The organism is Microbulbifer sp., assembly GCF_036563125.1.
In the GTDB taxonomy this organism is placed as follows: domain Bacteria; phylum Pseudomonadota; class Gammaproteobacteria; order Pseudomonadales; family Cellvibrionaceae; genus Microbulbifer.
This window is the reverse complement of the sequence record NZ_DATCMV010000056.1, coordinates 1-57,449: the sequence shown is the minus strand read 5'-3', so window position 1 is coordinate 57,449 and position 57,449 is coordinate 1. Positions and strand designations below refer to the sequence as shown.

General features: G+C 60.2%; 55 protein-coding genes and 1 riboswitch (1 of these 56 running past the window's edge). Of the genes, 29 read left to right on the top strand and 26 right to left on the bottom strand.

The genetic code is table 11. The features are described 5' to 3' along the window. On the top strand, positions 1–73 hold part of the coding region annotated (locus VIL80_RS04365; protein ID WP_332034929.1) for a dehydroquinate synthase/iron-containing alcohol dehydrogenase family protein (this coding region is incomplete at its 5' end). 492 nt of the annotated region lie to the left of the window's left edge; 73 of 565 annotated nt are visible. An 83-nt stretch (positions 74–156) separates the two neighbouring features. Here VIL80_RS04365 and VIL80_RS04360 read toward each other — a convergent pair. The 7 genes from VIL80_RS04360 to VIL80_RS04330 form a co-directional block, all read right to left on the bottom strand. Continuing rightward, positions 157–1,653, bottom strand: a complete 1,497-nt coding sequence (locus VIL80_RS04360) for a M20 family peptidase (protein WP_332034928.1) — start codon at positions 1,651–1,653, stop codon at positions 157–159. Positions 1,654–1,757: 104 nt separating this feature from the next. Beyond that, the gene (locus VIL80_RS04355) at positions 1,758–4,001 is read right to left on the bottom strand and encodes a TonB-dependent receptor (RefSeq protein WP_332034927.1); all 2,244 of its coding nucleotides are present in this window, start codon (positions 3,999–4,001) and stop codon (positions 1,758–1,760) included. Positions 4,002–4,178: 177 nt separating this feature from the next. Next, on the bottom strand, positions 4,179–5,387 hold the full coding sequence (locus VIL80_RS04350; RefSeq protein ID WP_332034926.1) for an AraC family transcriptional regulator: 1,209 nt from the start codon (positions 5,385–5,387) through the stop codon (positions 4,179–4,181). Between the two features lie 42 nt (positions 5,388–5,429). After that, a complete protein-coding gene (locus tag VIL80_RS04345; protein ID WP_332034925.1) occupies positions 5,430–6,293 on the bottom strand; it encodes a phosphotransferase in 864 nt (287 codons plus the stop codon). Beyond that, a complete protein-coding gene (gene pnuC / locus VIL80_RS04340) occupies positions 6,290–6,928 on the bottom strand; it encodes a nicotinamide riboside transporter PnuC (protein ID WP_332034924.1) in 639 nt (212 codons plus the stop codon). The genes VIL80_RS04345 and pnuC overlap by 4 nt, the downstream gene beginning before the upstream one ends. Further along, positions 6,921–7,181: a YkoF family thiamine/hydroxymethylpyrimidine-binding protein gene (locus tag VIL80_RS04335; RefSeq protein ID WP_332034923.1), complete on the bottom strand. Its 261-nt coding sequence runs from the start codon at positions 7,179–7,181 to the stop codon at positions 6,921–6,923. Before VIL80_RS04335 ends, pnuC begins: the two co-directional genes overlap by 8 nt. 13 nt (positions 7,182–7,194) lie before the next feature. Beyond that, positions 7,195–9,327, bottom strand: a complete 2,133-nt coding sequence (locus VIL80_RS04330; protein ID WP_332034922.1) for a TonB-dependent receptor — start codon at positions 9,325–9,327, stop codon at positions 7,195–7,197. A 67-nt stretch (positions 9,328–9,394) separates the two neighbouring features. Beyond that, a riboswitch (TPP riboswitch) is annotated at positions 9,395–9,511 on the bottom strand. 162 nt (positions 9,512–9,673) lie between these two features. Here VIL80_RS04330 and VIL80_RS04325 point away from each other — a divergent pair. The 4 genes from VIL80_RS04325 (at position 9,674) to VIL80_RS04310 (ending at position 13,070) form a co-directional block, all read left to right on the top strand. Then, the gene (locus VIL80_RS04325; RefSeq protein ID WP_332034921.1) at positions 9,674–10,312 is read left to right on the top strand and encodes an RpiB/LacA/LacB family sugar-phosphate isomerase; all 639 of its coding nucleotides are present in this window, start codon (positions 9,674–9,676) and stop codon (positions 10,310–10,312) included. 172 nt (positions 10,313–10,484) lie between these two features. After that, a complete protein-coding gene (locus VIL80_RS04320) occupies positions 10,485–11,492 on the top strand; it encodes an LLM class flavin-dependent oxidoreductase (protein WP_332034920.1) in 1,008 nt (335 codons plus the stop codon). Continuing rightward, a complete protein-coding gene (locus VIL80_RS04315) occupies positions 11,489–12,016 on the top strand; it encodes a GNAT family N-acetyltransferase (RefSeq protein WP_332034919.1) in 528 nt (175 codons plus the stop codon). Before VIL80_RS04320 ends, VIL80_RS04315 begins: the two co-directional genes overlap by 4 nt. 76 nt (positions 12,017–12,092) lie before the next feature. Next, positions 12,093–13,070, top strand: coding sequence for a hypothetical protein (locus tag VIL80_RS04310; RefSeq protein WP_332034918.1), 978 nt, complete (start codon positions 12,093–12,095; stop codon positions 13,068–13,070). Between the two features lie 19 nt (positions 13,071–13,089). Here VIL80_RS04310 and VIL80_RS04305 read toward each other — a convergent pair whose 3' ends face one another. Both VIL80_RS04305 and VIL80_RS04300 read right to left on the bottom strand, forming a co-directional pair. Then, entirely contained in the window at positions 13,090–14,088 is a 999-nt protein-coding gene (locus VIL80_RS04305; RefSeq protein ID WP_332034917.1) for a 2-hydroxyacid dehydrogenase, read from the bottom strand. A gap of 26 nt (positions 14,089–14,114) precedes the next feature. Next, positions 14,115–15,125, bottom strand: coding sequence for a hypothetical protein (locus VIL80_RS04300; RefSeq protein WP_332034916.1), 1,011 nt, complete (start codon positions 15,123–15,125; stop codon positions 14,115–14,117). 79 nt (positions 15,126–15,204) lie between these two features. On the opposite strand from VIL80_RS04300, the gene VIL80_RS04295 reads away from it, so the two are divergent. The 5 genes from VIL80_RS04295 to VIL80_RS04275 all read left to right on the top strand — a co-directional run bounded on the left by VIL80_RS04295 (position 15,205) and on the right by VIL80_RS04275 (position 20,828). Next, a complete protein-coding gene (locus tag VIL80_RS04295; protein ID WP_332034915.1) occupies positions 15,205–15,861 on the top strand; it encodes a phosphoribosyltransferase in 657 nt (218 codons plus the stop codon). Between the two features lie 13 nt (positions 15,862–15,874). Continuing rightward, complete coding sequence (locus VIL80_RS04290; RefSeq protein ID WP_332034914.1) at positions 15,875–16,537, top strand: dienelactone hydrolase family protein; 663 nt, start codon at positions 15,875–15,877, stop codon at positions 16,535–16,537. A gap of 3 nt (positions 16,538–16,540) precedes the next feature. Next, positions 16,541–17,506, top strand: coding sequence for a ribose-phosphate diphosphokinase (locus VIL80_RS04285; protein ID WP_332034913.1), 966 nt, complete (start codon positions 16,541–16,543; stop codon positions 17,504–17,506). A gap of 1 nt (position 17,507) precedes the next feature. After that, complete coding sequence (locus VIL80_RS04280; protein WP_332034912.1) at positions 17,508–19,322, top strand: adenosylcobalamin-dependent ribonucleoside-diphosphate reductase; 1,815 nt, start codon at positions 17,508–17,510, stop codon at positions 19,320–19,322. A gap of 117 nt (positions 19,323–19,439) precedes the next feature. After that, complete coding sequence (locus VIL80_RS04275; protein WP_332034911.1) at positions 19,440–20,828, top strand: glutamine synthetase family protein; 1,389 nt, start codon at positions 19,440–19,442, stop codon at positions 20,826–20,828. Between the two features lie 73 nt (positions 20,829–20,901). Here VIL80_RS04275 and VIL80_RS04270 read toward each other — a convergent pair whose 3' ends face one another. Then, the gene (locus VIL80_RS04270) at positions 20,902–22,977 is read right to left on the bottom strand and encodes an acyltransferase family protein (protein WP_332034910.1); all 2,076 of its coding nucleotides are present in this window, start codon (positions 22,975–22,977) and stop codon (positions 20,902–20,904) included. Positions 22,978–23,168: 191 nt separating this feature from the next. Beyond that, complete coding sequence (locus VIL80_RS04265) at positions 23,169–24,437, bottom strand: 6-phosphofructokinase (protein ID WP_332034909.1); 1,269 nt, start codon at positions 24,435–24,437, stop codon at positions 23,169–23,171. Between the two features lie 362 nt (positions 24,438–24,799). Between VIL80_RS04265 and mpl the strand changes: the two genes are divergently transcribed. From mpl to VIL80_RS04240, 5 genes are all read left to right on the top strand, one after another. Further along, positions 24,800–26,194, top strand: coding sequence for a UDP-N-acetylmuramate:L-alanyl-gamma-D-glutamyl-meso-diaminopimelate ligase (mpl, locus tag VIL80_RS04260; protein ID WP_332034908.1), 1,395 nt, complete (start codon positions 24,800–24,802; stop codon positions 26,192–26,194). A gap of 34 nt (positions 26,195–26,228) precedes the next feature. Further along, positions 26,229–26,849 carry a flavin prenyltransferase UbiX gene (locus VIL80_RS04255; RefSeq protein WP_332034907.1) on the top strand — a complete coding sequence of 207 codons (621 nt, stop codon included), beginning with the start codon at positions 26,229–26,231 and terminating at the stop codon, positions 26,847–26,849. 11 nt (positions 26,850–26,860) lie between these two features. Then, positions 26,861–27,133 (top strand): Rdx family protein, encoded by a 273-nt coding sequence (locus tag VIL80_RS04250; RefSeq protein ID WP_332034906.1) that lies wholly within the window; start codon positions 26,861–26,863, stop codon positions 27,131–27,133. Positions 27,134–27,212: 79 nt separating this feature from the next. Then, complete coding sequence (locus tag VIL80_RS04245) at positions 27,213–29,867, top strand: efflux RND transporter permease subunit (RefSeq protein ID WP_332034905.1); 2,655 nt, start codon at positions 27,213–27,215, stop codon at positions 29,865–29,867. A gap of 159 nt (positions 29,868–30,026) precedes the next feature. Beyond that, positions 30,027–30,674, top strand: a complete 648-nt coding sequence (locus VIL80_RS04240) for a lipase family alpha/beta hydrolase (RefSeq protein ID WP_332034904.1) — start codon at positions 30,027–30,029, stop codon at positions 30,672–30,674. Here the strand turns inward: VIL80_RS04240 and yjgA are convergent. The 12 genes from yjgA to VIL80_RS04180 form a co-directional block, all read right to left on the bottom strand. Next, a complete protein-coding gene (gene yjgA, locus VIL80_RS04235; protein ID WP_332034903.1) occupies positions 30,641–31,162 on the bottom strand; it encodes a ribosome biogenesis factor YjgA in 522 nt (173 codons plus the stop codon). The two genes, VIL80_RS04240 and yjgA, sit on opposite strands and share 34 nt — an antisense overlap. Before the next feature lie 36 nt (positions 31,163–31,198). Further along, on the bottom strand, positions 31,199–32,566 hold the full coding sequence (gene mgtE, locus VIL80_RS04230; protein WP_332034902.1) for a magnesium transporter: 1,368 nt from the start codon (positions 32,564–32,566) through the stop codon (positions 31,199–31,201). Between the two features lie 73 nt (positions 32,567–32,639). Continuing rightward, positions 32,640–32,909, bottom strand: coding sequence for an HPr family phosphocarrier protein (locus VIL80_RS04225; RefSeq protein WP_332034901.1), 270 nt, complete (start codon positions 32,907–32,909; stop codon positions 32,640–32,642). Positions 32,910–32,977: 68 nt separating this feature from the next. Beyond that, positions 32,978–33,838, bottom strand: a complete 861-nt coding sequence (rapZ, locus tag VIL80_RS04220) for an RNase adapter RapZ (RefSeq protein WP_332034900.1) — start codon at positions 33,836–33,838, stop codon at positions 32,978–32,980. 123 nt (positions 33,839–33,961) lie between these two features. Next, positions 33,962–34,423 carry a PTS IIA-like nitrogen regulatory protein PtsN gene (gene ptsN, locus VIL80_RS04215; protein WP_318954932.1) on the bottom strand — a complete coding sequence of 154 codons (462 nt, stop codon included), beginning with the start codon at positions 34,421–34,423 and terminating at the stop codon, positions 33,962–33,964. A 51-nt stretch (positions 34,424–34,474) separates the two neighbouring features. After that, entirely contained in the window at positions 34,475–34,765 is a 291-nt protein-coding gene (gene hpf / locus VIL80_RS04210) for a ribosome hibernation-promoting factor, HPF/YfiA family (RefSeq protein ID WP_332034899.1), read from the bottom strand. A gap of 180 nt (positions 34,766–34,945) precedes the next feature. After that, positions 34,946–36,421, bottom strand: a complete 1,476-nt coding sequence (locus VIL80_RS04205; RefSeq protein ID WP_332034898.1) for an RNA polymerase factor sigma-54 — start codon at positions 36,419–36,421, stop codon at positions 34,946–34,948. Between the two features lie 243 nt (positions 36,422–36,664). Further along, positions 36,665–37,390 (bottom strand): LPS export ABC transporter ATP-binding protein, encoded by a 726-nt coding sequence (gene lptB, locus VIL80_RS04200; RefSeq protein ID WP_332034897.1) that lies wholly within the window; start codon positions 37,388–37,390, stop codon positions 36,665–36,667. Positions 37,391–37,461: 71 nt separating this feature from the next. Beyond that, positions 37,462–38,025 (bottom strand): lipopolysaccharide transport periplasmic protein LptA, encoded by a 564-nt coding sequence (lptA, locus tag VIL80_RS04195; RefSeq protein WP_332034896.1) that lies wholly within the window; start codon positions 38,023–38,025, stop codon positions 37,462–37,464. Beyond that, positions 38,012–38,575: an LPS export ABC transporter periplasmic protein LptC gene (gene lptC / locus VIL80_RS04190; protein WP_332034895.1), complete on the bottom strand. Its 564-nt coding sequence runs from the start codon at positions 38,573–38,575 to the stop codon at positions 38,012–38,014. The genes lptA and lptC overlap by 14 nt, the downstream gene beginning before the upstream one ends. Before the next feature lie 60 nt (positions 38,576–38,635). Beyond that, on the bottom strand, positions 38,636–39,208 hold the full coding sequence (locus VIL80_RS04185; protein ID WP_527250103.1) for a KdsC family phosphatase: 573 nt from the start codon (positions 39,206–39,208) through the stop codon (positions 38,636–38,638). 43 nt (positions 39,209–39,251) lie between these two features. Continuing rightward, entirely contained in the window at positions 39,252–40,223 is a 972-nt protein-coding gene (locus VIL80_RS04180; RefSeq protein ID WP_332034894.1) for a KpsF/GutQ family sugar-phosphate isomerase, read from the bottom strand. 465 nt (positions 40,224–40,688) lie between these two features. Between VIL80_RS04180 and VIL80_RS04175 the strand changes: the two genes are divergently transcribed. The 5 genes from VIL80_RS04175 (at position 40,689) to hisD (ending at position 45,206) form a co-directional block, all read left to right on the top strand. Further along, entirely contained in the window at positions 40,689–41,360 is a 672-nt protein-coding gene (locus VIL80_RS04175; protein WP_332034893.1) for an MlaC/ttg2D family ABC transporter substrate-binding protein, read from the top strand. A 117-nt stretch (positions 41,361–41,477) separates the two neighbouring features. Next, a complete protein-coding gene (locus tag VIL80_RS04170; RefSeq protein ID WP_332034892.1) occupies positions 41,478–41,714 on the top strand; it encodes a BolA family protein in 237 nt (78 codons plus the stop codon). 64 nt (positions 41,715–41,778) lie between these two features. Beyond that, positions 41,779–43,041, top strand: coding sequence for a UDP-N-acetylglucosamine 1-carboxyvinyltransferase (murA, locus tag VIL80_RS04165; protein WP_332034891.1), 1,263 nt, complete (start codon positions 41,779–41,781; stop codon positions 43,039–43,041). A gap of 134 nt (positions 43,042–43,175) precedes the next feature. Next, complete coding sequence (hisG, locus tag VIL80_RS04160) at positions 43,176–43,814, top strand: ATP phosphoribosyltransferase (RefSeq protein WP_318954923.1); 639 nt, start codon at positions 43,176–43,178, stop codon at positions 43,812–43,814. A gap of 72 nt (positions 43,815–43,886) precedes the next feature. Next, complete coding sequence (gene hisD / locus VIL80_RS04155) at positions 43,887–45,206, top strand: histidinol dehydrogenase (RefSeq protein ID WP_332034890.1); 1,320 nt, start codon at positions 43,887–43,889, stop codon at positions 45,204–45,206. Positions 45,207–45,300: 94 nt separating this feature from the next. Here the strand turns inward: hisD and VIL80_RS04150 are convergent, their stop codons facing one another. Beyond that, the gene (locus tag VIL80_RS04150; RefSeq protein ID WP_332034889.1) at positions 45,301–46,446 is read right to left on the bottom strand and encodes a S1C family serine protease; all 1,146 of its coding nucleotides are present in this window, start codon (positions 46,444–46,446) and stop codon (positions 45,301–45,303) included. Positions 46,447–46,617: 171 nt separating this feature from the next. On the opposite strand from VIL80_RS04150, the gene sat reads away from it, so the two are divergent. Further along, the gene (sat, locus tag VIL80_RS04145) at positions 46,618–47,808 is read left to right on the top strand and encodes a sulfate adenylyltransferase (RefSeq protein WP_332034888.1); all 1,191 of its coding nucleotides are present in this window, start codon (positions 46,618–46,620) and stop codon (positions 47,806–47,808) included. A 107-nt stretch (positions 47,809–47,915) separates the two neighbouring features. Here sat and VIL80_RS04140 read toward each other — a convergent pair whose 3' ends face one another. Then, positions 47,916–48,368, bottom strand: a complete 453-nt coding sequence (locus VIL80_RS04140) for a Z-ring associated ZapG family protein (protein WP_332034887.1) — start codon at positions 48,366–48,368, stop codon at positions 47,916–47,918. A 251-nt stretch (positions 48,369–48,619) separates the two neighbouring features. Between VIL80_RS04140 and zapE the strand changes: the two genes are divergently transcribed. The 8 genes from zapE (at position 48,620) to VIL80_RS04100 (ending at position 56,005) form a co-directional block, all read left to right on the top strand. After that, a complete protein-coding gene (gene zapE, locus VIL80_RS04135; protein ID WP_527250102.1) occupies positions 48,620–49,759 on the top strand; it encodes a cell division protein ZapE in 1,140 nt (379 codons plus the stop codon). A gap of 135 nt (positions 49,760–49,894) precedes the next feature. Further along, on the top strand, positions 49,895–50,323 hold the full coding sequence (gene rplM / locus VIL80_RS04130; RefSeq protein WP_105101685.1) for a 50S ribosomal protein L13: 429 nt from the start codon (positions 49,895–49,897) through the stop codon (positions 50,321–50,323). Between the two features lie 15 nt (positions 50,324–50,338). Further along, a complete protein-coding gene (gene rpsI / locus VIL80_RS04125; RefSeq protein WP_332034886.1) occupies positions 50,339–50,731 on the top strand; it encodes a 30S ribosomal protein S9 in 393 nt (130 codons plus the stop codon). 501 nt (positions 50,732–51,232) lie between these two features. Then, positions 51,233–51,832 (top strand): ubiquinol-cytochrome c reductase iron-sulfur subunit, encoded by a 600-nt coding sequence (petA, locus tag VIL80_RS04120; protein WP_318954916.1) that lies wholly within the window; start codon positions 51,233–51,235, stop codon positions 51,830–51,832. Further along, positions 51,829–54,030 (top strand): ubiquinol-cytochrome c reductase, encoded by a 2,202-nt coding sequence (locus VIL80_RS04115; protein ID WP_332034885.1) that lies wholly within the window; start codon positions 51,829–51,831, stop codon positions 54,028–54,030. The genes petA and VIL80_RS04115 overlap by 4 nt, the downstream gene beginning before the upstream one ends. Positions 54,031–54,152: 122 nt before the next feature. Next, positions 54,153–54,782, top strand: a complete 630-nt coding sequence (locus tag VIL80_RS04110) for a glutathione S-transferase N-terminal domain-containing protein (RefSeq protein WP_318954914.1) — start codon at positions 54,153–54,155, stop codon at positions 54,780–54,782. Between the two features lie 23 nt (positions 54,783–54,805). Beyond that, a complete protein-coding gene (locus tag VIL80_RS04105) occupies positions 54,806–55,198 on the top strand; it encodes a ClpXP protease specificity-enhancing factor (RefSeq protein ID WP_318954913.1) in 393 nt (130 codons plus the stop codon). 195 nt (positions 55,199–55,393) lie between these two features. Further along, positions 55,394–56,005 (top strand): Yip1 family protein, encoded by a 612-nt coding sequence (locus VIL80_RS04100; protein WP_332034884.1) that lies wholly within the window; start codon positions 55,394–55,396, stop codon positions 56,003–56,005. Positions 56,006–56,130: 125 nt separating this feature from the next. On the opposite strand, the gene VIL80_RS04095 is transcribed toward VIL80_RS04100, so the two are convergent. After that, positions 56,131–57,449 (bottom strand): M48 family metalloprotease (locus VIL80_RS04095; RefSeq protein WP_332034883.1); only part of this gene is annotated, 1,319 nt, incomplete at its 5' end.

Here is a 57,449-nt window from a genome sequence, read left to right as displayed (position 1 = left end):
AAGCAATCCGCTGCCGTTCAGTGTGGACGATTACCGCGGAATTTTTCTCCGCGCCTGTCGCGGGGAACTCTGAAGCGGCGCGTGAAATACGCGCCGCTCTTCATAAACCGCAACACCGCGTCGCGGATGCCGAGATCAATTTTTATCGATCAATATTTATCGGGGCTGTGCATTCGCGTTGCGGATCAGCGCCTGATAAAACCCAGTCGCCTTCACCATATTGTCGATACTGATACGCTCGTTGGTGCCGTGGAATCCGTGCACGTCTTCGCGGGTGACCAGCATGGGGTTGAATCGGTAACTGTTATCGGCAACCTCCTCGTAGCGGCGGCTGTCGGTACCGGCAATGGTCAGCCCGGGGGCGGCAATCACCGGGCCGAACAGTGCACGGCTGGTATCTGCGAGCAAGTGGAAACCGGGAGCCTCATCACTGGATACCCGGGAGGCGGAAGTCCCACTGCGCATCACCACGTCGATACGCTCGTCGTCGATGACCGTTTCCACATGCTGCAGCACATCATCGATGCTGTCCCGCGGGTGCAGGCGGAAGTTCACCGTGGCGGTGGCATTGATGGGCAGCACGTTGTCCTTCACGCTGGCGGAGAGCATGGTCGGCGCGGTGGTGGTGCGCAGCATGGCGGCGGTGCTGCCCTGCTTTTCCAGTACCGCTTCGATACCGCTGCCGAACAGCCACTGGTTGGCGAACATCAGGCGCTTTTCAAACGGCATATGGCGCGCGGCGGCGTCAAACAGCTTTTGGCTCAATCCCTCGAGACCACCGGACATGGGATTCCGGTTCAGCCGCACCAGGGCCTGCGCGAGAATGTCCACGGCGGTTTCCGCCGGCGGCATAGAGGAGTGGCCGCCCTGGCCGCGCGCCACCAGATCTACCGTGAGATACCCTTTTTCCGCCACATTGATACTGGCGATCGGGGCATCGACGCCGGGAATAAATCCGTGCAACAGGAAGGAGCCTTCGTCCAGGCTCCAGTCCAGCTGTACCCCTTCGCTTTGCAGTTTTTCCACCACCGCGGCGGTGCCTTGCTCACCGCCGATTTCCTCATCGCTGGTGAGGCTGATATAGACGGTGCGCTCGGGCTGGTAGCCCTGCCGCAGCAGGCCGGTGGCCGCTTCCAGCAGGGCAATCGCTGCACTCTTGTCATCCAGTGCGCCGCGCCCCCAGATATGGCTCTCATCCACGGTGCCCGCGTAGGGCGCGTGTTGCCATTCGGCTTCCGTTCCCGGGATTACTGGCACCACATCGTAGTGGGCGGAGAGCAGAATCGCGGGCAATTGCGCATTTTTCCCCGACCAGGCGAACAGCAGTGAAAATGCCTGCCCGTCCTGCTTGCCCAGTCTCTGCGGGGGCATCGCGCTGTGGACTTCCGGGTAGGTGGACGCCAGCCAGTCGATGAAGCTGTGGAATTCCCGTTGGGTTTCACCCTGCTCCAGTTGCGAGGAAACGGTGCGGAACTGGATCGCCTCGGACAGGTGTGTGGCAATGGTACTGGCGTCGAGGTCGAGAGGTTTTGGTTCGCCCTCTGCTACCGGCGGCGCGGTAAAACTGAGTGTGCGGATTACGATCACGGAAGCGAGTAGCAGCACCGCCAGACCGGCGCCGGCAAGGCATCGGTTAAGTATTTTGGTTTGCATGGTCAAAGTCTTGCATCGGTGTGTGACGGGCCCGGCGATAGAACCGCGCGGGCCTGAGTAGTGATTGCTTATGGAATAGTGTCAAACGTGCGCGACGGGATACCTCAGAAACGGTATTCCAGTTCGATCCCGGCGGTGCGCTCAAGACCGTAATAATGGCGCAGGGTGCCGAGGAAATCGCGGTTGGTGTCCACCAGATATTCCTCATCGGTCAGGTTGTGTACAAACAGCGCCGCATTCCAGGTATCCGCCTGGCTTTCCAGTCCAACCCGCGCGTTTACCAGCTGGTACGCATCCACCTGGCCAAACTGCACGATATCGCCACTCGCCAGGGTGCGCTCCGTTTCGTTATCCGCGGTGTTATACATGCTGCCGCGGTAAATGTAATCCAGGCGCAGCAGCAGGTCGGCACCGATACTGTTGATTGGCAAGTAGTACTGGCCGCCCAGGTTGAATGAGGTTTCCGGTGCGTTGGGCAGTTTGTTGCCGGAGAGGTCACTGCCGTTGGCATCCGCGTTGGGGTAGCTGGCAAATTCCGCACTCAGTAGGCCGAGGGAGGCATTGATGGTGAGGTTGTCGCTGGCGAGCCAGGTGACTTCCGCTTCCAGGCCGGAGGTTTCCACCTCCGCCGCGTTGCGAATGGAAATGGACGTGGCGCCCTCACCCAGGTCCACAAACTGGTTGACCTGGTAGTTTTCGAACACGGAGTGGAACAGCGCCAGGTTGTAGCTGAGCTGGCGGGATAGCGCGGTGCCCTTGAGGCCTATTTCAAACGCGTCGACCGTTTCCTTATCGAAATCGGTGCCTGCGGCCAGGTCACCGGCGGCGACAAAGTCCAGATTGAAACCGCCACTTTTGAAGCCGCCGCTGTATTTCGCGTAGGTGTTTACGTCATCACCCAGGGCGTAATTGATACTGAGGGTCGGGGCCACGTGGGTGTCGGTGCGGTCGTCTTTGACGTTTCCGGTGGCGATCTGGAACAGCGGTGCGCCGTGGCCGTCGATAGCCCAGTCTACGTCCTTCTGCTCCTCGGAATAGCGCAGGCCAAAGCCCAGCTTCCAGGCGTCGTTCAGCTGGTAGGAGCCATTCACATAGGCGGCGACGCTGCTGGTATCCACCACCCCTGTGCTGTACACCGGGCTGTCCGCATCGATCAGGCCGGGAAAGCCGTACTGCGCCTCCAGCAGGTTTTCAAACAGATCCGAGGAGGTCACCAGGCGATAACTGTCGGCCTCCTGCTGGTAAAGGTAGAGGCCGGCCACATAGTTGAAATCGTCCGCGCCCGGCGACACCAGCTGGAATTCCTGGGTCAGCTGGTTGTAGCTGTCCGCGTAGTTGATTTCCACCAGCTGATAGGGGGAGTAGTCGGTGTCGTTGTTGTAGGTCATCTCCGTGTCGCGGGACGCCGTGATGGAACGCAGGGTGAAGTCATTCGCCAGGTTCCACTCCATGGTGAGCGCGGCACCGCGGATGTCCCGCTCCTCAAACGGGTCCACGTTCATGGCCACCTCGTGTTTTTCCGGCGCGGCGGTGTCCGGGGCTGTGCCGAAGGTGTTGGTGACGGCCTCACCGGTGGCGGACAGGCGATCACTTTGCATGCCGTCCACGGCCAGGATCGCATTGAAGGCGCCGCCGGCGTCGTACATCAGCTGGGCGCGGTAGGCGCTGCCGTCCTGTTCGTTAAGCAGGCTGTTGGTGGTGAGGTTTTTGATATAGCCGTCGCGCTGCTGGCGGTTGACGGAAATCTTGCCGAACAGGCTGTCGGACAGGGGGGCGTTGACGGTGGCGGACAGCTGGCGGGAGTTCATGCTGCCGTACTCGGCGCTGACACTGCCGGCGAATTCATCCGTCGGCTTCTGCGAAATCAGGTTGATGGCGCCGGCCACGGTGTTCTTGCCGAACAGGGTGCCCTGGGGGCCGCGCAGCACTTCGATACGTTCCAGATCCACCAGGTCCTGGTTGATCGCCGGGGACTGCCCCAGATAGACACCATCCAGATAAACCCCCACGCGGGTATCGAAGCCGATATTGCGACTGTTGGAGCCTACACCGCGCATGCTTACCGAAGTGGTGAAATCGGTGCCAGAGCTGATATGCAGGTTGGGTACGAACTGGGCAACTTCAGTCACCTGGCGAACACCGGTCTGCTTGATCGCTTCCGCCCCCACATTGGTGATGGCAATGGGGACCTCGGTGATACGTTCGGCGCGCTTCTGCGCGGTGACCGTGACTTCTTCCAGTTCCGCGGCGAACGCGACGGGGGCCGCCTGGGCGGTAATCGCGGCCGTTACGGCGGCGGCCAGGACGTGGGGCAGAGAAAAGTGTGCTGCAGGGCGGCGGGCGTTCATGGGGGTTCTCCTGACGAACTTATTATTTTTTGCATGCCCGGCTACTCGTATGTGCCGGGGGCTCGTCAGGTTTATACCGGTTCTGTGCAGGTGCGGCGTCCGACCTCGCAATCTCGGAGTGATTCGTTTCCCCGAGAAATCCGAACTTGCGAATTCGGATTTAATTTCATTTAAAAATCAACAGGTTACCGATTTGTTCTCGTGGCTGCGGTAGCGGCTGGGAGACTCCCCGAGGCGCTTTTTGAACTGGGAGAAAAACGTGGAATTGGAATTAAAACCGGCCTGCAGACCGATTTCGGTGACCGACCAATGCCCGTTGGCCTGGTCCGCCAACAGCTGCGCCGCCTCCTCCACCCGGTACTGGTTGATGAAATCGTAAAACGACTGTCCGGCAATCCCGTTGATGGTTTCGGAAAGGTGATGCGCCGGTACATCCAGCCTCTGCGCCAGCTGGGCAATTTTAAGCCCCGGTTCCAGGTAGGGTTTCTGCTGCTGCATAACGTGTTGCAGCTGTTGCCACAGGGCCTCCGCGGCGCTTTCGCTCAGATTGCGCACAGTGGGTTTTCTGTTGGCGGATGTCGAGTCAGCAGGCGTATTTACCTCATCGCCCTTCGGCTCGGCCTCGTCCTCGTGTTCGCCAGGGCCTTCCGCCGACAGTTGGATAATGCGCTGCCGCAGCCCGAACCAGCCCAGCACCACGCTCATGATCAGCGGTGCCAGCGACTGCAGCATTCCAGGCGTCAGTTCGCGAGCGGGTACCAGCCAGCCATATACCTCCAACGGTATACACGCCGCGGCGATGGCGAGAAAGGTAAAGCTCAGGCCCCGCAACCAGCTCAGGTCAACCGGCTCGATATTGGAGTAACTCTCCCTCACCCGGCGCTGATAGGGGCGCAGCAGGCGCAGTACCCAGCTGGAATAGATGATTGCCGAGCTGATTGCCGCCGCGCGGTGTACAAAGCGCGCGTGGGTGACCTCGCTGGCGATGCACTCCCCCGCGCCGAGACACGGGCTCTCAATGTATAACTGCCACAACCACACCAGCGCGGAGGCCAGTGCCGGTGCCAGGTGCCACAGGTGTTGCCGCTGCCAGCGGAACCCGGGTTCCGTCAACAGCCGGCAATAGAAGTAGAGCAGAGGGCCAAACAGCAGTTGCAGGGCAAATATCGCGTGAAAGCTCGCCGACAGCGTCTCCACTTCGATTATTGGTACGTAGACCAGAGCCCACAGGGTGCAGATCGCCAGCAGCGCGCCCAGGCAACGGTTCGCGCGGCGGTTGCCCCAGGGAGCCATAAACAGCAGCAGAGCCAGGGTGAAACCGGTGGCGATGCCAAACAGAATCACGAGGCTGGTGAGGTGGAGGGTAATCTCTTGGGTCAGGAGCATGGGCACGGATACGTCTGATGGCCTGGCTGAAGATGGACAAGCTTACTCAAAAGCCGCTAGCAGGTCAGTGATTTCCGTCGAGAGCGTTTCGGTCACGCCGGACAGACTGGCGGATCGGGAGGCCTGTACGGCATACCAGAGTGCCGACAGGTAGCGGTATACCCGCTGCCAGTAGGCCAGCCTATTCATGTCTGTATCACTGGCGGGGCGCTGCAGATAGGCCATGAGCAGAGCCTGCTGCTGGCGGCGGTCCAGCTGGTATCCCTGGGCTACAGTAGCCAGGTCAAAAAATGGGTCGCCGACCGCGGCGTACTCCCAGTCGAGCGCACGAAGCTGGCCGGAGGCATCCAGAATCAAGTTGTCCGGGAGCAGGTCATTGTGACACAGGCAATAAGCACGAGGGTTGTCATTGTGCTGCTGGAGCAGTGATTGCATCAAATCGTGCAGCTTCGATAGCGGCTGGAAGAACGGGGCCGCCTGGTCGATGGACTGCCAGTAGTGGTCCGCTTTGTGGGCTATGTTCAGCTGTGCAGAAATGGGTGGCAGCTGGTGAATCAGCCGCAGCAGTTGCGCGATCTGTGCCAGCGCCCGGGGTTGGTGAAGTTCCAGCTTTGCGCCGTGGATAAAGCGGGTCAGCAGGTAGCGGCGATCCGGGTCGATATAGACGAGCGGTGCGCACAGGTGGCGGGCATCTGCCCGGCGCAGGGCCGCTGCCTCTGCACTGCGGTCGAGATCCAGTGCGCGGAAGTTGCTTGTATTTACGCGCAGCACCAACTTGTCACCACCGGCCTGCAGCAGAAAGCTGCGGTTGGTCAGCCCGCCGCTGAGCGGACGAATCAGTTGCGGTGGGCTGTCACTCCATCGCCGCCATTCACTGGCGAGAAGTTTTTCCACCTCCGCGCTCATACGGCGACCGCTTGCCCGGGTTCAACTTGCTGTTGCCGGTACAGCGCGTACCACTGGAAAAAACCGATCACCACGAGGATCACGTAGAGCACAAACAACAGTGCGGTGAGATACAGCCCGCGATCGAGGTAGAGATAAATCGCAGCGCCGTCAATCACGATCCAGTAGAGCCAGTTTTCCAGTACCTTGCGGGTGACCATGTAGGTGGTCACCACCGCGCCCCAGGTGGTGAAGGAGTCCAGGTAGGGCAGGGCGGCACTGGTGTAATTGTCCAGCACATAACCGAATACCAGGGTAAGTACACCGACAGCGGCAAAGGCATAGAGGTGAGTGGCACTGGACCAGCGGTGGATGTGCAGTGTTTCGCCATCACCTTTTCGACGTCGCCACTGCCACCAGCCGTACACCGCGATCGCCAGATAAAAAATCTGCAGCGCGGACTCCATTACCAGGCTCACGTCCCAGAACAGGAACAGGTAAATCGCGGTGCTGGCAAATGCCGCGTACCAGCACAGGATGCTTTCCCGCATGGCGAGCAGCAGGTAGGCCAGTGCCAGCACCACCGCGGCCACTTCCCACAGGGTCATGGCCGCAAAAGCGCTGGCGAGGGCTTCACGGATTTCCGGGCTAAGCATCGGCTGTCGGGCTCAGGTCGCCATCGATAAATTTGCACACGAATATCGCGCGCCCGAACTGCTCGTGGCTTTTGCGCATCTCCGCTTTCAGCGTGTCCATCACCAGGTCGTAGTCACCGAAGACCTGAGTGCTCATGGTGTTGGTGATGACCCGCAACTGCGGGTGCGTATTCAGGCGCTGGATAAATTCCTTGATCGCCGGAATGTACTCGTTTTTTAGCGGGTACATGCTGATTTCGACGGAGAGCTTCATAGGGAACTCCTGGTTAAAAGGTATAGCTGGCGGAGACACCGGCAATTCTAGGCTCGCCCAGCTGGTAGTAGGCCTCCGGCGCATAGCCATTGGCGGGATTGTTGCCGAACTGGTTGCTGAAGTAGAAACCGCGGGTGTAGACGACCTCGTTGGTCAGGTTTCTGCCCCACAGGGACACATCCCAGCTGTCGCCGCGGTAGGTCAGGCGCGCGTTGACCAGTTCGTACGCGGTGGACTTCTCGTCGTGACTGTTGGAGAAGTAAAAATCGTCTTTGCCTTCCAGCTCCAGCCGCGCCGACAGGTTCTGTGTCAGCGCGAACTCGGCGCCGGTGAAGAACTGGTAGTTGGGCGCGTGGGCCAGATCGCGGCCGTTTAGGCTGATGGGGGTGACCTCGCCGGTATAGTCGTCGCGCGCATCGACATGAGCGCTGCTGATGAAATCTTCAAACTCCGCATTCAGCCAGCCCGCGCTGGCGAACAGGCGCAGAGCGTCGCTGGCCTGGTAGTTCACTTCCGCTTCCACACCGGTGGTGCGGCCACCGGCGGCGTTGGTAAGGTAGTCGTCGAAGGAAAAATCTTCCGGATCGAAAATGGACTGCTTGGCCTGCACGTCGCTGCGGTCCTGGTAGAAGGCGGCAAGCTGCGCCTGCAGGCGGTTCTCGAGCCAGTCACCTTTTATCCCCAGCTCGTAGTTGAGCATGTGTTCGGTGTCGAACAGGAAGGTGTCGCTGCCGATGGCTGGGTTGCTGGCGGAGGCGGAAATGATGCGACCGTTCACGCCGCCGGCCTTGTAGCCGCGGGACAGGGTGCCGTACACCAGAGTGTTGTTGGCGGCGCTAAATTGCAGGGTGATATTGCCTCCCCACAGGTTTTCATCGGTGCTGTCGGCAACGGCGAGTGAGTCCTCGTAAACCGCACGGCGCTGTTCCAGGCGCAGGCCGGTGATCAGTTCCAGGCGATCGCTCAGGGCGGTGTTCAGCTGGCCGTAAATCGCGGCGTTGTCGGTGTCGAACTGGCTGGCGAAGCTCGCGTTGCGTACGAGTGCTTCTTCTTCGCTGCGCAGGTATACGCCGACGACCCAGCCGGTGCTGTCGCCAAACAGGCGGCTCGCTTCGGTGGAGATAGCCCGGATGTCCACACTCAGGTTGTCGCGGTCGCGCAGGTAGTTGTCGGTAGAGCTGTATTCCCAGGGGTGAAAGCCCACATAGGTCCAGTCCTCGTCGTAACCGTACTCGGTGTCGGAACTGGCGGCGCTCAGTACGGACTTGAGGGTGAACAGGTTGTTGCCGGTCCACAGGCCGCTTACCGCGCCCGCAAGTGTTTCCTGGCGGTCCCAGCCGGGCTGGTCGGACAGGGTGTTGCGGGAGTTATCCAGGGTGAAGGCGTCGTAGCCGTTATCCGCATCCAGATAAAACAGGGTGAAATCCAGCTGCAGGTCATCGTTTGCCTGATAGCGGAGTTTGCCGCGGGCCACGGTTTCGTCGAGGTTGTTGGTGTCGTCGCGGCCCAGGTAACGGTTGTGCACGTAGCCGTCGGACTGCTGGTTCTGCACCGCGAAACGGTATCCCAGCTGCTCCGACAGCGGGCCGCTAGTGACCGCCGACAGGGTGTGGGAGCCGTACTGGGCGGCCTCCGCAGAGACCCTGGCGAAGGTTTCGTTTGCCGGGGCGTTGCTGGTCATGCTGACCAGACCCGCCAGCGCATTGGCGCCGTACACCGTGCCCTGGGGGCCGCGCAGGATTTCCACCTGTTGCATATCCAGGGTGCTGGCGGCAAGACCGAGACCGGTGAAGTCGATACCGTCGACGATCAGGCCCACGGAGGGATTCACCGGATCGATAAACTGGCTGCGTTCGCCGATACCGCGGATCTGCACAAAACGGCCGCGGGAGGCGCCGCTGGCGAAGTTCACATTCGGCGCCAGGTTCAGCAGTTGTTCCAGATTGGTGGCGCCGCGGGCCTCGATGGCCGCGCTGTTCAGCACGCTCACGCTGGTGGGGGTGTCGAGCTGGGTGTGCTCGCGCAGCTGGCTGGTAACCGTCACTTCTTCCAGTGCGGCGGGTTCCGCCACAACGATGGAGGCGCCGGCACTGGCGATTAGGCCGATACAGCGGGCGAGGGTGTTTACTCTGGGGTGTGACTTCATGGCTCTCTCTCTTCATCCGATTGGAAAGAGACCCGGTGCGCGACGTGAAAAGGGGGGAGTGTGAGAACCCACACTGGGTACCTATTCCTACGCCGGTATTAACCGGATCAGGTTCAAGGGTTTGCCCGTCGGGATCACGCGGATCCAGCGGCATCTCAGGCGTTAGCCACCCCTTAGGTTTTGCGGGCGCGATACTAGCAGATCGTGGGCGGAGCGGGAAACGGCGGAGCGCCCGGTTTCTGCCTGACCACTTTAATTAATTGGCCAAACACCTATAATCGGCGGAACAATTTCTAACCACACCGAATATGCAGCCCTGAGTAGCGGGCCAGCGGGGGACCAATTCATGAAAATCGCACTGATGAACGAATTCAGCCAGGCATCCAAAAACGCCATCGTGCTGAAAGAACTGCAGGACGTGGCCGGCGCGCTGGGCCACACCGTTTACAACACCGGCATGAGCGATGACAACGATCACCGCCTCACCTACATCCACCTGGGTATCATGGGCAGCCTGTTATTGAACGCCAAGGCCGTGGACTTCGTGGTGAGCGGCTGTGGTACCGGCCAGGGTGCACTGATGTCCCTGAACGCCTACCCGGGCGTGGCCTGTGGCTACTGCATCGACCCGGCGGATGCCTACCTGTTCGCGCAGATCAACAACGGCAATGCGCTGTCGATTCCCTTCGCCAAGGGCTTCGGCTGGGGCGCGGAGCTGAATATCCGCTACATGTTCGAAAAAGCCTTTACCGGTGAGAAAGGCCAGGGTTACCCGGCTGAGCGTCGCGAGTCCCAGGTGGCGAATGCCGGTATCCTGAACCACATCAAGGAAGCCACTTCCAAGTCCTACCTGGACGGTCTCAAGGCCATCGACCCCGAGCTGGTGAAAACCGCAGTGGGCGGCGAGCGCTTCCAGGCCTGCTTCTTCGAAAACAGCCAGGACCAGGCGCTGACCGACTTCGTGCGCGCGGCACTGGATTCCTGAATCCTGCTGCGACTGCGCAGACCGCTCCGGGGCTCTCCCTGAGCGGTTCTCCCTTCCCCAGCTTTTTCCCGCCTTTTCCTTTTCCAACCCGTTCGCTTTAGGTAATCCACATCCCCTGCGCTAGGATTGGCGGGATTTTGACGTCCGAAATTTGTGTACCCAAGGAGTCACCGTGCGCGCATTTTCCCTGCTGGATCTCTCACTCATAACCGAAAGCGGCGATGCCCGTCAGGCGCTGATGGATTCGCTGGACCTGGCGCAGCATGCGGAGAATCTCGGTTACAAGCGTTTCTGGATGGCGGAACACCACAACATGACCGGCGTCGCCAGCGCTGCGACAGCGGTGGCCCTGGGGCATATCGCTGCCGGTACCCGCAAGATCCGCATCGCCGCCGGCGGCGTGATGCTGCCGAATCACGCGCCGCTGGTGGTGGCGGAACAGTTTGGCACCCTGGCCGCGCTGTACCCGGATCGCGTCGACCTGGGGCTCGGGCGCGCGCCGGGCACCGACGGCGCCACCATGACTGCGTTGCGCCGGGACCCGATGCACGCGGCGGATCACTTCGCCGAAGACGTGCAGGAGCTGCTGCATTATTTCGCCCCGGAAAAACCCGGACAGCGGGTGCGCGCGGTGCCTGGGGTGGGCTTGCAGGTGCCGGTGTGGCTGCTGGGTTCCAGCCTTTACTCGGCGCAGCTGGCGGCGGCGCTGGGTCTGCCATTTGCCTTTGCCTCGCATTTTGCGCCGGCGATGCTGGATCAGGCGCTGCACCTGTATCGCACCAAATTCCAGCCCTCCGAATACCTCGACGCGCCCTACGCCGCCGCGGCAATCAATGCCTTCGCCGCGGACACGGAGGCCGACGCGCGCAGGCTGATGACTTCCATCGAACAGCAGTTTGTGGCCCTGCGCCGCGGCACTCCCGGCCGCCTCAAGCCGCCGGTAGACGATCCCGCGACTATTGCCTCGCCGGTTGAACGCGCGCAGGTCGCGCAGGCGCTGGCGGAATCCGCGGTGGGTACCAAAGACCAGGTTGCCGAGTGGATCGACCGTTTTGTCGCGCGCACCCGGGTGGATGAGCTGATCGTGACCGGCCCCATTTACGATCACGCCGCGCGCCTTAAATCGTTCGAGATCGTGGCGGATGTTTTGAATGCGCGGGTAAACGGGACCCGGGGATGAGCGTAAAAACAGGGATGAGTGCAAAAAATGGCAACTTGCAAATACGCCCAGCGAGTACCGATGACTTTGCGGCGATCTGGCCAATTTTTCACGAGGTGGTGAGTGCCGGCGAGACCTATGCCTACGATCGCGCGACCGATCGCGAGCAGGCATTTCGCCTGTGGATGGAAACACCGCGCGAGACGTTCGTATGCGAAGCCGACGGTGAAATACTCGGTACCTATTACCTGAAAACCAACCAGGCGGGACCCGGTGCCCATGTGTGTAACTGCGGCTATATGGTGTCTTCTGCCGCCCGCGGTCGCGGTGTGGCGTCGGCCATGTGCGATCACTCGCAGCAGCGGGCGAAAGCACTTGGATACAAGGCCATGCAGTTCAACTTTGTGGCGTCATCCAATGAGGGTGCTGTGCGCCTGTGGCAAAAACTTGGATTTGATATTGTCGGGCGGCTACCGCGCGCGTTCGATCATCCCGCGCGCGGACTGGTGGATGCACTGGTGATGTACAAGTGGCTTGCCGATTAAAACAATAGCGATACCGGGAGTTTGTGTCGCACGGCTATTTTAAAAGCGCGAATTTCGTAAAAAGGGAGTTTTACGCATGATGGATTCTGTTGCCCCCGGCACCGTCAAATTGCTTTGCTGCGTTTGCGGTGAACCGGTTCCCGCACTGCAGCAGCGAGAGGCGGCAACGGCAGAGTTTCCGCTGTGCCGATCATTTGACTGTAACCGCTTTGTCCAGCAGAACCGCTCCCTGCCGGCCAACCTGTTTCGCGCGCAGCTGGAATTTTTGCGGACACAGTTTCGCGAACTAAAGAGCATACAGCAGGATCGCGAGCGAAGAATCAGTGCGCGGGTGGCGGAGGAGGAACGGCAAAACCAGCAGCTCCTGGATACTGTGCTGGAACAGAGGCCGGCGCTCGCCGAGGGTGATGTCCAGCTGATGGTCATTCCCGCCGGGCGCACGCACGTTGCGCCGGTACCCCCGCAGCGTATCGACAATTACCGCACCCACCTGCAGGAAATGCTGGCGGCAGCGGAAGAATGCATTTCGACGTCCGCTATTGCCGAAGATCGGAACCTCCTCTATGTGGAAGACTTCGAGCGGAATAGCGACCGTTTTCAGCGCACGCCCGAACTGCAGGCGGTGAGCAACCAGCTGTGCGCCATGTGTCGCGGTGCCTGCTGTTCATCCGGTGGGGATCACGCCTATCTGTCGCCACTGATTCTGCGCAGGATGCTGGACGCGAATCCGGAACTTGGCGGAGAGGATATCGTCGCCCGCTATCTGTCCTGTGTGGCGACGGAAGCCGTCGAGGGTTCCTGCATCAACCAGACCGCAAGCGGATGCAGCCTGCCGCGGGATATGCGCTCGGACACCTGTAACGCCTATTTCTGCGACCCCATTCTGAACTATCACCGCGACAGCGAAGAGGCGGGTGTGGTGCGCACCGTATTCGCTGTACAGCGAGAAAACACCTTTGCCGGCACCATCGATCCGGATACAGCGAACGACGTCCTCGCCACGGCACTGGTGACAGCAGACCGGCTGGAAAATCTGCCGGAAGAGATCGATTGAAATTCTATGTCGGTCTCTGTCAGCCCGGTGATGCCGCGATACGGGTGGTGAGCGGCTTGCCCTGCTCAAATTCGCTAAACGCCTGCAGTGCGGTCGTTGCGATATCCGAGAGTGCGTGATCGGTGAGAAACGCCATGTGCGAGGTAACGATCACATTCGGGAAAGTGAGCAGGCGGCAGAAGGTGTCGTCCTGCAGTACGTCGGTGGAGCGGTCGTTGTAGAACAGGTTGGCCTCGTCCTCGTATACATCGATGGCCGCCCCGCCGAGATGCCCGGATTTCAGCCCTTCGACCAGCGCGCGGGTATCGATCAGTCCACCGCGCCCGGTGTTGATGATCAGCGCCCCGGGCTTGAGTTGCGGCACCGTGGTCGCGTTGAGGATGTGATGGGTTTCCGGCGTCAGCGGCAGGTTGAGCACCAGGATATCGGCGTCGCGGGCAAGCTCGGAAATTGTGCAATGGGTGGCAAGGTTGTCGAGTTCCCGGTGTCGCTGCAGATCGTGGTAGAGGAGGCGGCAGCCGAAACCGCTCAGTGCTTTGATCACCAGGCCCCCGATCTGGCCGGCGCCGAGAATTCCCACGGTTTTGTCGGAAAGCTGTGTGCCGGTTAAGCCGTCAATACTGAAATTGAACTCGCGGCTGCGCAGGAAGGCGCGGTGAATTTTTCGCGTCAGGGACAGGATCAGCCCTACAGTAAATTCCGAAACCGAGTGGGGTGAGTAATGTGGTACCCGCGCCACCGGGATGCCGGCCTGAGCTGCTGCGGCGAGATCAATCTGGTTGTAGCCGATGGAACGGGTAACGATCACCTTGCAGCCACTGGCTTTAAGTGTGGCGATGGTGTCGCTGTCGACCTGGTCGTTCACGGTAACACAGACCCCGTCACTGCCTTTCCCGAAATGCGCGTTATCGGGATCCAGCCGGTCACTGCGATAGACGAGCTGATGCCGGTGGTCGAGATTGACCGCATCAAACGTCTGTTGCTCGCAACCCAGCGTGCTGAACAGGGTGATCTTCAACGCTCAAGCCTCCATTGTTTGCAGGTTTATCTTGCCGGCAGGCAGCGCGCCGCAGCAGCGAGATATATCCGGGTTTTGCGGCGCCACTTGTCCGGATTCGGCACCACCTCGTCCAGCAAGTGTGCCGCCGCCAGCTGCGCACGCAGAAAGGCGCGGTAACACTGGTAGAACCGCACCAGTGCCGGATCCGGCGCGCCATCTTCAGAGTAACTACCCACAATCGATGCGCACAGGTCAGGACGCCCGAGCAACTCGCATTCGAGTGCCAGGTAGCAGAGCTCATCCAGCGGATCCACGCAGCGCAGGTCGCGGTTGAACTCCAGGCAGTCAATGATCTGTGGCGGCTCGGTAAGAAAGCAGTGCTCCGGGCGCAGGTCGCCGTGCCCTTCAACGATATGCCCGTTCTCGGCGCGCCCGCCGACCAGTGCGCAGTGGGAATGGGTGAAAGCGACCAGCCTGGCGGCGAGCCCGTCGATCTCCGCGCCATCCAGCGCCAGTGCCGGAGTGCGCAGCCCCGAACGTACCGTTTCGATACGCTGCCGCAAGCGCGTCAGGTACTGGGCGGCGCTCAGTGGCAGCGGCGCCGCCAATCGATAGAAATCCTGCAAGCGCTGCAACAGTGGTGCCAGTGACTGCGCGCTGGCGCGATCTATTTGTTGCGACAGGCAGTCGTCTTCCCGCAGGCGTCGCATTTTCACCAGCCACTCCACCGGTGTGCCGGACTGGCCCAGTGAGAGGGAGCCTGCAGCCGTCAGCCGCAATGGCACCACGTCCAGGTAAACCCCGTCCGTAAGCCGCCGGTTCAGGCGCAATTCCTCGCTGCAGACCCCATAGCGCTTATCCAGGCTGCTGAAATCCAGGTAGTTGAAGCGCACCGGCTTTTTCATCTTGTAGACGAGGTTGTCGGTCAGAAACAGCCGTGCCATATGGGTTTCCATCAGGCACACGGACGCCGTCCCCTCCGGGTAGCTACCCGGAGCGAGCAGGAAACGGGTCTTCTCCTCCAGGCTGGGAAGTTCGCTGTCGGCTGTGCGCATGGTTTGAATCGGCAATTCGGTCCTGTTTGCTAGTCTAGTTGTATTACTCCTTCGCCAATTTCTACCGGGCAGGATTGTTATGGAGCCGTTTGAAAACCGCGTTGCGGCGGGGCGTCAGCTGGCTGAGCTGCTCAGCGACTACCGCGACCGCGACGATGTCATCGTGCTGGCGCTGCCCAGGGGAGGGGTTCCGGTAGCGCTCGAGGTGGCGCGCCGGCTGCACGCACCGCTGGACTTGATGCTGGTGCGGAAACTGGGGGTGCCCGGTCATGAAGAGCTGGCGATGGGGGCGATTGCCAGCGGCGCGCGGGTGCTGAACGAGGACGTCATCCTCAATTGTGGCATCAGCGAGTATGACCTGGAGCGGGAGACCCGCGCCGAGGAGGCGGAGCTGGAGCGCCGCGCCCGGCGCTACCGCGGTGACCGGCCCTGGCCGCAACTGGAGAATCGCTGTGTCATTCTGGTGGACGATGGCATCGCCACCGGCGCCACCATGGCAGTGGCCGCGCGCGCGGTGCGGGAGCAGCGCCCGTCGGAGCTGGTAATCGCGGTTCCGGTGGCACCGCCCGCAACCATCGAGCGCTTCGCACCGCTGGCGGATCGCTTTGTCTGCCCGCTCAAGCCAATGTCGTTCTGGGCCATCGGCGCCTGGTACCGGGACTTCACCCAGCTGAGCGACGAGCAGGTCATCGCGATGATGCGGGAAGCCGACGACCTGCGGGGTGAGCAGCCATGAGTGGAGGACAGCCATGAGCGGTACTGTCATTCGCCGCGAGGTGCAGATCGATACCGGCGCCGGGCCGCTGGAGGGCTTTCTGGCGCTGCCGGCGGGCGGCCAGTCGCTGGTGCTGTTCGCCCACGGCAGTGGCAGCAGCCGCTTCAGTCCGCGCAACACCATGGTTGCAGGGGCGCTCAACGCGGCCGGTATAGGCACACTACTATTTGACCTGCTCACTGCAGACGAGCACCGCATCGACGAGTTCACCCGGGAATATCGCTTCGATATCGACCTGCTGGCCCAGCGTTTGGTCGATGCGCTCGACTGGGTCAAGGCGCAGCCGGATACCCAGAGCCTGCACCTGGGGCTGTTTGGTTCCAGCACCGGTGCCGCCGCGGCACTGATGGCGGCGGCGGAGCGGCCAGAGTACGTTGATGCGGTGGTGTCGCGGGGCGGGCGCCCGGACCTGGCGGGCGACGCACTGCCGCTGGTGGCGGCGGCCACGCTGATGATCGTGGGTGGCGAGGATCACCAGGTGATCGAACTCAACCGCGCGGCTGCGGCGAATATGCGCTGTGATCCCGAACTGCAAATCGTACCCGGCGCCACCCACCTGTTCGAGGAGCCCGGCACCCTGGAATCGGTGGTTGCCCTCGCCATCGACTGGTTTCAGCAAACTCTGCGGGATGACTGACCCATGCGCCCGTTGAAACTGTTTAGCCTGGATACCGGTGCCGATTTCGCATTGCGTGTTGCCACTGCCCTCGGCTTGCCGCTGGCGGCGCACGAGGAGCGGGATTTTGTCGACGGCGAGCACAAGCTGCGTCCGCTGGACGACGTGGAGGGGGCCGATGTCTACCTGGTGCAGTCGCTGTTCACCGAGCCCGCCAGTAGCGTGGATGACAAGCTGGTGCGGCTGCTGTTTTTCGTCGGTGCACTAAAGGACGCCGGCGCCGCCCGCGTCACCGCGGTGATTCCCTACCTGTGTTACGCGCGCAAGGACCGCCGCACCAAGCTGCACGACCCGCTTTCGAGTCGCTACCTGGCATCCCTGTTCGAGTCGCTGGGTACCGACTGTGTGGTGACCCTGGATGTGCACAACCTGGCCGCGTTTGAGAACGCCTTTCGCATCCGCACCCTGCACCTGCCTGCGCAACCGCTGTTTGTGGATTTTATTGCCGAGCGACTGCAGGGGGATGGCAATCCGCTGGTGGTGGCATCGCCGGATGTGGGCGGTGTCAAGCGCGCTGAGGCCTTGCGCCAGGCGCTCGGCGAGCGCCTTGGTTGTGTTGTGGGGCGGGCGTTTGTCGAGAAATACCGCAGCGCTGGCGAACTGTCCGGTGGCGTACTGGTGGGTGAAGTGGCTGGTGCCAGCGTGGTGATTGTGGACGACCTGATTGCCGGTGGCGGCACCATAACGCGGGCTACGGAAGCGGTGCAGCGAGGCGGCGCCGCGCGGATATTCGCACTGGCAAGCCACGGGCAGTTCTGCGGCAATGCCCTGGCCGATCTGGCGCAACTACCGCTGGAGGCACTGGCGGTCACCAATTCGCTGCCGCAACCCGCAGGGGCGCAGCTGCAGGTGGTGGACTGCGCACCACTGCTGGCGGAGGCGATCCACCGGCTGCACAGCGGCGGTCCGGCCACACAGCTGAGCGTGTGACGTGGAATACTTTGACGCCGAAATTTCCCGCTTTATCTGGGATACCAAATATCGCTATCGCAATGGCGATCAGGTCTGCGATTCCACCCTGGAAGATAGCTGGCGGCGGGTGGCGCGGGCACTGACGAAAGTCGACCGCCAGCGCGGGCACTGGGCGTTGCGCTTTTTCCGTAACCTGGAGGATTTCCGCTTTTTACCCGGCGGGCGCATTCTCGCTGGCGCCGGTACCGAGCATCGCGTAACCCTGTTCAACTGTTTTGTGATGGGCACCATCGAGGACTCCATGGAGGCGATCTTCGAGCGCCTCAAGGAATCGGCGCTGACCATGCAACAGGGCGGTGGTATCGGCTGCGATTTTTCCACCCTGCGCCCCGCCGGCAGCCGCGCGCATCACACCGGTACTATCGCTTCCGGCCCGGTTTCCTTCATGCGCATCTGGGACGCCACCTGCGCGACACTCCTTTCTACCGGCAGCCGTCGCGGTGCAATGATGGCCACCCTGCGCTGCGACCACCCGGATATCGAACGTTTTGTGGAAGCCAAGCGCGATCCGCGCGAGTTGCGTCACTTCAACCTGTCGGTGCTGGTCAGCGATGAATTCATGGCGGCGGTGGATGACGACCGCGATTGGGCGCTGGTGTTTCCCGAGCAGATGCTGGAGGGAGAGGGGCACGAGCAGCTATTGCGTGTGTGGAGCGGCGGGGCAAAGCCTTTACCGTGCCGGGTAGTAAAGCGTATCCGCGCGCGCGATCTGTGGCAGAAAATCATGCGCGCCACTTACGATTGCGCAGAACCCGGTGTGCTGTTTATCGACCGTATCAACAGCCGGAACAATCTCCATTATCGCGAGCAGATCAGCGCGACCAACCCCTGCGGTGAAATTCCACTGCCGCCCTACGGCGCCTGTAATCTGGGCTCGGTCAACCTGATGCGTTTTGTACAGGCTCCGTTTACCGCACGTGCAGATCTCGACTGGTTCGGCATTGATGAGTGCGCGGCAGTGGGGGTGCGGATGCTGGACAATGTCATCGACCTGTCACATTACCCGTTGCCATCGCAAAAAAAACAGGCTCACGGCAGTCGCCGTATCGGTATCGGCATCACCGGGTTGGCGGATGCGCTAATTGCCCTGGGGCTGCACTACGACAGCGATGCGGCGCGTGCTCTAGCCGCACGGGTGATGGAAACCGTGCGCGACAGCGCCTGGCGCGCATCGATTGCACTGGCGGTGGAAAAGGGGCCATTTCCATTTTTTGAACGCGACAAGTATCTCTCCGGTACCGATGCGCGTGCGCTGCCGGAAAAACTGCGCAAGGGTGTTGCCGACAAGGGCCTTCGCAACAGCCACCTGATCGCCATTGCGCCCACCGGCACCATCAGCCTGCTGGCGAACGGGGTTTCCAGTGGTATCGAACCGGTATTTGATTTCCATCACCGGCGCCGGGTTCTCACCGGGCAGGGTGCTTATCGCGAGTTCGATATCGATGACCCGGTGTGGAAACTCTGGTGCGAACGCGGCGGCGACCCCGATCGCTTACCGGAGGAATTCGTATCCGCGCGCCAGCTTTCGCCACTGGCCCACCTGCGCATGCAGGCGGCGCTGCAACCCTATGTGGACAACGCTATTTCCAAAACCGTGAATGTACCGGTGGATTACCCGTTCGCGGAGTTTGAATCCCTCTACCGCCAAGCCTTCGCTCTCGGACTCAAGGGCTGTACGACTTTTCGTCCCAACCCGGTTACCGAGTCGATTCTCAGCAGTGCCGACGAACCGCCGGCAAGCCACTGTTGCGATATCGAGCGGGAAGGCGAGTAGAAATGAGGTAAATGGAGACCTTGTGAAATAACAACACCGGATTGTTTGGTGGGCTGGCAGCGGGCAGGGTGATTTCCGTTACAATGCGGGATCAATCACCCATATCGCGGAGTCTCCATGAGTCAGTCCTGCAATCATTCCTGGTTTGACGAGCTGCCGGCCGCCTTTCACGCCTACCTGAACGGCCGTCGTCTGGACGAAGTGGAATGTATTGTTCCCGACCTGAACGGCATGTCCCGCGGCAAGGCCATGCCGCTCAGCAAGTTTTCCCCGGATAGCCCGGTGTTCCTGCCGATCTCCATTTTTTACCAGACCATTACCGGTCAGGACGTGGAAATGGATATCGAAAACCAGTGGGCCGAGAGTGACATGGCGCTGGTGCCGGATATGTCCACGGCGATGGCCGTGCCCTGGGCGAAGCAGCCGGCACTGCAGATCATTCACGACCTGCAGGATCTCAACGGCAATCCCATTGCCTGTGCGCCGCGCAATGTGCTGAAGCGTGTGGTCGCCATGTACGCGGAAAAAGGCTGGCAGCCGATTGTGGCACCGGAGCTGGAGTTCTACCTGACCAAGCCAAATATCGACCCCAACGAGCCGATCGAACCGCCGGTGGGACGCAGTGGCCGCTCCGGTACTTCGCTGCAGTCCTACTCGATGACCGCCATCGACGAATACGGCCCGGTGATTGATACCATTTACGAGTACGCGGAATCTGCGGGTCTGCACATCGACTCGGTGATCCAGGAAGACGGCGCCGGGCAGGTGGAATTCAACCTGACCCACGGCGATCCGCTGTGGCTCGCGGACCAGGTGTTTTATTTCAAACGCATCATCAAAGAGGCGGCGCTCAAGAACAACATGTTCGCCACCTTCATGGCAAAACCGATGCGCGACCAGCCCGGCAGCGCCATGCATGTGCACCAGAGTGTGGTGGATATGCAAACCGGCAAAAATATTTTTTCCGATGACGACGGCAATGCCACCGATCTGTTCCGCTACTTTATCGGCGGTACCCAAAAACATTTGCGCGAAGTGATGCCGTTCATCGCGCCGAATGTGAATTCCTACCGGCGTTTCGAATCCGAGGCGAATTCCAGTGCGCCGACCAATACCGGTTGGGGTTACGACAACCGTGCTACCGGTCTGCGGGTACCCAATTCCGGCGCTCAGGACCGCCGCTTGGAAAACCGTGTGATCGGTGTGGATGCCAACCCGTACCTGGCGATTGCCGCGAGCCTGATCTGTGGATATCTCGGTATGGTGAATCGCATCGAGCCGGATGCACCGGCGGAATCGGAACTGGACGAAGAACAGGAAGCGCTTTCATACATTCCCCTCACCTTCGATGAGGCCCTGCGTATTTTTGACGATGCGGAGGAGATTCATCAGGCGCTGGGGGAGGGCTTCTGCCAGCTTTATGCGGCGGTGAAAAGCGAAGAGATGCGGCTGTTCCACCGCGAGATCTCACCTTGGGAGCGCCAGCATCTGTTGCTGAACGTATAGAATTTACCGAAGCCCCAAATCCCCCCGTGTTTCTCGCACGGGGGGAAGGTTGAATGTTTGCGGTTGAATGGTTTCAGCCCCGCGGGACTGCTGCGGCAGACGCGGTTGCCGGAATGGAAGCTGGGCGGTTGGGCAGCTCCTTGATCGCTGGCACCACTGTGACCAGATCGGGCAGGTACCGCCTAGCGGCAAACGCCGTCAAATGGTCGTCGTCGCGGTACAGCAGTTTGTTGTCCAGAACGATACGGCAATTTTCATCGCACATCAGTGTACGCGGGTTGACCGTGTAGGCGCCGTGGCGCTCGGCCACCAAATCGATGATGGCATCCGCATGCCGCTGACGTGCATCCACCAGACGGGTTGTCGGCCCTCCGCTAAAGTGCTTACCGGTGAATGCCGCATTTGCCAGCGTGTCTGGGACGGAGTGACCGATTTCCGCCACGCCTTTGATCAGTATCACTTGGCGCCCTGTCGCGCGAATGGCGGCAACGGTTTGGTCGAGCCGGTGAGCCACAAGGGCGGCCCGGTCCGTTTCGGTTGCATCGGTGGCCCATTCCGGTGTCGGGCCGATGGCCGTATCTGTCGTTTCCAGTTGCATTTCTTCACCGCCCTCAGGGCGACTTCCCTCAACTGCCATGGCCCAACGCGCCGCCAGTACCACAACCGGCAGGTCTTGGCGCTGGTGCAAATACTTCAGCACCTTGTCGTTGAACTGGTCGCACCGGTGCGACTCCGACTTGTCCGGTCGGCGCAGCCCGATGAGTGGCGGGCACCCGGACTTCAGTGCCGCCGCGCCCGAGTAGCCTTTTAGATCGAGCAGATGGTCAACGCCCGGCAACCAGGCTGCAGCGTGCGAGTCGCCCCACAACAGGAGGCCCGCTTGCTGCGGAACCGTCGCAGAGACGGTGCCGATGGCGCACAGCTCTGCCTCCGGTTTTTTCCCCATGCACTGCTCCTGGCGCTCCAGGTCGCTGAATGCCTGCTGATACATGGCAAGTTGTGGCTTGGGTAAGCGGTTGGGAAATCCGTCCTGCGCCTTGATGGCGATACCGGTGCCGAGGAGCAAAATAGCGCAGGATACCGACAGGCGTACCAGCAGTGGCCGCGACACCGGTGCCAACCGGCCACCGCGAAAGGGCTGCTCGATAAATCGCCAGCTGGCCCACGCCAGCACTATCGACAGGGACACAGCAAACAGCGCATAGGTGGTTGAAAGCTGGCTGCTGCCCTCTAGCAGTCGCAGGGTAACCAGGATGGGCCAATGCCACAGGTAGAGGGAGTAAGAAATCAGTCCTACTCCCACCAGCATGGGGTTGCCGAGGAGGCCGGAAACCCTGTTTAGCGGTGTTGCCCCCGCCCAGATCAGGGCAACCGCGCCAAGCACGGGCAGCAGTGCCGCTATGCCGGGAAATGGCGTGTGTGGTCCAAACAGGAATACGCTGGCGATAATCATCAGGATGCCGGTCAGGGCGATGAGTTCGGCCGCCAGGCGCCTCCGTATACTGGGCAGAAGTCCCATGGCGAGCAGGGCGCCGGCACCCAGCTCCCACACCCTTGCGGGTGTCAGAAAGTAGGCCGCTGTCGGTGAATTCCGGGTTTGCCAGACAGAGAAGACCAATGACAGCACTGCCATAAGCGCGACCGCGGTCACCATACGCGCTCGGGGGCCGCGGGCCAGAACGCTCAGCAATAGGGGGAAGCCCAGATAAAACTGCTCTTCTACGGAGAGGGACCAGGTGTGCAGAAGCGGCTCCCATTCCGCATCTGTGCCGAAGTAATCCTCGGTACTGCGTGTAAACCACACATTGGAGAGAAACAAAATGGCTGCGATCAGAGAGCGGCCCAAGTCTCCAAATGCATCTGGGGGCATCAGCAACCAGCCCACGATGATACAGGCCAGCATCATGGCGAACAGGGCGGGCAGAATCCTGCGCGCACGGCGCTCGTAGAACCGCCCCACGGAAAAGTCACCTGCCGCGAGTTCCCGCAACAAAATACCGGTTATGAGAAAGCCGGAAATAACGAAAAAGACATCAACACCGATAAAGCCGCCGGAAAATCCAGGGATTCCCGCATGCCCAAGCACTACCGGCAGTACGGCCAGCGCGCGTAGACCGTCGATGTCGCGACGGTAACTTTCTGTTCGCATATAACCCCTGCAGCTCTATTCCCAAATAAGGGGAAATCAGGATGCCTCCGGAGACTCCGGTTACTCGCGCCAGGAAGCGCGAACATGACCTTGCGGGAGATGCAAATGACGGTGCCAGGCCGCGTAGCGGTCGGGAGAGGAAGGCAGTTACGCCCCGGGATGTATAGATCCCGGGGCGGACACTACGGTGTTTACACCGTGAACGATTGTTTCAATTTTTTTTCCACCAGCACTTTCTTCAGCCGTGCGTACTGCGGGATCCCGTTTTTGTAGGGCGGGTAGTCTTCGCCCAGGATCAGTGGCTCGAGATAGGCACGACCGGCCGGGCTGATACCGAAACCGTCTTCGGAAATATATTCCTCGGGCATGAATTTCTCGACGTTGGCCACTTCTGACAGCGGTGCCTCGCCGATGCTCCAGCTGTAGTCTGCAGTGCAGGTGCCGTTGCGCTCGATGGTGGGCATGATCGCATTCTTGCCGGAAACCGCGGCTTCCACCGCGGCCTTGCCCACGGCGTAGGCCTGCTCCACGTCGGTGGCGGAGGCGATGTGGCGGGCGGCGCGCTGCAGGTAGTCGGCCAGCGCCCAGTGGTACTTGAGACCCAGCTCGTCCTTGACCATCTTGGCCAGGGTCGGGGCAACCCCGCCCAGCTGCTTGTGGCCGAAGGCGTCGACACTGCCGGCGTCGGCGAGGAAGGTGCCATCTTCGTACTGTGCGCCTTCGGAGGCGACGATCACGCAGTAGCCTTTTTCATCGACGGTCTGCTGTACCTTGGCGAGGAACTTGTCTTTGTCGAAGGCCACTTCCGGCAGCAGGATGATGTGTGGCGCATCGCCTTCCTGCTCCTGGGCCAGGGCGCCGGCGGCGGCAATCCAGCCCGCGTGGCGGCCCATCACTTCGAGGATGAACACCTTGGTGGAGGTGGCGCACATGGAGGCCACGTCCAGTGCCGCTTCCTTGGTGGAGACCGCGACATACTTGGCCACGGAGCCGAAGCCCGGGCAGTTGTCGGTAAACGGCAGGTCGTTATCCACGGTCTTGGGAATGTGGATGGCCTGGATGGGGTAACCCATCTTTTCCGACAGCTGGGAGATCTTGAGGCAGGTGTCTGCAGAGTCACCACCGCCGTTATAGAAGAAGTAGCCGATGTCGTGGGCCTTGAACACTTCGATCAGGCGCTCGTATTCGGCGCGGTTCTGCTCGAGGCTTTTCAGTTTGTAGCGGCAGGAACCAAACGCACCGGAGGGGGTGTAGCGCAGCGCGGCAATAGTGTCGTCGCTCTCCTGGCTCACGTCGATCAGCTCCTCTCTGAGGGCGCCGACAATGCCATTAAGGCCGGCATAGATTTTGCCGATCTTGTCACCGTGTTGGCGGGCGGTCTCGATGACCCCGCAGGCGGAGGCGTTGATGACGGCGGTTACTCCGCCGGATTGCGCGTAAAAGGCATTCTTCTTCGACATGACTATCCTATGGCTGCAGTTTCTCGTCTTAAGGTCACGCGCTGGTGCGTGCGATAGGCGGGCGGCTTCTGGCGGCAGCCTCGCGCGGCGCGAAGTCTAATGTATTCATATGGCAATTGCATGGAATTGAGGAACTTCGACACTTACTGCCGCAAAGTGCCGTGATAAGCTAGCGCGGCGTCGATTTTCACCATGCTGCCGGCAGTTCCTGCCACTGCCAAAAACGTAAGCAAAAAGCGCGCCGGGGCGCAGGTTGTGCCGGAAAAATCTGGAGCGAGTGGGAATGATTGCGTGAATAGGCAGTCTCACCAGACGCCCCTTTCAACATTGAATTGGCATCGATTTAGAGTGAACAAACTGGCATGCATATTCATATTCTAGGCATCTGTGGCACTTTTATGGGCAGCCTGGCCCAACTCGCTGTGGCCGAGGGCCACAAGGTCACCGGCTCCGATGCCAACGTCTACCCGCCCATGAGCACCCAGCTGGAGCGCGCCGGTATCGTCCTGACCGAGGGCTATGATCCCGCGCAGCTGGAACCGGCGCCGGATCTGGTAATCATCGGCAATGCCTTGTCGCGGGGAAATCCCGCGGTAGAAGCGGTACTGGAGAGAGGCCTGCCCTATACCTCTGGCGCCCAGTGGCTGTGCGATCACTTCCTCGGCGGGCGCTGGGTACTGGCGGTGTCCGGAACCCACGGCAAGACCACCACCGCGAGCATGCTGGCCTGGGTACTGGACTACGCGGGTATGGACCCCGGCTTCCTGATTGGCGGCGTACCCCGCAATTTTGATGTGTCTGCGCGCCTCGGTGGCACGCCGTTCTTCGTGGTGGAGGCGGATGAATACGATACCGCCTTTTTTGACAAGCGCTCAAAATTTGTCCACTATCGCCCGCGCACGCTGATTATCAACAACCTGGAGTTCGACCACGCGGACATCTTCGATGACCTGGCGGCGATCCAGAAGCAGTTCCACCACCTGGTGCGCACCGTGCCTGCCGGTGGCCTGGTAGTAGCGGCACAGGAGGATGCGGTTACCCAGGTACTGGACAAGGGCTGCTGGAGTCAGGTGCAGCGTTTTGATATCGAGCACGGCGACGGAGTGCGCCAAGGGGACTGGTGCGCGGTGAATATCGCCGCCGATGGCAGCCGTTTCGATGTGCTGCTGGAGGGGAAACCGGTGGCCACGGTGCAGTGGCAGCAGACCGGCCTGCACAGTGTCAAAAATGGCCTTGCGGTGATGGCGGCCGCGCGCCACGTGGGTGTGGAGCCCGCCACAGTGGCGGAAGCCTTTGCCACGTTTGAGGGGGTCAAGCGCCGGATGGAGTGCCTGGGCGATATCCAGGGCATCCGCATCTATGACGACTTCGCCCACCACCCCACGGCCATCGAGACCACGCTAAATGGATTGCGTGCCAAGGTGGGGACGGATCGGGTCATTGCGCTGATTGAACCCCGTTCCAACACCATGCGCATGGGGCACCACCGCGAGCAGCTGGCGCGGGCCTGTGCCGGGGCGGACCTAGTGCTGTGGTATCAGCCGGAGGGGATGAATTGGTCCCTGGATGAGGTGGTTCACCATTCCACTGTGCCGGCGAAGGTTCTCCACAGCATTGACGCTGCGGTAGAATCGGTTCTTGAACTATCCGGCCCCGGCAGTCACGTTATCGTGATGAGCAACGGCGGTTTCGGCGGTGTACACCAGCGGCTGCTCAGTGCTCTCGAGCACAAGTACGCGCCGCAGAAAAAACAGTAGATAGCCCCGCTGTTGGGGCGCAACGGATACCCCATTGGCCGAACCGACTTTCCCCAAAACCGTCACCCTTGCCATCACCGGCGCATCCGGCGCCCAGTACGCGTTGCGGTTGCTGCAGTGCCTGCTGGCGGCGCGGGTGCGCGTGTGGCTGTTGCTGTCCGACGCCGCGCGCATCGTGATCAATACGGAAACCGAGGTGGCGCTGCCGGAAGCGGAGGACAGGACCGAGTCTTTCCTGCGTGAGCTATACGGCGCGCAAGAAGGACAGTTGACCCTGTTCGGCAAGCGCGACTGGTTCTCGCCGGTGGCATCCGGTACTGGCGCTTCCAGCAGCCTGGTGATCTGCCCTGCGAGCGGCGGCACCCTGTCGGCGATTGCCTGCGGTGCCTCCAACAACCTGATCGAGCGGGCAGCGGATGTTGCCCTGAAAGAACGCCGCAAACTGATACTGGTGCCCCGCGAGGCGCCGTATTCGGAAATCCACCTGGAAAACATGCTCAAGCTCACCCGTATGGGCGCGGTGATCCTGCCGGCGAGCCCCGGGTTCTACCAGAAGCCACAGTCGGTGGAAGACTTGGTGGACTTTGTGGTGGCCCGGATCCTGAGCCAGCTGGATATCGAACAGACTTTGTTGCCCCCCTGGGGGCAGGGCTGAGATTCGGATTTATGCAAAACACGGTCACCATTCACTACTGCGTGCAGTGCAACTGGATGCTGCGCGCCACCTGGATGGCGCAGGAGTTGCTGTATACCTTCGCGGATGACCTGGAGCAGGTGGCGCTTAAGCCCGGCAGTGGCGGCGTATTCGAGATTTGCGTTGGCGACCAGGTAATCTGGGAGCGCAAACGCGACGGCGGCTTTCCCGGGCCGAAAGAACTGAAACAGAAAGTGCGGGACGTACTTTTCCCTGAACGCGATCTCGGTCACGTCGACAAGTGATCGCGGGTTTCACGCAATATTCCGCACCCCAGGTCCCGGCCTCGGGTGCACCTTTTGTATTAGAAAAAGCGAACTGATTATGCTGTTGGGCTTGAAGACCTGGTACGAAAAACTGGTTCTCGGAAATCCGAAAACCGTGCTGGCGCTGGTGGCACTGCTGACCATCGCCGCCGCCGCGGGCCTGCCGCGATTCAAACTGGATGCCTCCGCGGACTCCCTGACCCTGGAAGCCGATGATTCGCTGGATTTCTTCCGCGAGATTTCCGAGCGCTACAACTCCGGCGATTTCCTGGTGGTCACCTACCGCTATAAAAACGGCGACCTGTTCAGCGATGAATCCCTGGCCACCATGCGCCGTCTGCAGGACGAGCTGGCGATGGTGGACGGTGTTTCCGGCGTGCAGTCGGTGCTGAATGTACCGCTGCTGTACAGCCCGAAACAGTCCATCAGCGAAGTGGCCGATGGCATTCGCACCCTGTCTTCTCCCGGTGTGGAAAAGGACCTGGTGCGCCGCGAATTTCTCGAAAGCCCGATCTACAAAGACCTGATCCTGAGCCCGGATGGCGAGACCACCGCGATGATGCTCAATCTCGAGCTGGATAAGGAAGGGTTGGATCTGGTGCGCGAGCGCGACGCCCTGCGCCGCCTGCGCAACAGCGAGGGCCTCGACGCGGCGCAGACCCAGCGTCTGGAAGCCGTCACTGCTGAATACCTGCAACACCGCACCGCCGAGGAAACCAAGGCGCGTGAGCGCGTGAAAGAAGTGCGGGAAATCCTCGCGCATTACGACGGCAACGCCGAGCTGTTCCTCGGCGGCCTCACCATGATCACCTCGGACATGATCGCGTATATCCAGAGTGACCTGGCGGTGTTCGGCGCGGGCATTCTGGCATTTATCGTCGTGACTCTGTTGCTGATCTTCCGCCAGCCCCGCTGGGTGCTGCTGCCACTTGTCACCTGTGTCACTACCGCGGTGATGATGCTCGGGCTGCTGTCCTGGCTCGACTGGCGCATGACGGTGATCTCCGCCAACTTCGTGGCGCTGCTGTTGATCATCACCCTCGCCATCACCATTCACCTGGCGGTGCGCTACCGGGAATATTTTGCCGAACACCCCGAGTGGGATCGCTTCCAGCTCGCCTCGGCCACCGTGGCTTTCATGGCCAAACCCTGCCTGTACACCGGGCTCACCACCATGGTGGCTTTCATCTCCCTGGTGGTCAGTGGCATCCGCCCGGTGATCGACTTTGGCTGGATGATGACCATCGGCGTGACCCTCGCGCTGGTACTGTCTTTCCTGATCCTGCCCGCCAGCCTGATGCTGCTGAAAAAGCGCGACGGCGGCCTGGGTGTAGACAACTCCCACGCGTTTACCCAGGTGTTTTCGCGTTTTACCGAAAACCACAAGGGCATTGTACTGGGTGTCGCCGTGTTAGCCGCGGTGATCAGCGTGGTGGGCATCACCCGCCTGAAAGTGGAAAACCGCTTTATCGATTACTTCGACGATTCCACCGAAATCCATCAGGGCATGTTGGTCATCGACCAACGCCTGGGCGGCACCATCAGTCTCGATGTGGTGCTGAACAAGCCCCAGCAGGCGGCGCCGGAATTTGAAGGCGATGACGATCCCTTTGGCGCCGATTTCGGTGCTGACGAGGGTATGGATGCGTCCGCTGAAGACTATGCGGAAGCAGAAGGTGGCGATGAGATGGCCGCTGGTGAAGACTTCGCCGAGGAAGATCCGTTTGCCGCCGACGACCCTTTTGCTGCCGGTGCCTCCGCCAGCGAAGCCCCGGAAGCCTACTGGTTTACCGTGGCCGGCCTGAACCAGATTGAGAAGTTTCACGATTTCCTCGAGGCCCAGCCGGAAATCGGCAAGGTGCAGTCCCTCGCCACCCTGTACAAGGTGGCCAAGGACCTGAACGACGGTGGCCTCAACGACTTTGAGCTGGCGGTAGCTCGCCAGAGCCTGCCGGAGGAAATCAATCAGGTGCTGGTGCATCCCTACTGGTCACCGCAAGACCAGCAGGCGCGCATCACCATGCGGGTGATGGAGACCGACCCCAACCTGCGTCGCGAAGAGCTGATCCAGCGTATTTACAACTTTGCGGAAAATGAGCTGGGCATGGCGCCGGAGAATGTGCGCCAGACCGGTATGCTGGTGTTGTACAACAATATGCTGCAGAGCCTGTTCAAGTCGCAGATCCTGACCCTGGGGGCGGTGTTTGTGGGGATCCTGCTGATGTTCCTGGTACTGTTCCGCTCCTTGTGGCTGTCGATCATCGCGCTGATCCCGAACATGCTGGCGGCCTGTGTGGTGCTGGGTGGTATGGGACTGGCGAACGTGCCGCTGGATATGATGACCATCACCATTGCGGCGATTACCGTGGGTATTGGTGTGGACCACGCGATCCACTACCTGTATCGCTTCCGCGAGGAATTTGCGAAGGATGGCGATTACGTGGCGACCATGCACCGCAGCCACGCAACCATCGGCCGCGCCATGTTCTACACCGCGATCACCATCATCGCCGGCTTCTCGATCCTGGCGCTGTCCAAGTTTGTGCCGTCGATCTATTTCGGCCTGCTGACCGCGCTCGCCATGTCTGCGGCGCTGCTGGGCTCTCTGACCCTGTTGCCGCTGCTGCTGGTGCTGATCAAGCCGCTGCCGAAGCCTGTGGAGAAAACCCGGGTGGAAAAGCTCGTACCGGAAGTCGAGGCCTGCACTAGCTGATAGCGCCGCTCGCGCAATATGGAGCCAGGTTGTAGGACCTGGATTTTCGGGCCCGCGGATTGAATCCCCGGGCCCGATTTGTTTTCTGCCCACCGCGGTTACTTTCTACTCTTAGGGAGTAGCGGAAAGTTAACTGCCCGATGTGCGGATGATGCGGATATGCCAAAAGGCCGGGTTGCCATACTGATTCCCGGGATTTTCGACCGGGGCAAGTCGATGCTCAGAATGCAGAGAGCCCTGGTGCATGCGGGGTTCACTGCACACACCATCAAGCTGAGGGCCAATAGCGGTTGGTACGGGATGGAGCCGATGGCCCTGCAGCTGCAGGAACTGGTGGACGAGGTTACCCGCGAGGGCGAGACCTGTGCGCTGGTGGGGTTCAGCATGGGTGGGATTGTGGCGCGATACTATTTGCAGCGACTTGGAGGCGCGGCAAATGTGCACAAGTTTATTGCCCTCTCCAGCCCGCATTTCGGCAGTATGTGGGCGCATCTGCTGCCCTATAAAGGCGGGCGGCAGCTGCGTATCGGCAGTGAATTTCTGGACAATCTGAACCGGGACGCGGCCATGCTGGAAGACGCCGCGCCGGTTTCCATCTGGACGCCCTACGACGCCACTATCCTGCCGCAATCCAGTTCGCGACTGCCCGTGGGCAGGGGCTATCAGGTGCCGGTTAGCCTGCACCGCTGGGTGCCCCAGAACCCGGCGGTGATCGATATCGTGGTGGCAGAGCTGGCGGAGGTGTTTGAGAGCGAAGGGGCCAATACCGGCAGTCAGCCTTCCTGCACGAAAAAGTCCCGCAGATAGCGAAACAGTTTGCGCTGGTTGGTCGGTGGCTTGTTGTTGGCCTTTTCCTTGCCGGCCTCGCGCAGCAGGTTGCGCAACTGCTGGTGGTCTGCGCTTGGGTGCTCGTTGAAAAACGTACTCAGGGCGTCATTGCCCTGTTCCAGCAAGCGATCCCGCCAGTCTTCCGCCAAACGGTCGAAGCGCAGGCGCTGCAGATCCCGCTCCTTGTGGCTGTTCAGTACCGCCTCGATCGCTTCCACATCCGCATCGCGCATCAGTTTGCCGATGAATTGCATCTGGCGGCGCTTGGCCTCGCGGGACTTGATGCGGTGGAAGGTGGCGATGGCTTCCTCGAGCTCCGGGTCCATCGGCACTTCGGCCAGCTTGGACGCGGTAAGCTCCGTCAGTTGCTTGCCGAGATCCTGCAACTGCTGCATTTCATTTTTCAGTTGCGTCTTGCTCTTGGGCTGATCGCCATCAAAATCTTCGAAATCGTCGGATTTGTGCATGTAATGTCTCTGAAATGGATGATTTGCCGAGTGCGATCAGGCGAAATACCAGGTCGCAAGGCCGAGAAAGGACATAAAACCCACCACGTCGGTTACCGTGGTCAGGGCGACACCGCCCGCCAGGGCCGGGTCTATACGTATGGCCCGCAGGGCTACCGGCAGAATGGTGCCCGCAAGGGCGGCGGTAACCAGGTTGATGGCCATGGCGGCAATGATAATCAGCGCAATGCGGTGATCCCCAAACCACAGGGCGGCGATGCCCCCCATGACCGCGGACCACAGAATACCGTTTAAAGCGCCGGAGGCGAGTTCGCGCGACAGCAGCCAGCGCAGGTTGCTGCGCCCGATCTGCCCCAGTGCCATACCGCGGATCACCACCGTCAGTGTCTGGCTGCCGGCCACACCGCCCATACTGGCGACGATCGGCATCAGCACCGCCAGCGCCACCACCTTGTCGATCGTGCCCTGGAACAGGTTGATGACCCAGGAGGCCAGCAGTGCGGTGAGCAGGTTTATCCCGAGCCACACGGCGCGCCGCGGTGCGGTGCGCTTGATCGGCGCGAAGGTGTCTTCCTCCTCGTCGAGGCCGGCGAGGCTCATCAGCGAATGGTCCGCATCCTCGCGGATCACGTCCACCACATCGTCGATGGTAATGCGCCCCAGTAGCCGGTTGTTCGCATCCACCACCGGCGCGGTAATCCAGTCGTACTTGGCGAATAGTTGCGCCACCTGATGGTCCGGCATATCCGCGGGGATCGGTTCCACGTCGGTACTCATAATCTCGCGCACGGTGACCGATGGGTCCGAGGTGAGCAGGCGGGTCAGGGGCAGCAGGCCAATAAACTTGTCCTGGCGGCTGACCACAAACAGGTTGTCGGTGGATTTTGGCAGCGTTTCGTGGCGGCGCAGATAGCGCAGCACCACATCCAGGGTCAGGTGAGGGCGCACGGAGACAATGTCCGTGTCCATCAGGCCACCGGCGGTTTCCTCGTCGTAGGCGAGCACACTCTCCACCCGCTGGCGATCGCTCTCGCTCATCGCCGAGAGCACTTCCGCCATCAAGCGGTCGGGCAGTTGCTGGAGTATGTCGGCGACGTCGTCCGCGTTTAGCCCCTCCATGATGGCCACCATTTCTTCGGTGTCCATGGTGGAGAGGATCTGGGCTTTTACATCGTCGGCCAGCTCCTGCAGTACTTCGCCCTCGACCTCGCGGTCGAGCAATTTCCACAGTACCTGGCGGATACGCGGCGGCGAGCTTTCCAGCAGCTGGGCAATACTCTGGGGGGAGAGGGACTGCAGCATTCGCTGCACTTCGCGCCCGGTGCCGCTATCCAACGCGGCATACAACTCACCGAGCTGGCTCTGGGCGCGGAAGTTGATGTCGGCGGAGACGGGATGGGCCACAGGGATACCAAGTCAGGGAAGGACGGCGAGTGCCGGCATTATACCGGCGGCGGAGCGAATTGAGATCAGGGCGTTATTCGCCCTCGCCAAAGCGGTCGTTGATCAGGGCGCAAATGGCTTCGTGCGCTGCGTCTTCGTCGCGGCCGCAGATTTCCAGTTCCAGTTCAACGCCCTTGCCCGCCGCCAGTAGCATCAGTGCCATTACGCTCTTCCCATCGATCGCCTTGCCCTGGCAGTGCACTTTCACTTCCGAGGAGAAGCGCGCGCTGGTCTGCGCGAATTTGCTGGCGGCGCGGGCGTGGAGTCCGAGTTTGTTGATGATGGTGATACGGGTTTTCTGCATGGGGCTGTTCTGGTGCGTTTGTTCAGGTGTTGTTTGTCGGCGTCGGTCGCGCTGTGTATTGCGCTTGGCTATTTCTGTTGTTCGCGGTGGCGGACCTGGATGTTCTGGAATTCTCCCGCGAAGTGTTTTGCCAGCTGCTCGACCATGTACACGGAGCGGTGGCGCCCGCCGGTACAGCCGATGGCGACGCAGGTGTAGCTGCGGTTGCTCTGCTGGTAGGAGGGCAGCCAGCGCGCCAGAAATCCGGTGATGTCCCGCTGCATTTCCTCGGTCTCGCTGTGGGCACGGAGAAATTCCGCCACCTCTGGATCGAGCCCGGTCTTGTTGCGCAGCTCCGCCACCCAGTAGGGGTTGGGGAGGCAGCGCAGGTCGAACACCAGGTCCGCGTCCACCGGTACACCGTGCTTGAAGCCGAAGGACTGGAACAGGATCGCCATGCCCGGGGAGTCCTTGCCCACCACGCGGGTTTTAATCTGGTCGCGCAGCTGGTGCAGGCTGAGGCTGCTGGTGTCGATCACCAGGTCGGCCATGGCCGCGAGCGGCGCGAGCAGCTCCTTTTCGTGATTGAGGGCTTCCAGCAGGTGGGTGCGACTGTCGCTCAGGGGGTGCTTGCGGCGCGTTTCGCTGAAACGCTGTACCAGCACCGGCGAGCGGGCATCCAGGTAGATAACATCGCATTCCACGCCGCTTTCGCGCAGTTCGCTGATGACCTTGGGGGCCTGGCGCACATCGTGCCACAGGTTGCGGGCGTCGATGCCGAGCGCGAGCTGGGTGTTTTCTTCGGGGGGATGCTCGGTGACCCGGCGGATGAGTTCGGGCAGCAGGCTGGCGGGAAGGTTGTCGATGCAGTTGAAACCGACATCTTCAAGCAGCTCGAGGGCGGAACTCTTTCCTGAGCCAGAGCGGCCGCTGATGATCACCAGTCGCATAGAACAAGCGCTCCTTGCTGATTCGGGTTGGCCGGGCGGCAGTCCCGTTGCGGGAGGCTGCCGGAGCCGGTCATCTGGCAGCCATGCGGTCGTGGACCGGGCGCCGGACATATGCGGTAGCTATTATGCCGCCGCCGCGCTGTTAATGGCCAGTGCGTAGAGCTCATCACTAGTGGTGGCTTCGCGCAGTTTTTCGCGCACACGGCTGTCGCTGAACAGGGCAGCAATTTCCGCGAGGGTGTCCAGGTGTTCCTGGTCCGCGTCTTCCGGGACCAGCAGGGCAAACAGCAGGTCCACCGGCTGGCGGTCAATGGCATCGAAATCGACGGCGGGTGACGTAGTACACAGCACACCGATGGGGCGCTCGCAGCCGGGCAGGCGACAGTGGGGGATGGCAACACCTTCGCCGATACCGGTTGAGCCCAGACGCTCCCGTGCCACCAGCTGGTTGAAGACGGTATCGGAATCCAGGTCGGGGTATTGTTCTGAGATCGCCTGCGCGATGTTGAGTAGCAGCTTTTTCTTGCTGCTCCCCGCCAGGTGGCACAGGCTCAGGCGGGGAGAGAGTAATGCTTCCAATGTCATAACTTAATGGTGTTCTGACAGTGCAGGCCAGCCGTTTCCCTGGGGTAACGTCTAGCGGTGACTGCGTAATTTCTCTTTGTGTTTCAGCAGTTGCCGGTCGAGCTTGTCGGTCAGCGAGTCGATCGCCGCGTACATATCTTCCGATTCTGAATCCGCAAATACGTCCCTGCCGTTTACATGAACCCGCGCTTCCGCTTTCTGGATCAGTTTGTCGACGGAAAGGATGACCTGGGTATTGGTGATCAGGTCGTGGTGGCGGGAGAGCTTGTCCAGCTTGGTCAGGCAGTAATCGCGAATGGCCGGGGTTACGTCTACATGGTGGCCACTGATGTTGATCTGCATGGATTTCTCCTCATCGGGTACAACACAATTTGGCTGCCCCCCGCACAGGGCGGCAACCCTACTAGGAAGTGCTCCAGAATGGAAGGATACACTCGATCTACGGGCATTGGTTGGGCAGAAATTGGTCGAAAAGCGACCATGCGAAGACTGGGTGTGACTGCTGCTTTCGCCCTGGTCGGTTTACACCAGTCGCTTGCGCTCGCTGGAAGAGGGAATACCCATGGACTCGCGATACTTGGCGACCGTGCGGCGCGCGACCTGAATACCCTGTTTGTCCAGTTCCTGCGTGATCTTGTTGTCCGACAGCGGCTTGCGCGGTTGCTCTGCGTCGACCAGTTTGCGAATCAGTGCGCGGATGGCGGTGGAGGAGGCATCCTCACCGGAATCGGTGCTCACGTGGCTGGAGAAAAAGTACTTGAGTTCGAACACGCCGCGCGGGGTGAGCATGTATTTCTGTGTGGTAACGCGGGAGATGGTGGATTCGTGCATGCCGATGGTCTCGGCAATATTGGCCAGCACCATCGGTTTCATGGCTTCCGGTCCCAGCTCGAAGAAACCCTGCTGCTTCTCGACGATGCAGCTCGCCACCTTGAGCAAGGTCTCGTGACGGCTCTGCAAGCTTTTCAGAAACCAGCGGGCCTCCTGCAGGTTGTCGCGCAGGTAGTTGTTCTCAACGGAGTTGTCGGCGCGGCGGATAAGTGCGGCGTAGGCATCGTTGATGCGCAGCTTGGGTGTGGTTTCCGGGTTCAGCTCCACCACCCAGCGCTGTTCGCGGCGGCTGACGATCACGTCCGGCACCACATACTGGGGCTCCTCGCCACCGAAGGCCTCGCCGGGGTAGGGGGTGAGGGTCTGGATCAGGCGCATCACCTCGCCGAGTTGCGCCTCGCTCAGGCGGGTGCGGCGGCTCAGCTGGCGAAAGTCGCGTTTGCCGAGCAGGTCCAGGTGCTGGCCGACAACAGTCATGGCCTGAGCCAGCCAGGGGGTGCTCTCCGGCAACTGGCGCAGCTGTAGCAGCAGGCTTTCACGCAGGTCGCGGGCGCCACAGCCCACCGGTTCAAACTGCTGAATGGTCTTGAGCACGGCGAGTACTTCGGCCGCTTCGACCGCAAACGATTCCGCCAGCTCTTCCAGATCTGTGTCGAGAAAACCGTTGGGGGCGATAGCGTCAATCAGCGCCTCGCCGATCAGCTTGTCTTCCGCGGTCAGTGGAGTGAGGTTCAGCTGCCACAGCAGGTGATCCTGCAGGCTCTCCGCGGCGGCGTTGCGCTGTTCCAGCGCGTACTCTTCGCCCTCGCCACCAGAGTGGCTGCTGTTGGTGTAAATGTCGTCCCAGCGAGTGTCCACCGGCAGGTCTTCGGGGATGTCACTGTTCCAATCGCCATCGGCGGTGGACTCGCTCTCACCGTTGACACTCTCGCCGCTGTCGGCGCCATCGAGGGATTGGCGCTCAATGGTGGCCGGGGTGTTCTGCTCCTGCAGGTGCTCGCCGGTGTGCTCGTCGAAGTCCGATTCCAGTAGTGGATTGCTGTCGAGAGCGGACTGGATCTCCTGTTGCAGCTCCAGCGTCGACAATTGCAGCAGGCGGATGGCCTGTTGCAGTTGTGGCGTCATCGTCAGCGAAGTGCCGAGTTTTAACTGGAGTGACTGCTTCATAGGGGGTGTGCCGGCATAAAATTCTGGCGTTGCACCGCTGTGGCACATTTGATGCTTGTGCCGGCGGCAGATTGCTCATCGCCTGCAGACTACCCCGGGGTAATTCGGAACACAAGTGGCAAGGGGGGCGGGATTAAGCAATAAGTGTGCCGAAAAAAATGTCCGCCGTGATTGCCACCGTCAGAATTGTGACAGGAATCGGTAAATGAAGGGTGAAATGCTGATGATTTCACCCATATAGGGTCAGATGGTGAACTCGTGTCCCAGATAGACGTCTTTCACCTGTTTGTTCTCGGCCACGTCTTTGGGATCGCCAGAGGCGATGATGTGACCCTCACTGACGATGTACGCGGTCTCACAGATATCCAGGGTCTCGCGCACGTTGTGGTCGGTAATGAGCACGCCGATACCGCGGTCTCGCAGGTGGCGGATGATCTGTTTGATGTCATTTACGGAGATGGGATCCACCCCGGCGAACGGTTCGTCCAGCAGTACAAACGCCGGGTTGGTGGCCAGTGCGCGGGCGATCTCCACCCTGCGTCGCTCGCCGCCGGACAGTGCCATACCGAGGCTTTCGCGAATGTGAGTGATGTGGAACTCCTCGAGGAGTGATTCCAGTTGCTCCAGGCGCTGGCTGCGGTCGAGGTCTTTGCGGATCTCGAGAATGGCGAGAATGTTGTCCTCCACCGACAGGCGGCGGAATACCGATGCCTCCTGGGGCAGGTAGCCGATTCCCTTGCGTGCGCGACCGTGCATGGACAGGCCGGTAATATCTTCCTGGTCGATCATCACTTGGCCGGCGTCGGCCTGTACCAGGCCGGCGATCATGTAGAAGCAGGTGGTCTTACCTGCGCCGTTGGGGCCGAGCAGGCCGACAACCTGGCCGCTGGAGACGCTCACGGATACATCTTGAACAACTTTGCGCTTTTTGTACTGCTTGGCGAGATGTAGCGCTTTGAGCGTCGGCATAGTGTGTTCCGGTAACTGCGCGGCTGTGTTGCCGCCTCTTCTGACTGTTCGGTTTGTATGGGGCGCGTAGATTACTGGCCGTTTTCCACGGGCTGTGACTCGGGTTTGGATTCGGGCTTCCAGATCATTTCCACCCGTTTCTTTTCCGACTGGCCCTGGGCCTGCATCTGCTCGCTTTTGAGGTCGTAGTTGATGCGCTCTGCGGACAGCGTGTTGCCATCGCGATCCACGAACGCTTCGCCACTGAGCTGCAGGGCATCGCTGCTCACCAGAAACTCGATGCGTTTCGCGCGCGCCTTGACCGGGTTGGTGCTCTCTTCGACCTGCTGCTGGAAGTGGGCGGGGGTGCCGGTGGCGATCACCCTGTTGATTTCCCCTTTGGTGTTGCCGTGCACTTCTACGCGATCGGCGCGGATCTGCAGCGAACCCTGACTGATGACCACATTGCCGCTGTATACGGAAAGGTTCTTGCTGCGGTTTGCCTCAAGCTTGTCGGCGGAGACCTTTACCGGTTGTTCGCGATCGTTGGGCAGGGCGTTGGCCTGACTTGCCAGCAAAAAAGTGGCGGTAAACGCCGCACACAGGAGGCGGATGGTTGCGGACAGGGGCGCGCTGCGCAAATCAACGGGGTTCATAGCTACTTTCCACATTTGACAGAATTTCTACCTTGTCCTGCTTGAGATCGGCGCGCAGGCCTTTGCCGGTGGTGCGGTTGGGGCCGTCGGTAATGGTAACAACTTTGTCGGTTTCAGCGAATTCTTCGCGGGGCTGGATGGTAATTTTCTGGGTGAACAGACTAATACCGGGTTGCGGCAGTTCACGGATGGAAACCTTGCCCTGCAGCACCACTTTCTGACCATTGTCAAAGGCGATCCCGGTGCGGGACTCGGTGCGCCATGTGGTGTTCTCGCCCTGATAGAACACCATGCGGGGTTCGGTGAGGTCTGCGCGATCCCGGCGTGCGAACTGGAAGAAGGTAACGCGCTCCGCGTCCACTTCGTAGGCGAGGGAGCCCTCGGTACTGTAGTGGCGCGTGCGGGCATCGCGGATGATGAGGTCCGCGGCCCTGTTGTGCTCCTGTTGCGTTGGCTGCTTGCCCAGCAGTTGCTTGGGTGGGCTCTCGGTAAACCACAGTCCCAGAGAGATGAGTGCGACCACGATAACAAGTGGTAACCAGGTGCGCATGCTGTATCCGTTTCCTCGCAGTCGGCGGCCGCTGTTTTGTCGGCCCGTTTAGTCTTCTGTTCAGTGATGGCTGGCGAGATAGGGGGCCAGCGCGGCGTCAAAGGTTCCCTGCGCCTGCATGATTCGGTCGCAGACCTCGCGTACGGCGCCGAGGCCGCCCTCGCGTTGGGTCACAAACAGAGCGCGCTCTTTTACCGGTGTTGCGGCGTTGGGGACTGCAATGGGGCAGCCCACCCGGGTCATCAGTTGCAGGTCTGGATAGTCGTCGCCGATGTAGGCAATCTGGGCCAGGTCGTAGGGTTCGTTGGCGAAGAGTTCCAGAAAGGCGCTGTATTTGTCTTCCCTGCCCTGGATCAGGCGGGTGATGCCCAGGTCGTGCGCGCGTTTTTCCACCAGTGCACTGCGGCGACCGGTAATGATGGCCACGGCTACCCCGGATTTCTGCAGCATTTTGATGCCGTGCCCATCCAGGGTGTGGAAGGTTTTCAGCTCGTTGCCGTGGTTGTCAAAGTACAGCCTGCCGTCGGTAAGGACACCGTCCACATCGAGTATCAGGTGGCGCACCTTGCTCAGTTTGTGCTCGATACTCTGTTCGAGGTCGCTGATCGGGTGCGCTGGGCTTTGCTGGCTCAAGACGGGATCCTTCTATTTATAGAGCGTTCAGTAAGGCGGGGTGTCAGATGACACCGGCGCGCAGTATATCGTGCATGTGCAGAAGGCCTACCGGATGGTGTTCCGGATCTTCCACCACCAGTGCGGTGATCTTGTTGTCTTCCATAATGCGCAGGGCTTCCGCGGCGAGGATGTGGGCGCTCACGGTTTTCGGTCGACGGCTCATTACCTTGTCCATGGTGGCGCTGTCGAGCTCGATCTTCTGATCTATCACCCTGCGCAGGTCGCCATCGGTAAACACGCCCTGCAATTGCCCTTTGTCGTCCACCACAGTTGTCATGCCGAAGCCCTTGCTGGTCATTTCCAGAAGCGCCTGGGAGAGCGGTGTCTCCGGGGATACCTGGGGCAGTTCCTGGCCCGCGTGCATCACGTCTTCCACCTTGAGCAACAGCTGGCGCCCAAGCGCACCGCCGGGGTGGGAAAAGGCGAAGTCCTCTGCGGTAAATCCGCGTGCTTCCAGTAGTGCCACTGCCAGCGCATCGCCCATCACCAGAGTGACGGTGGTGGAGGAGGTGGGGGCCAGATTTAGCGGGCAGGCTTCCGTGTCGACGGCAATGTCCAGATTCACGTCGGCAGACTGCGCCAGCGGCGAATCCGCCTTGCCGGTCATACTGATCATGGGGATGCCCAGACGCTTCAGCAGCGGCAGCAGGGTCAGGACTTCGGCGGAAGTGCCGGAATTGGAAATCGCGATGACCAAGTCCTGGCGGGTGATCATGCCGAGGTCGCCATGGCTGGCTTCGCCGGGGTGCACGAAAAAGCTGGGCGTGCCGGTGCTTGCCAGGGTCGCGGCGATCTTGCGCCCGATATGCCCGGATTTCCCCATGCCGGAAACGATGACGCGCCCCGGGCAGTTCAGAATCAGTTCGCAGGCACGGTTGAAGTCGTCACCAATGCGCCCTTCCAGCGCGGCTACGGCGGCGGCTTCCATAGATATGGTACGGCGTCCGGCCTGGATGATCAGATCTTTTCCCATGACATCTCTCGTGTGGAATTACCTGGGTGGTGGGCGGGTTGTATCTACCGGTGCCACTGCGTTCATTCTAGGAAACGCGGGCGGTGTGCGACCCTGTCAGATGCGACATGTCGCGATCCGCTTTTGTTCCGCTGGGTTTCGGACTGACGTGCTAACCTTTTACTATCAGCGGAAGTCAAGGTTGAGGTTCGCGTCACAGAACGACTGCGGACCGGGCTGTGCGTCACTTGTCGCTGATGTTTCCCCCCGGGCGGTTGTGGTCGGGCGGCGGAGCGAAAGTGACTCCGTGCCGCTTGTCCGCGGCGGCGCCATGGTATAGTTTGCCGCCGCTATTGTCAGCTGCGGCGTTGGACTGGGTCCGATTTCAGTCTCATCTGCAGCCGCCAGCGAGATATTTCGGCATTGCCATGACACTTTTTCGTGTTATGTGCATCCAAGGGACGAATTGCCAATGGGAGATTTTCAGTGAGCGCACTCACCATGACCATCCAGACCGGAGCTTTCCAATCCGCGATCGCACGCAAAGCCAGGGCGCTGCTATCCGCCGTACTGCTGTGCAGCCTGGCACCATTTGCCGGCGCTGCAGAAAACCCCTATACCGTGATCGAGAGCGTATCCAGCGAGCTGTTGGGTGTTATCCGCTCGGAGGGGCAGCTGGTCAGTTCGAACCCTCAGCGTTACTACGCTTCCGTGGATCGGGTACTGGCGCCGGTGGTGGATTTTGACTTCATCGCCCGCGGTGTGATGGGGAATTACGCCAAGCAGGCGACACCCGCACAGCGTGCTAAATTTTCCAGCGCATTCCGCCGCGACCTGGTGGCGACCTTCGCCCGCGGTGTGGCTACCTTCGGTGGCATGGATGTCAAGGTGGTGAACCCCGGTTCCGCCCCCAGTGGCAATCGCGTCAATGTGCTGCAGGAAGTGCGCAGTTCGGAAGGGTTGACCAAGGTTTCCTATACCCTGGTGCGCAACAAAAGTGGTCAGTGGAAGCTGATCAACGTCATCCTGAACGGTGTCAACCTCGGCAAAACCTTCCGCGGCCAGTTCTCCCAGGCCATGCAGACCAACGGTGGCGACCTGGACAAGGTGATCGCCAACTGGTCCGCGGCGGACAAAGTAGCGGATGAGGTGCAGTAAGCGCACCGATGGTATTGAGGCGCAGTCCGCAGAATCGCGGCTGCGCCAGTGGGCGCTTTCCAGTACACTTCGCGCCTGCTTTTAACCCCGACCGAATTCCCACCTGTATTTATTTTTATGCAACCAGATCAGATCAAGGCCCTGATTGAAGGGCAGATTCCCGGCAGTCAGGTTACCGACGTGTCTTTCGAGGGTAGCCACCTGCATTTGACCGTGGTCAGTGAAGCCTTTGACGGCCTCTCGCGGCTGAAGAAACAGCAGCTGGTTTACGGTGCGCTGTCCGACAAGATTGCCGACGGCACCCTGCACGCGGTGCAGATGAAAACCCTCACCCCGGAAGAGGCCGGTCAGTAACCTCTACTCTGCCGGGCTTTGAGCTTGCCAGGGATTTTTGCTTCGCAATGGGACACCAGTTCGAATGGACAAACTGATTATCGAAGGGGGCAGCCCCATCTCCGGAACCTTGAGAATTTCCGGGGCCAAGAACTCAGCACTGCCGATTTTGGCCGCCACGCTGTTGGCGGACGGCCCGGTGCATGTTCACAACCTCCCGCACCTCAACGATATCACCACCATGATTACCCTGCTGCGCTGCATGGGTACCGAAATCACCATTGATGAAAAGTTGGGTGTGGAGATCGATCCGCGCTCGGTGAACGAGCTGACTGCGCCGTACGAACTGGTAAAAACCATGCGCGCGTCGATCCTGGTGCTGGGCCCGCTGCTGGCACGTCACGGTGTGGCCAACGTGTCGTTTCCCGGTGGCTGTGCGATCGGCAGCCGCCCGGTGGATATCCACCTCAAGGGCCTTGAGGCCATGGGGGCGCAAATCACCATCGACGAGGGCTTTATTCGCGCGCGCAGCAATGGTCGCCTGAAGGGCGCCAATATCGTGATGGAAAAAGTTACCGTGGGCGGTACCGAAAACCTGTTGATGGCGGCGGCGCTGGCGGAAGGCACCACGGTGTTGCACAACGCGGCGCGGGAGCCGGAAATTGTCGATTTGGCGGACTTCCTGACCGCCATGGGCGCTCAGATCGAGGGTGCCGGTACCGATACCATCCGTGTGCACGGTGTGCCGCGGCTGCATCCCTGTTCCTTCAGCGTAATGCCGGACCGTATTGAAACCGGTACCTTCCTGGCTGCGGCCGCAGCAGCCCGCGGACGTGTGCGCCTGACGCATACCCGCGCGGATATTCTCGACGCGGTACTGGCCAAGTTTGAGGAGGCTGGCGCCCACATCAGCATCGGTGACGACTGGATCGAGCTGGATATGAAGGGCAATCGGCCGAAAGCCGTCAGCTTCCGCACCGCACCTTACCCGGCATTTCCCACGGATATGCAGTCCCAGTTCATGGCCATGAATGCGGTTTCAGAAGGCAAGGGCACCGTGGTGGAAACCATCTTCGAGAACCGCCTGATTCAGGTGCATGAGCTCAACCGCATGGGCGCTAACATCGTGCTCGAGGGTAACACCGCCATTGTCACCGGTGTTGATAAGCTCAAGGGCGCGCCGGTAATGGCATCGGATCTGCGTGCCTCTGCAAGCCTGGTGATTGCGGGTATGGTCGCGGAAGGTACCACCATGGTGGACCGTATCTACCATATCGACCGCGGCTACGAATGTATCGAGGAAAAGCTGCGTCAGATCGGCGCAAACATTCGCCGCGTTGCCGGTTGAGACTTCGGGAGCTAGATGGTTACCATCTAGGGCTATTCTAGATTTGTATTGGCGCGGGAAGCTTGGCGTCGAGTAAGCTCCCGTCATCGCCCTCTGCCCGGCCTGTGCCGGGCATTCAGATAACCATAATTGTTATGCAGATCACCATTGCCCTGACCAAGGGACGTATTCTCAAGGAAACGCTGCCGCTGCTGGCTGCCGCCGGTCTCGAACCTCTGGAAGATATCACCCAGAGCCGCAAGCTGATTTTTCCCACTAATCAGGACAATGTCCGCCTGCTGATCCTGCGTGGATCCGACGTGCCGACCTATGTGCAGCACGGCGCTGCGGATCTGGGGGTCGCCGGCAAGGACAACCTGCTGGAGCACGATACCAGTAATATCTACGAGCCGCTGGACCTGAATATTGCCCGCTGCCGCCTGATGACCGCGGGTATCAAGGGCGCGCCGCTGCCGAAAGGGCGCATCAAAGTGGCGACCAAATTTGTGCAATCCGCGAAGCGCTATTACGCCGCTCAGGGCCGCCAGGCAGATATCATCAAACTCTATGGGGCCATGGAGTTGGCGCCGCTGATGGATCTTGCCGATGAGATTGTGGATATTGTCGATACCGGCAATACCCTGAAGGCCAACGGCCTGGAAGCACGCGAGCATATTGCCGACATCAGCAGTCGCCTGATTGTGAACAAGGCCTCCATGAAAATGAAATACGGCCCGATCAATTCGCTGATCGAGCGGTTGGCTCAAGCGGTGCGGGCGCGGGAAGCCGTCTGAACCTTCGTTTCACGACTTCAGCGCGCGATCTTTAATGCGGCTAGCAACCGCAATGCAATTCGACAGAAAATCATGAGTGACCTTTCCATCCGTCGGCTGGATGCCGGCAATTGCGAATTTGCGCAGGACCTTGAGCGCCTGCTTGCCTGGGAATCGGTAGCGGATCAGCAGGTCGAGTCCGCTGTGGCTGAAATATTGCGGGAGGTGAAGGCTCGCGGCGATGCTGCGGTCATTGAGTACACCAACCGGTTTGATCGTCGCGACCTAAAAAATGCTGGGGATTTCGCTCTCGATCGCGCTGAACTTGCTTCAGCCCTAGAGCGAATTCCGGAGGAAAAGCGCGCGGCGCTGGAAACCGCCGCCAAGCGGGTGCGCGATTACCATGAGCGCCAGCTGCAGTCATCCTGGCAATATCGGGAAGCCGACGGCACCGTACTCGGCCAGCAGATCACGCCGATGGAGCGAGTGGGCATTTATGTCCCGGGCGGCAAGGCAAGCTACCCATCCTCGGTGCTGATGAATGCGATCCCCGCGCGGGTGGCTGGGGTGGATGAAGTGTTGATGGTGGTGCCGGCTCCGGATAATCAGCTCAACGATCTGGTACTCGCCGCGGCGGCCATCGCCGGGGTGGACAAGGTTTTTACCATCGGCGGCGCCCAGGCCGTGGCGGCGCTCGCGTACGGCACTGAGACCGTGGCCCGGGTGGACAAGATTGTCGGGCCCGGCAATATCTTTGTCGCTTCTGCCAAGCGCGCGGTATTTGGCCAGGTGGCCATCGACATGATCGCCGGGCCCTCCGAGATTCTGGTGATCTGCGACGGCAAGACCAATCCCGACTGGATTGCCATGGATCTGCTTTCCCAGGCGGAGCACGATGAACAGGCGCAGTCGATTCTGCTGTCTCCGGATGAACAGTTTCTCGATGCGGTGGCGAGTTCACTGCAAAAACTGCTGAAGACACTACCCCGGGAAGCCATTGCCAGCCGCTCCATAGCCGACCGCGGTGCACTCATTCTGGTGCGCGATATCGAGCAGGCGATTGATGTGGCTAATCGCATCGCCCCGGAGCACCTCGAGGTGTCCGTCGATGAGCCGGAGCAGTATCTGCCGCTTGTCCGCCATGCCGGAGCCATCTTCCTCGGTCGTTACACGGCGGAGGCTCTGGGTGATTACTGTGCTGGTCCCAACCACGTGCTGCCCACCAGTGGTACTGCACGCTTTTCTTCGCCGCTGGGGGTTTACGATTTCCAGAAGCGCAGCTCCATCATCTACTGCTCCCCTGAGGGGGCTGACACCCTGGGTCGTGTGGCTGCGACTCTGGCGAAGGGCGAAGGCCTGGATGCCCACGCCCGCTCTGCGGAGTACCGTGTGGTTCATGAGGTGAAAGAGTAGGGCTGGTATCCCGCGGATCCCTGCAAATCGAGACCCGCTGCCAGCGTGGTCTCGTTTCTTGTTGCCGCGGGTTTTCTGCTCCGCTATTTGATCGTCAGCTTCTGCTTTGTGACTGCGGTGTTTCCGAGACCGTGGCCCGAATGTTGCGGACTTCGCCTTCGCGGATGTAGGTGATGGTCACCACTTCCCCGGGCCTCAGGGTGGCCATGGCGGCAACTCCGTGAAGACCGTCATTGATCGGGTCACCATTGATATGGGTGATCACGTCGCCGGGTTTGAGTCCCGCCTGATGCGCCGGCCCCTGATTATAAATTGCCGTAATGATGATGCCGTTGGTGGATGCCAGGTTGAATGAGCGCGCCAGCTGCGGTGTCAGCGTCTCCGCCTCTATGCCTAGCCAGCCGGGCACCACACGCCCGAATTCGATAATGTCCTGCATGATCTTGAGGGCGATATTGGCGGGGATAGCAAAGCTGATGCCACCAGAAGAGCCGCCCTGGTTCAGTACGGAAGTGTTGATGCCCAGCAGCTTGCCTTGAGCGTCCACCAGTGCGCCGCCGGAGTTACCGGGGTTCACCGCCGCGTCGGTCTGAATAAAGTTTTGCAGGAGGCTGCGGGTACCGGTCTTGCTCAGGTCGCGGCCGGTGGCGCTGATAATGCCCTGGGTCACAGACTGGCCGACCCCCCACGGGTTGCCGATGGCCAGTACCACGTCTCCCACCTGCGCCTTGTCTGGCTCACCCACCGTGATCGGTGTCAGGTTGGGAAGGTTGACCTTTAGTACCGCCAGGTCAAAATTGGCATCCGACCCCACCAGTTCGGCCTGGGCCTCGCGGCCGTCTGCAAGAACAACGGCGATCTCGTCCGCTCCGGAAATCACGTGGTAGTTGGTGAGGATATAGCCGGCGCGGTCGACGATCACCCCGGAGCCCAGGTTGGACTGCATGCGCTCCCGCTGCGGGATATTCATGTTGTCCAGCAGGCGCCGGTAGATAGGGTTGTTGTACCAGGGGTGGCTGCGTTCAGACACGAATTTGCGGGTGAAAATGTTGACTACCGCAGGTCCCGCGAGGTTGACGGCACTGGCATAGGATACCGGTCCTTGAAAATCCGCGATGACCGTAGGAGCTTGCTCCGGTTTTTCGCGCAGGTGGGGAAACAGCAACAACAGCGCTGCGGCGACACCGAGGCCGATAATGGCGGGAATGGCCCATTCATGCAGAAAACGTTGTAGTGACACCAGCGACTCCTTGATTTGCCGCCATTATACGTGCTTTATCTGCCTTTGCGTTCTGACTTGGACATCAGAGATTCTGTGGCTCGCCGCGGACGGCGCTTGGTGCTGCTGCGGGAATCCGTATAATGTGGCGCTCGAAATTCTGGTCTGAATCCCTACATCTCAGGAGTAATTATGTCCCTGGTTCGTCCACACGGCAGTGTCGAGCTGCAGCCTCGTTTTGTTTACGACAGTGAGCGCCATCACCAGCTGATCCACGAGGCGGAGTCCCTGCCGTCCATCGTCATCAGCTCCGCGGCTGCGGCGAACGCGGTGATGCTGGGGGCTGGTTACTTCAACCCGTTGCACGGTTACATGAACCTGGCGGACACCCTGAGCGTTGCGGCAACCCTGCGTACCGTAGATGGACTGTTCTGGCCGGTGCCCGTGGTGAACATGGTGGAAGACGCCTCTGCCGTTGCCGGCGCCAAGCGCATTGCCCTGCGTGACCCCAATGTTGAGGGGAACCCGGTGATCGCGGTGATGGATGTGGAAGCCATCGAAACCGTGAGCGATGAGCAGGTCAACACCATCGCCGAACATGTTTTCGGTACCCTGGACGATGCCCACCCGGGTGTGGCGACCTTCAAGGCTGCCGGTCGTCAGCTGATCTCCGGCCCGATCGAAGTGCTGAACTTCAGCTATTTCCAGTCCGACTTCCCGGATACCTTCCGCACCGCGGTTGAGATCCGCAATGAATTCGTCGAGCACGGCTGGAGCAAGGTTGTGGCCTTCCAGACCCGCAACCCCATGCACCGCGCGCACGAGGAACTGTGCAAGATGGCGCTGGACGCGGTTGGTGCCGACGGCGTACTGATTCACATGCTGCTGGGTAAGCTAAAGGCTGGCGATATCCCGGCACACGTGCGCGATGCGGCCATTCGCAAGATGGTGGAAGAATACTTCCCGAAAAACACGGTCATGGTCACCGGTTACGGTTTCGACATGCTGTACGCCGGTCCGCGCGAAGCGGTGCTGCACGCGGTGTTCCGCCAGAACTGCGGCTGCAGCCACCTGATCGTCGGCCGTGACCACGCAGGTGTGGGCGACTACTACGGCGCCTTCGATGCGCAGACCATTTTTGACGAGAAGGTGCCGGAAGGCGCGTTGGAGATCGAGATCTTCCGTGCGGACCATACCGCCTTCTCTAAAAAACTGAATCGTGTGGTCATGATGCGCGATGTGCCCGATCACACCAAGGACGACTTCATTCTGCTGTCCGGAACCAAGGTGCGCGAGTTACTGGGTAATGGCATTGCGCCGCCCCCGGAGTTCTCGCGTCCGGAAGTGGCACAGATCCTGATGGATTATTACCAGAGCTTGTAAAGCTCGCAGCCGGTAAGCGGCAGACACAAAAAAGGCGGGGTTACCCCGCCTTTTTTGTGTCTTGAGTCTGGTGCTGTCCTCAGGACAGCCCGTTGGGCGTGATGAAATCAGCGGTGGGCCGCGTTCACCGGAGCCGGCGATGGTGCCTGGGCTTCCTTTTCGATACCGTAATCCTCGGACAGCGCCCCTTTAGTGGGTGCCCAGTCGCGGGGAGGGAGTACGGTGAGGTGTTCATCGTTGTCACTCAGGTTGCCGCTGCCGGCCTCCAGCATCTGGCGACCGATATCCTGGTTGGACAGGCGCATGGCGCTGGTGGCTAGATGCTCGTGTACTTCCTTGTAGCTCTGGGTCAGGTTGTTGACCAATTGTGCGGTCTGGTCAAAGTGTTCGTTTACCTGCAGCTGGAAATCCTCCAGCCTGGTATTGGCTTCCTTCAGGCGCAGCTCCAGTTCCTGGGTGCGGTCGAGGTTCTGTCGGCCGCGGGTAGCGAAAAAAGCCAGCAGCGCTCCTACGGCCAGGCCAAGCAGGCCGACCAGAATTAAAACCGAAGTTGAGTGCACGTTACTTCCTCCTCAAATTAAAAGTGGCACCGGCCATCCGTGACAGTCACCCTATTATACGCAAATCCCATCGCTGCGCCGCGCTCAGGTTTGTGCCAAGTCGTGACAGATTTGGTAAAGTGCGCGCCGCCCGCATCAATGCCGGCGCGAGGGTTCGCATGCGCGAACTCTTGAGGTTAGTCCGCAAAAGCGCATTGCGCCTGCCCTGTCCGGCAATGCAGCCCCGATAATTTTTGAATGGTTTCAAGTTGATGGTCACGGAACAGAATCTGTCCGCCCCGGCACGTCTGGCGCCGATGGAGCGCTACCAGCGGGATCTGCAGCGGCCGGACTTTATGGAAGATCCGGCGCAAAAGGCCGCGGTGGTCGAGCTGCAGGATCTCTATGAGCGACTGATGGCCGCCGGAGAGCGGGGTGGCAGCCTGTTTGGCGGTCTGCGCCGGATGTGGAAGCGCGAGAGCCGTCCGGAAAAGGGGCTGTATTTCTGGGGTGGTGTGGGTCGCGGCAAAACCTATCTGATGGATGCGTTTTTTGAGGCGTTGCCGTTTGAGCAGAAGCAGCGGACCCATTTTCACCGTTTCATGCGCGATGTACACCGGCAGTTGAAATCCCTGTCCGGCGAGAAGAATCCGCTGGAGAAGGTGGCCGAACGAATCGCGAGCCGTGCGCGGGTGCTGTGTTTCGATGAGTTTTTTGTGTCGGATATCACCGATGCCATGATTCTGGCGAACCTGCTGCAGGCGCTGTTCGAGCGCGGGGTCACCCTGGTGGCCACCTCGAACATTGTGCCCCAGGGGCTATATAAGGAAGGGCTTCAGCGGGCGCGCTTCCTGCCGGCGATCGATCTCCTGCTGGAACACACCAAGGTGGTCAACGTCGACAACGGTGTGGATTACCGACTGCGGGCCCTGGAAATGGCCGAGCTGTATCACTGCCCGCTGGGGGAGGAGGCGGATGCCAGTCTCGCGAACTCCTTTCGCAGCCTGATTGTTGAGGGTTGCGAGGTGCGGGAAAAGGTAACCCTGGATATTGAAGGGCGCCCGATTGTTGCTGTCCGGATTGCCGATGATGTGGCCTGGTTCGGGTTCAGTGAGCTGTGTGACGGCCCGCGCTCACAGAATGATTACATCGAGCTGGCGCGGGAGTTTCACACGGTGCTGTTGGCCGATGTGCCCCGCTTCGATGAGTGGATGGAGAGTCAGGCCCGGCGCTTTATCAATCTGATCGATGAGTTTTACGACCGCTGCGTCAAACTGGTGATTTCTGCCGAGATGCCGGTGGAGTCCCTGTATGGCGGTCGCCACCTGCGCTTCGAGTTCGCGCGCACGGTGAGCCGCTTGCAGGAGATGCAGTCACGGGAATATCTGGCGCGTGCGCACCGCCCGGAATAGGGCATTTTTAGGGAATCGGGCTGGTCACAAGTTGTTCAACTTTGTGCTTGAAAAGCCTTTGGCGCTTATGTAGTATTCGCGCTCTTTTCGTGGGACGGCCTCTATTCCTGAGGCCACATACAGGTGTTTTATAACATGAAGACATACAGTGCAAAGCCGGAAGCGGTAACTCGCGACTGGTACATTGTTGACGCTGCGGATAAGACTCTCGGCCGTATTTCCGCCGAGATCGCTCACCGCCTGCGCGGCAAGCACAAGCCTGAGTACACGCCCCACGTGGACACCGGCGACTACATCGTAGTCATCAATGCCGAGAAGGTTCGCGTGACCGGCAACAAGGCCAAAGACAAGATCTATCATCACCACTCCGGTTACCCGGGTGGTCTGAAATCCATCAGCTTTGAGAAGCTGATCGACAAGGCGCCTGAGCGCACTATCCAAAGTGCGGTAAAAGGCATGCTCCCGAAAGGCCCTCTGGGTCGCGCCATGTTCAAGAAACTGAAGGTGTACAAGGGTAGCGAACATCCTCATGCGGCCCAGCAGCCGATTGAACTGTCGATCTAAACGGAAAGCATTCTCATGGCAACTACTCAATACTACGGTACCGGCCGCCGCAAGACCTCCACTGCTCGTGTATTCATCCAGCAGGGCGAAGGTAACATCAGCGTTAACGGTCGCACTCTGGACGAATATTTCGGCCGCGAAGTGGCGCGCATGATCGTGCGTCAGCCGCTGGAAATGGTCGACATGGTCGAAAAATTCGACATCAATGTCACTGTGAAGGGCGGCGGTTCCTTCGGTCAGGCGGGTGCTATCCGTCACGGCCTGACCCGCGCTCTGATGCAATACGACGAGTCCCTGCGTCAGCCGCTGCGTGCAGCTGGCTTCGTGACTCGCGATGCGCGTGCGGTTGAACGTAAGAAGGTCGGTCTGCGCAAAGCGCGTAAGAAGCCGCAGTTCTCCAAGCGTTAAGCAGAATTTGCTGTATTTTATGGCCCGGCTATTGCCGGGCTTTTTTTTGCGCGCCTCTTGCGCTGCCGCTGCGCAAACATGTTTTCTGTTTAAAATGCCGCCAGTTCGCCGCTCGGTCGCGGATGTTCGCTCCGGGTTTCGCCTTGTATCGGTTTGGCATTTTCTTTAACATTGCGCGAATTTCTATCCGCTTGCACTTGGGGTTTGGCCATTTTGTTCTAAGGTCAAGCGAGCGGGCCAGTTGTAGGGGAGTTTCTGTCGTAAGTCTCTGATTTTTGCAGTAGTGAGCGATTTACTGCTGTGCGGGTGCTCTGTTCTATCTGGTCTTGAGCCATTGGGATACACCGTCGCTGCCAATTGCGGATTACCCTGAATCACCGTAGTTCTGGCCGTGTGGATTTATTGCAGAAGTTTTCTGGTTTTTTTTTGGGTTTGGGCCAGTCAGCTCCGGGCTTACGTTCATGTAAGTTTTACGGGGCGCTGTGATGGGAGAACTACGTCATGAGTGATGGCGGTGTAAATGTGGGGCGTCGTCGATTTCTGACCGCTGCTACCTCCGTTGTGGGTGGTGCAGGTGCGGTTGGAATCGCAGTACCTTTTGTCGCTTCCTGGAATCCGAGTGCCAAGGCCAAGGCCGCTGGCGCGCCGGTCAAATACAACATCAGCAAGCTTGAGCCGGGCCAGATGGTTACCGTCGAGTGGCGCGGCAAGCCGGTGTACGTGGTGCGTCGCACCCAGGAGACGCTGGATAACCTGGCCAAAGTCGCTCCGCTGCTGCGCGACCCGGAGTCCACCGAGTCCAACCAGCCTGCTTACGTGAATCCTGAAAACCGCGCCATCAAGCCCCAGACGCTGGTGCTGGTAGGCCTGTGTACCCATCTGGGCTGTGCGCCGATGTTCCGTCCCGAAGTGGGCGCCGCCGATCTTGGTGGCAGCGAGTGGATGGGCGGTTTCTTCTGCCCCTGTCACGGCTCCAAATACGATATGGCCGGCCGTGTGTACAAGGGTGTACCTGCGCCCACCAATCTGGATGTGCCGCCGTACTCCTATGAAAGTGACGATGTCATCGTAATCGGTGTGGATCAGGAGGGCGCCGTATGAACTGGTTAACCGCTTTGGGCGACTGGGTTGATCAGCGTCTGCCGATCTACCGCGCGTGGGATACCCACATGGGTAAGTACTACGCGCCCAAGAACTTCAACCTCTGGTATTTCTTTGGTGTGCTCTCCATGCTGGTTCTGGTGAACCAGCTGCTGACCGGCATCTGGCTGGTGATGAGCTACAACCCCACCGCCGAGGGTGCATTTGCCTCTGTTGAATACATCATGCGCGATGTGGATATGGGGTGGATCATCCGCTACCTGCACTCTACCGGTGCCTCCGCATTCTTCGTGGTGGTTTACCTGCATATGTTCCGCGGTCTTATGTACGGCTCTTACAAGCCGCCGCGCGAGCTGGTGTGGATTTTCGGTATGTGTATCTATCTGGTACTGATGGCGGAAGCCTTCATGGGCTACGTACTGCCCTGGGGCCAGATGTCCTACTGGGGCGCACAGGTAATCGTATCCCTGTTCGGTGCCATCCCGGGTATCGGTGAGGACCTGGTGCAATGGATTCGCGGTGACTACCTGATCTCTGGCATTACGCTCACGCGCTTCTTCTCGCTGCACGTTATCGCGCTGCCGCTGGTATTGGTGCTGCTGGTAGTGCTGCACATCCTGGCGCTGCACGAAGTGGGTTCCAATAACCCAGACGGTATCGAAATCAAGAAGAACAAGGATGCCAATGGCGTGCCGCTGGACGGCGTTCCGTTCCATCCTTACTACACTGTGCACGACCTGGTTGGTGTAGCGGTTTTCCTGTTCGCCTTCTGTGTGGTGGTGTTCTTCTTCCCGGAAATGGGCGGTTTCTTCCTTGAGTACGCCAACTTCGAGGAAGCTAACCCGCTGAAGACCCCGCCGCATATTGCGCCGGTGTGGTACTTCACTCCGTTCTACGCGGTGCTGCGCGCAGTCACCATGGATATTGGCCCGCTGACCGCAAAATTCCTCGGCCTGGTGGCCATGGGTGCGGCGATCGCGATCCTGTTTGTGCTGCCCTGGCTCGACAAGAGCCCGGTGAAGTCCATCCGCTACAAGGGTGTGCTGCCGAAGGTGCTGCTGCTGGTATTTGCTGCGGTGTTCATCATCCTGGGCTACCTGGGCGTGAAGTCTCCGACTCCGGGACGTAACTTCCTGGCGCAGGTAGCAACCCTGTTCTACTTCGCCTTCTTCGTCACCATGCCGATCTGGACCAACCCGACCACCCGCAAGGGGCTGGCATCCTGGATCGTCAGCGGAGTATTCGGCTTCCTGTTCCTGTGGATGGCGTTGGTGAACTGGAAAGCAAGCCTGTTCGTGTGCGTGCTGTGTCTGGTATTTGCCGCCTTCTTTGCAGTACTGCCATGGCTGACCAACCGCGACGTGGTGCACCCGGTACCTGAGCGTGTTACCAGCCCGTCCGGCAGCAAGTCGTTCATTCTGCTGTTCGGCGGCATCATCGCCGTGGTACTGCTGGCTTTCGTACCCATCAAGGCGGTGGGTGCGGAGAGCTCCGTGGAGCTGGACCACATCAACATTGATCTCGGCGATAAGCCGTCTCTGCAGCGCGGCGCCAAGTATTTCGTCAACTACTGCATGGGCTGCCACAGTGCCAACTTCTCCCGCTGGGAGCGCGTTGCCACCGATCTGGATATCCCGAGCGAGCTGATGATGCAGAACCTGGTACTGGGCGACGACAAGATCGGCGACCTGATGCAGATCTCCATGCAGCCTGACGACTCCAAGGTATGGTTCGGCGCCACCCCGCCGGATCTCACCCTGGTGGCCCGCGCGCGCTCCCCGGAATGGCTTTACACTTATCTGCGTAGCTTCTACAAGGATGAGAGCCGTCCTACCGGTGTGAACAACAAGGTGTTCCCGAATGTGGGTATGCCCCACGTTCTGATGGAACTGCAGGGCCTGCCAGAGTGCGCTCCCGGCCCGAAACGCGACCACGGCAAAGTTGTGCGCGACGAGATGGGCAACCCGATCATGGACGCCAACTGTGGCAGCCTGCAGGTCAGCAAGGTCAAGGGTTCCATGAGTGGCGAAGAATATGATCAAGCGGTCTACGACTTGGTCAACTTTATGGAGTATGTGGCCGAGCCGATGGCGGAAAGCCGCAAGCGCATCGGTTTCTATGTGCTGGCATTCATCCTTGTCTTCTTCATCTTTGCCTGGCTGCTGAATCGCGAGTACTGGAAAGACATTCACCACTAAGCGATTGCCAGATTGATTTTTCCGGGTGGTGGGCCGCCGGTTTCCGGCACTAGCCCTACCACCCGTTTTCCGTTTAAGAATGATGGTCGCAAAGCCGACCAGTAGATCGAGGTAGTTCCACAATGGGTGTGCCGACCAACAAGCGCTCCTCCATGACCTTCTTTTCCGATGGTCGTTGTCACTTTAGCCATCGAGTGCGTATCGTTCTCGCGGAAAAGGGTGTGACCGTTGATATCGTCGATGTCGATCCAGAAGACAAACCGGCGGAATTGGCCGAACTCAACCCGTACAACTCCCTGCCGACCCTGGTTGATCGCGAGCTGGTGCTGTTCGAAACCAAAGTGATGATGGAGTATCTCGACGAGCGTTTCCCGCATCCGCCGCTGTTGCCGGTCTACCCGGTGGCTCGCGCCCAGAGCCGTCAGATCATGTACCGTATCGAGCGCGACTGGGTTCCACTGGTAGACAAAATCCTGGCCGGTGGCAAGGATGTGGCGGCCGCGCGTAAAGAACTGCGTGACAGCCTCGTTGGTATCGCGCCGATGTTTACCGATCTGCCGTACTTCTTCAACGAAGAGTTCTCCCTGGTGGACTGCTGCATGGCTCCGTTGCTGTGGCGCCTGGACCAGCTGGAAATTGCGCTGCCGAAAACCAAACAGGCCAAGCCGCTTCAGGATTACATGGATCGCCTGTTCGCCCGCGAAGCTTTCCAGCAGAGTCTGACCGAGTACGAGCGCGAAATGCGCTCTTGAGGTGCTGATTGAACAAGCCGCCGATGACATCCAACCGCCCGTATCTGTTGCGGGCGTTTTACGAGTGGATCACCGATAACAAATGCACGCCGTATCTTCTGGTGGATACCCACCTGAAGGGAGTGCTGGTGCCCCAGCAGCATGTCAACGAGGACGGGCAGATCGTCCTGAATGTCTCTGAAACTGCAGTGATGGGGCTGACCATGGACAACTACGCCATCCGCTTCAACGCCCGTTTCGGCGGTGTACCGACGGATATCCAGGTGCCGGTAGGTGCGATTGTGGGTATCTACGCACGGGAGAATGGTCAGGGCATGGTGTTTGAACCGGAGGAGACTCCGGAGCCACCGGAGCCAACACCGCCGGCAACATTCAAAAAGCCGGCGAAAAAGCCTTCCCTGCGGGTGGTCAAGTAACCCTCGCCAGCGTGCTAAAGGGGCCCGTTTTTACGGGCCCCTTTTGCTTTTGGGGAACCTCCCGGTAGTAATTGCTGACAGGGCATCCTGTTTCCGCACTTGGCAAAAAAAATGACGCCATATTCCTGTTATTGATTGGTGAATTGGCTGCACCCTTCCGATACTGCAAGCAAGCTGTGTACAGGAGGGACCCTAGTGAAATTACTCAGCCATACCATCGGCATATTCACCAACCCGGACAAGGAATGGCAGGCTATCCGCGCCGACAAGCATTCCTTCTTACAGGTGTTTATAAGCCACGTGCCGATACTGGCCCTCATCCCCGCGATTGCCGGATACATCGGCGTTACCCAGGTGGGTTTTAATCTCGGTGGGCACGTTGCCAAATTGACGCCTGCGAGCGCGGGCGCACTGGCAGTGATCACTTATATTTCGCTGCTGGTGGGTATTTATCTGGTAGGTGAGTTCATCAACTGGATGGCCAAGGCCTATGGTGTTGAGGGGGACGAACCCACTCGCCACTACGAGGGGACGGCGCTCGCTGTGTTTGTCACCACACCGGTGCTTTTGGCCGGTATTGTGCTGCTTTACCCACACCTCTGGCTGGTGGTTGGTGTGATGGGGCTGGCAGGTCTCTACTCGGTTTACCTGTTGTATGAAGGCATTCCCATTTTGATGAACATGAGCAAAGAGCGTGCATTTATGTACGCCGGTGCAGTGCTCACCATCGGCCTTGTCGGCATCGTTACCATGCTGATCTGTTCAGTGATTATCTGGAGCATGGGCGTGGGGCCGGTTTATCAGTAGCAAACGCTACGCGAACCCGCCTGTCGTTTCTGATCGACAGTTACCGCTAATTGTTACCCTCAACAAAGCCGGCATTGCGCCGGCTTTGTTGTATCAGGCTGAGCGCGCTTCGCGGGCTCTGCCAGTCAGGTAAGCGTGCTCGCAATGGCGCGTTCATCCTGCCGCAGTGGCGATTGCGAAACTCCCTGCAGTGGTGGCATGGGGCAGTCAAGACAGTCTGCCACCGCGCGCAGCAGCTCAATTTCCGTTCCGCACACCAGTCCATCGTGTGCCAGCGTGGTGGCGAGCGCCTTTAGCAGAGCGGGCTTTTTGAGCGGGGCGGTATCCCGGGAGATGGCCAATGCCTTGTCCAGTCGCTGCAGGTTGATATCCCGCGCGGCGGGCAGGGGCACGGGTATCTGCCCGAGTGTTGCCAGTCCCGCCTCGTAGGCGCGTTTCGCATTCAGATAGTTGTTATTGCCGGCGTGGGCCATGGCGGCGAGTAAAAAGCGCTGGGCGTCAGCCTGTGCGCTACCTGAACTGCCACCTGCAGGTCCCTTGCGCTGACGGTCCGGGTTGGCCTCCAGGCCGTGCATGAGCACGCGATATAACGCCCATTCCCAGATTTCCACTTTGCCGTCTGCACGCAGTAACTTGATCAGGTTGCGTTTGAATATCTGGTACTGCTGCGGGGCCAGGGCCTTGAGAGCGGGCACGCACAGGTCCAGTAGCGGCAGGCGGCAGATGACGGGCAGTTTTGCCACTACTGGTTGCAGTCGATCGAACTCCCGTCGCACCGCCGGGTGGGCGGATTTCTCCAGCAGTGCGCGCTGTAGCTCGAACTGTGCGGGGCACATCATCAGTGCGTAAACCACGGCGCGGGCGGCAAAGGGGTCATGGGCCGCAGCCTTGAGGTCAGCGGGGATTCGCGCCAGTAGCTCGCCACCCATTGCGAGCTGGGTGGCGGATGGCTGTGCGATATTGTTATCCACAGCCTCCAGCACCTCATCGAGACGGGATCGGTAGTGGCCGTGGTCTGCTGACGGCGAGGGGGGATAAGCCTCCGCAGAGTAAATGGCGGAGACCTGGTCGCTGTGTGACGGTGCGGCAGCGGGTGTAGCAGCACTTCCCCAGCCCTTCCACTGTGGATCCAGACGGCCAATCCGCGCGGCAAGTGGTGGGTGGGTGGCGAACAGGCCAAACAGTGAGTTTTTTAGCCCACTGGCGAAGTACATGTGGCTGAATTCGCTGGCGTTGGCGGCGCGCAGGTTTGAGCCCTGCTGGTGTTGGCCGATTTTCTTCAACGCGCCGGCGATGCCCTGATGGCTGCGGGTGAACTGTACCGCTGAGGCGTCTGCGAGGTATTCCCGCTGGCGGCTCACCGCGGACTTGATCAGGTTGCCGAAAAGGGTCCCGGTGTAGCCGATTGCGACAAGGCCGGCGCCAATGCCGAAGAGCGCAGCGC

Coding starts and splice junctions, on each gene's coding strand:
- VIL80_RS04360 (WP_332034928.1), bottom strand. CDS start 1,653: ATGCAAACCAAAATACTTAACCGATGCCTTGCCGGCGCCGGTCTGGCG.
- VIL80_RS04355 (WP_332034927.1), bottom strand. CDS start 4,001: ATGAACGCCCGCCGCCCTGCAGCACACTTTTCTCTGCCCCACGTCCTG.
- VIL80_RS04350 (WP_332034926.1), bottom strand. CDS start 5,387: ATGCTCCTGACCCAAGAGATTACCCTCCACCTCACCAGCCTCGTGATT.
- VIL80_RS04345 (WP_332034925.1), bottom strand. CDS start 6,293: ATGAGCGCGGAGGTGGAAAAACTTCTCGCCAGTGAATGGCGGCGATGG.
- pnuC (WP_332034924.1), bottom strand. CDS start 6,928: ATGCTTAGCCCGGAAATCCGTGAAGCCCTCGCCAGCGCTTTTGCGGCC.
- VIL80_RS04335 (WP_332034923.1), bottom strand. CDS start 7,181: ATGAAGCTCTCCGTCGAAATCAGCATGTACCCGCTAAAAAACGAGTAC.
- VIL80_RS04330 (WP_332034922.1), bottom strand. CDS start 9,327: ATGAAGTCACACCCCAGAGTAAACACCCTCGCCCGCTGTATCGGCCTA.
- VIL80_RS04325 (WP_332034921.1), top strand. CDS start 9,674: ATGAAAATCGCACTGATGAACGAATTCAGCCAGGCATCCAAAAACGCC.
- VIL80_RS04315 (WP_332034919.1), top strand. CDS start 11,489: ATGAGCGTAAAAACAGGGATGAGTGCAAAAAATGGCAACTTGCAAATA.
- VIL80_RS04310 (WP_332034918.1), top strand. CDS start 12,093: ATGATGGATTCTGTTGCCCCCGGCACCGTCAAATTGCTTTGCTGCGTT.
- VIL80_RS04300 (WP_332034916.1), bottom strand. CDS start 15,125: ATGCGCACAGCCGACAGCGAACTTCCCAGCCTGGAGGAGAAGACCCGT.
- VIL80_RS04295 (WP_332034915.1), top strand. CDS start 15,205: ATGGAGCCGTTTGAAAACCGCGTTGCGGCGGGGCGTCAGCTGGCTGAG.
- VIL80_RS04290 (WP_332034914.1), top strand. CDS start 15,875: ATGAGCGGTACTGTCATTCGCCGCGAGGTGCAGATCGATACCGGCGCC.
- VIL80_RS04285 (WP_332034913.1), top strand. CDS start 16,541: ATGCGCCCGTTGAAACTGTTTAGCCTGGATACCGGTGCCGATTTCGCA.
- VIL80_RS04275 (WP_332034911.1), top strand. CDS start 19,440: ATGAGTCAGTCCTGCAATCATTCCTGGTTTGACGAGCTGCCGGCCGCC.
- VIL80_RS04270 (WP_332034910.1), bottom strand. CDS start 22,977: ATGCGAACAGAAAGTTACCGTCGCGACATCGACGGTCTACGCGCGCTG.
- VIL80_RS04265 (WP_332034909.1), bottom strand. CDS start 24,437: ATGTCGAAGAAGAATGCCTTTTACGCGCAATCCGGCGGAGTAACCGCC.
- mpl (WP_332034908.1), top strand. CDS start 24,800: ATGCATATTCATATTCTAGGCATCTGTGGCACTTTTATGGGCAGCCTG.
- VIL80_RS04250 (WP_332034906.1), top strand. CDS start 26,861: ATGCAAAACACGGTCACCATTCACTACTGCGTGCAGTGCAACTGGATG.
- VIL80_RS04245 (WP_332034905.1), top strand. CDS start 27,213: ATGCTGTTGGGCTTGAAGACCTGGTACGAAAAACTGGTTCTCGGAAAT.
- VIL80_RS04240 (WP_332034904.1), top strand. CDS start 30,027: ATGCCAAAAGGCCGGGTTGCCATACTGATTCCCGGGATTTTCGACCGG.
- yjgA (WP_332034903.1), bottom strand. CDS start 31,162: ATGCACAAATCCGACGATTTCGAAGATTTTGATGGCGATCAGCCCAAG.
- VIL80_RS04225 (WP_332034901.1), bottom strand. CDS start 32,909: ATGCAGAAAACCCGTATCACCATCATCAACAAACTCGGACTCCACGCC.
- rapZ (WP_332034900.1), bottom strand. CDS start 33,838: ATGCGACTGGTGATCATCAGCGGCCGCTCTGGCTCAGGAAAGAGTTCC.
- ptsN (WP_318954932.1), bottom strand. CDS start 34,423: ATGACATTGGAAGCATTACTCTCTCCCCGCCTGAGCCTGTGCCACCTG.
- hpf (WP_332034899.1), bottom strand. CDS start 34,765: ATGCAGATCAACATCAGTGGCCACCATGTAGACGTAACCCCGGCCATT.
- VIL80_RS04205 (WP_332034898.1), bottom strand. CDS start 36,421: ATGAAGCAGTCACTCCAGTTAAAACTCGGCACTTCGCTGACGATGACG.
- lptB (WP_332034897.1), bottom strand. CDS start 37,390: ATGCCGACGCTCAAAGCGCTACATCTCGCCAAGCAGTACAAAAAGCGC.
- lptA (WP_332034896.1), bottom strand. CDS start 38,025: ATGAACCCCGTTGATTTGCGCAGCGCGCCCCTGTCCGCAACCATCCGC.
- lptC (WP_332034895.1), bottom strand. CDS start 38,575: ATGCGCACCTGGTTACCACTTGTTATCGTGGTCGCACTCATCTCTCTG.
- VIL80_RS04180 (WP_332034894.1), bottom strand. CDS start 40,223: ATGGGAAAAGATCTGATCATCCAGGCCGGACGCCGTACCATATCTATG.
- VIL80_RS04170 (WP_332034892.1), top strand. CDS start 41,478: ATGCAACCAGATCAGATCAAGGCCCTGATTGAAGGGCAGATTCCCGGC.
- murA (WP_332034891.1), top strand. CDS start 41,779: ATGGACAAACTGATTATCGAAGGGGGCAGCCCCATCTCCGGAACCTTG.
- hisG (WP_318954923.1), top strand. CDS start 43,176: ATGCAGATCACCATTGCCCTGACCAAGGGACGTATTCTCAAGGAAACG.
- hisD (WP_332034890.1), top strand. CDS start 43,887: ATGAGTGACCTTTCCATCCGTCGGCTGGATGCCGGCAATTGCGAATTT.
- sat (WP_332034888.1), top strand. CDS start 46,618: ATGTCCCTGGTTCGTCCACACGGCAGTGTCGAGCTGCAGCCTCGTTTT.
- zapE (WP_527250102.1), top strand. CDS start 48,620: ATGGTCACGGAACAGAATCTGTCCGCCCCGGCACGTCTGGCGCCGATG.
- rplM (WP_105101685.1), top strand. CDS start 49,895: ATGAAGACATACAGTGCAAAGCCGGAAGCGGTAACTCGCGACTGGTAC.
- rpsI (WP_332034886.1), top strand. CDS start 50,339: ATGGCAACTACTCAATACTACGGTACCGGCCGCCGCAAGACCTCCACT.
- petA (WP_318954916.1), top strand. CDS start 51,233: ATGAGTGATGGCGGTGTAAATGTGGGGCGTCGTCGATTTCTGACCGCT.
- VIL80_RS04115 (WP_332034885.1), top strand. CDS start 51,829: ATGAACTGGTTAACCGCTTTGGGCGACTGGGTTGATCAGCGTCTGCCG.
- VIL80_RS04110 (WP_318954914.1), top strand. CDS start 54,153: ATGGGTGTGCCGACCAACAAGCGCTCCTCCATGACCTTCTTTTCCGAT.
- VIL80_RS04105 (WP_318954913.1), top strand. CDS start 54,806: ATGACATCCAACCGCCCGTATCTGTTGCGGGCGTTTTACGAGTGGATC.